This is a genomic window from Scandinavium sp. M-37, from assembly GCF_043558715.1.
Taxonomy (GTDB): Bacteria; Pseudomonadota; Gammaproteobacteria; order Enterobacterales; family Enterobacteriaceae; genus Scandinavium; species Scandinavium vulneris_A.
In genome coordinates, this window is record NZ_JBIGIN010000010.1 from 57,672 (window position 1) to 115,342 (window position 57,671).

Annotated in this window: 44 protein-coding genes (2 of these 44 cut by a window edge); 18 read left to right on the plus strand and 26 right to left on the minus strand. The window is 57.1% G+C overall.

The annotated features are described in order from the left end of the window. On the minus strand, positions 1–1,508 hold the start of the coding sequence (locus ACG0Z5_RS09545) for an alpha-2-macroglobulin family protein (RefSeq protein WP_394446742.1). 3,448 nt of this gene lie to the left of the window's left edge; the window shows 1,508 of its 4,956 coding nt (coding positions 1–1,508); its start codon is at positions 1,506–1,508; its stop codon lies beyond the left edge, outside the window. Between the two features lie 296 nt (positions 1,509–1,804). Here ACG0Z5_RS09545 and ACG0Z5_RS09550 point away from each other — a divergent pair, with 296 nt between their 5' ends. From ACG0Z5_RS09550 to ACG0Z5_RS09565, 4 genes are all read left to right on the plus strand, one after another. Beyond that, positions 1,805–3,349 carry a PTS transporter subunit EIIC gene (locus ACG0Z5_RS09550; RefSeq protein ID WP_394446744.1) on the plus strand — a complete coding sequence of 515 codons (1,545 nt, stop codon included), beginning with the start codon at positions 1,805–1,807 and terminating at the stop codon, positions 3,347–3,349. 11 nt (positions 3,350–3,360) lie between these two features. Next, the gene (locus ACG0Z5_RS09555; RefSeq protein WP_394446746.1) at positions 3,361–4,728 is read left to right on the plus strand and encodes a 6-phospho-alpha-glucosidase; all 1,368 of its coding nucleotides are present in this window, start codon (positions 3,361–3,363) and stop codon (positions 4,726–4,728) included. A 214-nt stretch (positions 4,729–4,942) separates the two neighbouring features. Beyond that, positions 4,943–5,788, plus strand: coding sequence for a 3-mercaptopyruvate sulfurtransferase (sseA, locus tag ACG0Z5_RS09560; protein ID WP_394446748.1), 846 nt, complete (start codon positions 4,943–4,945; stop codon positions 5,786–5,788). Beyond that, positions 5,788–6,558 carry a MurR/RpiR family transcriptional regulator gene (locus tag ACG0Z5_RS09565; RefSeq protein ID WP_394446750.1) on the plus strand — a complete coding sequence of 257 codons (771 nt, stop codon included), beginning with the start codon at positions 5,788–5,790 and terminating at the stop codon, positions 6,556–6,558. Before sseA ends, ACG0Z5_RS09565 begins: the two co-directional genes overlap by 1 nt. An 18-nt stretch (positions 6,559–6,576) precedes the next feature. Here ACG0Z5_RS09565 and sseB read toward each other — a convergent pair whose 3' ends face one another. From sseB to trmJ, 11 genes are all read right to left on the minus strand, one after another. Further along, on the minus strand, positions 6,577–7,353 hold the full coding sequence (gene sseB, locus ACG0Z5_RS09570) for an enhanced serine sensitivity protein SseB (protein WP_394446752.1): 777 nt from the start codon (positions 7,351–7,353) through the stop codon (positions 6,577–6,579). A gap of 96 nt (positions 7,354–7,449) precedes the next feature. Next, the gene (pepB, locus tag ACG0Z5_RS09575; RefSeq protein ID WP_394446754.1) at positions 7,450–8,736 is read right to left on the minus strand and encodes an aminopeptidase PepB; all 1,287 of its coding nucleotides are present in this window, start codon (positions 8,734–8,736) and stop codon (positions 7,450–7,452) included. Between the two features lie 64 nt (positions 8,737–8,800). Continuing rightward, positions 8,801–9,001, minus strand: coding sequence for a Fe-S cluster assembly protein IscX (iscX, locus tag ACG0Z5_RS09580; RefSeq protein WP_110508915.1), 201 nt, complete (start codon positions 8,999–9,001; stop codon positions 8,801–8,803). Between the two features lies 1 nt (position 9,002). Beyond that, complete coding sequence (gene fdx / locus ACG0Z5_RS09585; protein ID WP_097163279.1) at positions 9,003–9,338, minus strand: ISC system 2Fe-2S type ferredoxin; 336 nt, start codon at positions 9,336–9,338, stop codon at positions 9,003–9,005. A gap of 1 nt (position 9,339) precedes the next feature. Further along, a complete protein-coding gene (hscA, locus tag ACG0Z5_RS09590; RefSeq protein ID WP_394446756.1) occupies positions 9,340–11,190 on the minus strand; it encodes a Fe-S protein assembly chaperone HscA in 1,851 nt (616 codons plus the stop codon). An 18-nt stretch (positions 11,191–11,208) separates the two neighbouring features. After that, entirely contained in the window at positions 11,209–11,724 is a 516-nt protein-coding gene (hscB, locus tag ACG0Z5_RS09595; protein ID WP_394446758.1) for a co-chaperone HscB, read from the minus strand. Between the two features lie 64 nt (positions 11,725–11,788). Continuing rightward, positions 11,789–12,112, minus strand: a complete 324-nt coding sequence (gene iscA, locus ACG0Z5_RS09600) for an iron-sulfur cluster assembly protein IscA (RefSeq protein WP_319627995.1) — start codon at positions 12,110–12,112, stop codon at positions 11,789–11,791. A gap of 14 nt (positions 12,113–12,126) precedes the next feature. Then, positions 12,127–12,513 (minus strand): Fe-S cluster assembly scaffold IscU, encoded by a 387-nt coding sequence (gene iscU / locus ACG0Z5_RS09605; protein WP_015703172.1) that lies wholly within the window; start codon positions 12,511–12,513, stop codon positions 12,127–12,129. A gap of 26 nt (positions 12,514–12,539) precedes the next feature. Further along, entirely contained in the window at positions 12,540–13,754 is a 1,215-nt protein-coding gene (iscS, locus tag ACG0Z5_RS09610; RefSeq protein ID WP_319627994.1) for a cysteine desulfurase, read from the minus strand. A 108-nt stretch (positions 13,755–13,862) separates the two neighbouring features. After that, a complete protein-coding gene (gene iscR / locus ACG0Z5_RS09615) occupies positions 13,863–14,354 on the minus strand; it encodes a Fe-S cluster assembly transcriptional regulator IscR (RefSeq protein ID WP_319627993.1) in 492 nt (163 codons plus the stop codon). Positions 14,355–14,512: 158 nt separating this feature from the next. Beyond that, the gene (gene trmJ / locus ACG0Z5_RS09620) at positions 14,513–15,241 is read right to left on the minus strand and encodes a tRNA (cytosine(32)/uridine(32)-2'-O)-methyltransferase TrmJ (RefSeq protein ID WP_394446762.1); all 729 of its coding nucleotides are present in this window, start codon (positions 15,239–15,241) and stop codon (positions 14,513–14,515) included. 120 nt (positions 15,242–15,361) lie between these two features. Between trmJ and suhB the strand changes: the two genes are divergently transcribed. Then, the gene (gene suhB, locus ACG0Z5_RS09625) at positions 15,362–16,168 is read left to right on the plus strand and encodes an inositol-1-monophosphatase (RefSeq protein ID WP_319627991.1); all 807 of its coding nucleotides are present in this window, start codon (positions 15,362–15,364) and stop codon (positions 16,166–16,168) included. An 83-nt stretch (positions 16,169–16,251) separates the two neighbouring features. Here the strand turns inward: suhB and ACG0Z5_RS09630 are convergent, their stop codons facing one another. Then, on the minus strand, positions 16,252–17,232 hold the full coding sequence (locus ACG0Z5_RS09630) for a nickel/cobalt transporter (RefSeq protein WP_394446765.1): 981 nt from the start codon (positions 17,230–17,232) through the stop codon (positions 16,252–16,254). Further along, complete coding sequence (locus ACG0Z5_RS09635; protein ID WP_394446767.1) at positions 17,223–17,861, minus strand: DUF1007 family protein; 639 nt, start codon at positions 17,859–17,861, stop codon at positions 17,223–17,225. The genes ACG0Z5_RS09630 and ACG0Z5_RS09635 overlap by 10 nt, the downstream gene beginning before the upstream one ends. Before the next feature lie 123 nt (positions 17,862–17,984). Between ACG0Z5_RS09635 and csiE the strand changes: the two genes are divergently transcribed. Beyond that, the gene (gene csiE / locus ACG0Z5_RS09640; protein WP_394446769.1) at positions 17,985–19,268 is read left to right on the plus strand and encodes a stationary phase inducible protein CsiE; all 1,284 of its coding nucleotides are present in this window, start codon (positions 17,985–17,987) and stop codon (positions 19,266–19,268) included. Here csiE and ACG0Z5_RS09645 read toward each other — a convergent pair. From ACG0Z5_RS09645 to ACG0Z5_RS09660, 4 genes are all read right to left on the minus strand, one after another. Beyond that, positions 19,244–20,398, minus strand: a complete 1,155-nt coding sequence (locus tag ACG0Z5_RS09645) for a 3-phenylpropionate MFS transporter (RefSeq protein ID WP_394446771.1) — start codon at positions 20,396–20,398, stop codon at positions 19,244–19,246. The genes csiE and ACG0Z5_RS09645 overlap by 25 nt on opposite strands. A gap of 70 nt (positions 20,399–20,468) precedes the next feature. Next, a complete protein-coding gene (locus ACG0Z5_RS09650; protein WP_394446773.1) occupies positions 20,469–21,326 on the minus strand; it encodes an aldose 1-epimerase in 858 nt (285 codons plus the stop codon). Next, positions 21,326–22,756: a sugar porter family MFS transporter gene (locus ACG0Z5_RS09655; RefSeq protein ID WP_394446775.1), complete on the minus strand. Its 1,431-nt coding sequence runs from the start codon at positions 22,754–22,756 to the stop codon at positions 21,326–21,328. Before ACG0Z5_RS09655 ends, ACG0Z5_RS09650 begins: the two co-directional genes overlap by 1 nt. Positions 22,757–22,825: 69 nt before the next feature. Continuing rightward, positions 22,826–26,095, minus strand: a complete 3,270-nt coding sequence (locus ACG0Z5_RS09660) for a DUF5107 domain-containing protein (RefSeq protein WP_394446777.1) — start codon at positions 26,093–26,095, stop codon at positions 22,826–22,828. 115 nt (positions 26,096–26,210) lie between these two features. Between ACG0Z5_RS09660 and ACG0Z5_RS09665 the strand changes: the two genes are divergently transcribed. The 5 genes from ACG0Z5_RS09665 to ACG0Z5_RS09685 all read left to right on the plus strand — a co-directional run bounded on the left by ACG0Z5_RS09665 (position 26,211) and on the right by ACG0Z5_RS09685 (position 35,684). Then, entirely contained in the window at positions 26,211–27,410 is a 1,200-nt protein-coding gene (locus ACG0Z5_RS09665; protein WP_394446779.1) for an ROK family protein, read from the plus strand. A 225-nt stretch (positions 27,411–27,635) separates the two neighbouring features. Next, the gene (locus ACG0Z5_RS09670) at positions 27,636–29,027 is read left to right on the plus strand and encodes an MFS transporter (protein WP_394446781.1); all 1,392 of its coding nucleotides are present in this window, start codon (positions 27,636–27,638) and stop codon (positions 29,025–29,027) included. Continuing rightward, positions 29,024–31,222 carry an alpha-galactosidase gene (locus ACG0Z5_RS09675; protein ID WP_394446783.1) on the plus strand — a complete coding sequence of 733 codons (2,199 nt, stop codon included), beginning with the start codon at positions 29,024–29,026 and terminating at the stop codon, positions 31,220–31,222. Before ACG0Z5_RS09670 ends, ACG0Z5_RS09675 begins: the two co-directional genes overlap by 4 nt. Before the next feature lie 75 nt (positions 31,223–31,297). After that, entirely contained in the window at positions 31,298–32,716 is a 1,419-nt protein-coding gene (locus ACG0Z5_RS09680) for an OprD family outer membrane porin (RefSeq protein WP_394446785.1), read from the plus strand. 25 nt (positions 32,717–32,741) lie between these two features. Next, positions 32,742–35,684, plus strand: a complete 2,943-nt coding sequence (locus ACG0Z5_RS09685; RefSeq protein ID WP_394446787.1) for a hypothetical protein — start codon at positions 32,742–32,744, stop codon at positions 35,682–35,684. Positions 35,685–35,932: 248 nt separating this feature from the next. Here ACG0Z5_RS09685 and glyA read toward each other — a convergent pair whose 3' ends face one another. Next, positions 35,933–37,186: a serine hydroxymethyltransferase gene (gene glyA / locus ACG0Z5_RS09690; protein ID WP_319627985.1), complete on the minus strand. Its 1,254-nt coding sequence runs from the start codon at positions 37,184–37,186 to the stop codon at positions 35,933–35,935. A gap of 305 nt (positions 37,187–37,491) precedes the next feature. Here glyA and hmpA point away from each other — a divergent pair, with 305 nt between their 5' ends. The 5 genes from hmpA to dtpD all read left to right on the plus strand — a co-directional run bounded on the left by hmpA (position 37,492) and on the right by dtpD (position 45,771). Then, on the plus strand, positions 37,492–38,670 hold the full coding sequence (hmpA, locus tag ACG0Z5_RS09695; RefSeq protein WP_394446790.1) for an NO-inducible flavohemoprotein: 1,179 nt from the start codon (positions 37,492–37,494) through the stop codon (positions 38,668–38,670). 92 nt (positions 38,671–38,762) lie between these two features. Next, entirely contained in the window at positions 38,763–40,289 is a 1,527-nt protein-coding gene (gene cadC, locus ACG0Z5_RS09700; RefSeq protein WP_394446792.1) for a lysine decarboxylation/transport transcriptional activator CadC, read from the plus strand. Positions 40,290–40,665: 376 nt separating this feature from the next. Next, positions 40,666–41,991: a cadaverine/lysine antiporter gene (gene cadB / locus ACG0Z5_RS09705; protein ID WP_394446794.1), complete on the plus strand. Its 1,326-nt coding sequence runs from the start codon at positions 40,666–40,668 to the stop codon at positions 41,989–41,991. An 81-nt stretch (positions 41,992–42,072) separates the two neighbouring features. Beyond that, positions 42,073–44,214, plus strand: a complete 2,142-nt coding sequence (gene cadA, locus ACG0Z5_RS09710) for a lysine decarboxylase CadA (RefSeq protein WP_394446796.1) — start codon at positions 42,073–42,075, stop codon at positions 44,212–44,214. A gap of 99 nt (positions 44,215–44,313) precedes the next feature. Then, a complete protein-coding gene (dtpD, locus tag ACG0Z5_RS09715) occupies positions 44,314–45,771 on the plus strand; it encodes a dipeptide permease DtpD (RefSeq protein WP_394446798.1) in 1,458 nt (485 codons plus the stop codon). Positions 45,772–45,837: 66 nt separating this feature from the next. On the opposite strand, the gene glnB is transcribed toward dtpD, so the two are convergent. The 5 genes from glnB to purL all read right to left on the minus strand — a co-directional run bounded on the left by glnB (position 45,838) and on the right by purL (position 54,175). Then, on the minus strand, positions 45,838–46,176 hold the full coding sequence (gene glnB, locus ACG0Z5_RS09720) for a nitrogen regulatory protein P-II (RefSeq protein ID WP_002914032.1): 339 nt from the start codon (positions 46,174–46,176) through the stop codon (positions 45,838–45,840). Positions 46,177–46,240: 64 nt separating this feature from the next. Further along, positions 46,241–47,578 (minus strand): two-component system response regulator GlrR, encoded by a 1,338-nt coding sequence (gene glrR, locus ACG0Z5_RS09725; RefSeq protein ID WP_394446800.1) that lies wholly within the window; start codon positions 47,576–47,578, stop codon positions 46,241–46,243. Then, the gene (qseG, locus tag ACG0Z5_RS09730) at positions 47,575–48,291 is read right to left on the minus strand and encodes a two-component system QseEF-associated lipoprotein QseG (RefSeq protein ID WP_394446802.1); all 717 of its coding nucleotides are present in this window, start codon (positions 48,289–48,291) and stop codon (positions 47,575–47,577) included. Before qseG ends, glrR begins: the two co-directional genes overlap by 4 nt. Continuing rightward, positions 48,288–49,724 (minus strand): two component system sensor histidine kinase QseE/GlrK, encoded by a 1,437-nt coding sequence (gene qseE, locus ACG0Z5_RS09735; RefSeq protein ID WP_394446804.1) that lies wholly within the window; start codon positions 49,722–49,724, stop codon positions 48,288–48,290. The genes qseG and qseE overlap by 4 nt, the downstream gene beginning before the upstream one ends. Before the next feature lie 563 nt (positions 49,725–50,287). Then, the gene (gene purL / locus ACG0Z5_RS09740) at positions 50,288–54,175 is read right to left on the minus strand and encodes a phosphoribosylformylglycinamidine synthase (protein WP_394446806.1); all 3,888 of its coding nucleotides are present in this window, start codon (positions 54,173–54,175) and stop codon (positions 50,288–50,290) included. 256 nt (positions 54,176–54,431) lie between these two features. Here purL and mltF point away from each other — a divergent pair, with 256 nt between their 5' ends. Further along, on the plus strand, positions 54,432–55,979 hold the full coding sequence (gene mltF / locus ACG0Z5_RS09745) for a membrane-bound lytic murein transglycosylase MltF (RefSeq protein ID WP_394446808.1): 1,548 nt from the start codon (positions 54,432–54,434) through the stop codon (positions 55,977–55,979). On the opposite strand, the gene tadA is transcribed toward mltF, so the two are convergent. Next, a complete protein-coding gene (gene tadA, locus ACG0Z5_RS09750; RefSeq protein WP_319627974.1) occupies positions 55,973–56,506 on the minus strand; it encodes a tRNA adenosine(34) deaminase TadA in 534 nt (177 codons plus the stop codon). The genes mltF and tadA overlap by 7 nt on opposite strands. A gap of 20 nt (positions 56,507–56,526) precedes the next feature. After that, on the minus strand, positions 56,527–57,162 hold the full coding sequence (yfhb, locus tag ACG0Z5_RS09755; RefSeq protein ID WP_394446811.1) for a phosphatidylglycerophosphatase C: 636 nt from the start codon (positions 57,160–57,162) through the stop codon (positions 56,527–56,529). Positions 57,163–57,420: 258 nt separating this feature from the next. On the opposite strand from yfhb, the gene ACG0Z5_RS09760 reads away from it, so the two are divergent. Beyond that, positions 57,421–57,671 carry the 5' portion of a MurR/RpiR family transcriptional regulator gene (locus tag ACG0Z5_RS09760; RefSeq protein ID WP_394446813.1) on the plus strand. It continues 598 nt past the right edge of the window, so the window shows 251 of its 849 coding nt (coding positions 1–251); its start codon is at positions 57,421–57,423; the stop codon falls past the right edge of the window.

The following is a 57,671-nucleotide window of genomic DNA, read 5'->3' on the forward strand; positions in this document are numbered from 1 at the left end:
ACGTTTTCGTCAGGGGATACCGGGGCTTTTTCCGGCGTCAGGTTCAGGGCCATGCGCTCAGGCATGAAGTCTTCGACGTGGAAATCCCATTCGCGTTTCTGGTTATCGCCCGCGCTGGCACGCACGTGCCACATTCCGGTCGCCGCGCTGGCATCCAGCGCCCAGTTGAACTGATACAGGCCGTTGACCGCCTTGCTCATAACGGTGCGAACCACCTGGCCGTCAGGCTGAACCACTTCGAGTTTCACCGGCTGATCGGGCAGCGGCTTACCGTCGCTGTCGCGCAGCAGGCCGTTCACAATCACCGTTTCGCCAGGACGATACAGGTCACGTGGGCCAAACATGAAGAACTGCTTGCTGTAGCCCGGCGCACCGGCGATATCAAATTCCGCCAGATCCAGGGCCGGGAGCTTCAGGTCGAGCAGCGTAGTCTGGCCGTCTTTTCGCGCCAGTAACAGGGCCGCTTCTTTATCGGTTTGCAGGCTTACGTGGCCTTTCGCATCGCTGTTGGCCTGCGCCAGGGTTTGCCCTTTGTCATTCAGCAGCTGGACGTCAATTCCGCTCTGCGCCGTGCCATTTTCCAGGCTCTGGGTAAACACATCCAGACGGTTATGATACCGGTGCGCGGAGACCCCAATATCGCTCAGGGTGAACAACGTCGCCGCATTGCTGTAGGTGTAATGACCCGCCTGATTCATCACCGCCACGTACACGCCTGCCTGCTGCAGCGGTTTAATATCGCTTAACGGCAGCAGCAGCTTTTCACGAGTGTTACGTTCAGGATTGAGATCGAAGCGCCCGGTGTAGACCAGGTCCGCCATTTTCAACAGCTCATCGGATTCCCAGTTGCTGAGCGAACTGCGGTATTCCCACTGGCTGACAAACGACGCCAGTGATTCGGGTTTGATGCGGAAGAAGTTCACGTCAACGTTATTGACGTTAAGCGCCATCACCGGTAGACCGGCAACAACTTTGCCCGGCAGCAGCGAGCCACGGCTGGCAAAGCCCACGCTAGGGGCGATATCGCGAGTGGCGATAGCCTGTTCGTAGTTTTTATCGAAGGTGGCTTTATTGACCGCGAGCAAATCAGGATCGATGGTTAAGACCAGATTACGCTTGGGCTCGAGGTGGCGCATGCGCAGTTCTTTTAGGTTCGGCGCCAGTTCCCAGGCCCCGTCAACCTTGCCACTTTTCTTATCGACCAGATGCACGCGGCCGGAAAAATCCTGTGAGGGATTAAGCGGAATGGAGAAAGTCAGCACCAGCGTCGCGGCGCCATCAAGCTGGACTTCGGAGGCATCGATCAGGGCCAGCGGTTTGCCTTTGCTTTGCGCCGCCAGTTTATCGAGCGTGGCCGCGTCTGGCGCAGTCGGTGCAGGTTTAGCCTGCGTTTCGCTGGCGGACGCGGCGGGTTTTGCGGCCTGCGGCTTGTCATCATTATCGCAACCAACCAGCGAAAAAGCGGTGAGCAACGCCAGTGACAGCGCTGCCAAACGATACGGTTTCATCCATTAACCCCTGGCCCAGAAAGCCTCAAATTTTCGTCAACACAGTATTATGCTTAATCTGGTGTTTTACCAACAGCATATAAATTCTGATTTGCGCAGCCTTCTACGTTTTAGACGACGTCAGGACAACCCACACTTCCCCACTGATACCCCGATCACAACGCCAAAGGTTACATGTTACCTTTGGCGTCATTTGTTTTTAAAACAATAAGATATCTGGATGTACTGGCCTTAAGCCTGCTAGCTTTAAGCCTGAAACGCACCCTGAGTGCGCGGTTCAATAAAGAGAGAACGTCATGAAACGAGCCGTGAATGCCCTACAAAACTTCGGAAAGTCATTATATGGACCGGTGCTTATCTTACCGATAGTCGGTCTTTTTATTGCTTTTGGTAACGTCCTGGGTAACGGCAACCTTGCCGAATATCTGCCCTTTCTGGGAAACCCGCTGATTCAGAACCTCGGTCAGCTGATTGCGAAATCAGCCGTATCGGTATTGGTCAATCTGGCGCTGGTGTTCGCCGTCGGGATCCCAGTCGGGCTGGCGGCACGTGATAAAGGCTACGCGGCCCTGATTGGTCTGGTGACCTTCGTGGTGTTTATCAATGCCATGAACGTCACCCTTCAGCTTCAGGGTGAACTCGCCCCCGCAGATCAGATGAAAGCCGCCGGACAAAGCATGGTATTAGGCGTGCAGGTGCTGGAGATGGGCGTCTTCGCCGGGATCCTGACCGGGGCGCTCTCCGGCTATCTGTACAACAAATATTCCGGCGTGCAGTTTAACGGAGCGATGGCTATCTATTCCGGCCACTGTTTTGTCGCCATCATCATGTTGCCAGTGTCGATGATCCTCGGGGTGCTGATGAGCGAGCTGTGGCCATTCGCACAGCATAGTATCAGTGCCCTGGCGCTGGCGATTAAAGGTTCCGGCGCGGTAGGGGTAATGATTTATGGTTTCCTCGAGCGCATTCTGGTGCCCACCGGGCTGCATCATCTGGTCTACACCCCGTTCCTGTATACCGAGTTGGGTGGTACGCAGGAGGTCTGCGGCACGCTGTATCAGGGCGCACGGAATATCTATTTCGCGGAAATGGCCTGTCCAGAGGTGAAACAGTTAAGCAGCACCGTGGTCTGGGATGCGCGGGGTATCAGTAAGATGTTTGGTCTGCCTGCGGCGGCACTGGCGATGTACATGACCGCCAAACCCGAACGCAAGGCCGCGGCAAAAGCCATTCTGATCCCGGCGGCGTTGACCTCCCTGCTGGTCGGCGTCACCGAGCCCATCGAATTCTCCTTCCTGTTTGTCGCCCCGCTGCTGTTTGTGGTCCATGCGGTGCTCACCGGGATCGGCATGATGCTGTTCTCCCTGCTGGGTGTTCACGCCATTGGTGCTAACGGCATTATCGATTTCATCCTCTACAACCTGCCGCTGGGTACTGAAAAATCCAACTGGCCGATGTACATCGTGGTCGGCGCCATTATGTTCGCGCTCTACTTCGTCGTGTTCCGCTTCTTGATCCTGCATTTCAACATGAAAACGCCCGGTCGCGAGGATGCCGATGAGGAGACGCGTCTGTACAGCAAGCAGGAGTATCAGGCCAAGGGCAACAACGACGGACTCGGCGCATCCATCGTGGCAGGCCTCGGCGGGCGAGAAAATATTGAAGTGGTGGATAACTGCTACACCCGCCTGCGGGTCACGGTGAAGGACGTCGATATCATCGATGAACCGCGGCTTAACGCGACGGGAGCCAAAGCCGTTATCAAACAAGGCAACAACGTTCAGGTGGTCTACGGGCTGCACGTCAAAAAAATGCGAGAAGCCGTTGAGACGTTTCTCTGAAGGAGCTAAAAATGTTTAAACCCCCCTTTATTCTCTCGATTGCCGGTGGCGGCAGCACTTACACCCCCGGGATTGTCAAAAGCCTGATGGTGCGTTTGCAGGATTTCCCCCTCGCGGAAATTCGCCTGTACGACATTGACGCCCCCCGGCAGAACACCATCGCCCCGGTGGTCGAGAAGGTCATCCGCGATCACAGCCAGGACATCAAGTTCACCGTCACCAGCGATCCGGAAGTGGCCTTTAGCGGAGCGCATTTTGTGTTCGCCCAAATGCGCGTGGGTCAGTACAAAATGCGCGAGCTGGACGAGAAGATCCCCCTGCGGCATGGCGTGGTCGGGCAAGAGACCTGCGGCCCAGGCGGGCTGGCATACGGACTGCGCACGATCCTGCCGATGGTGGAGCTCATCGATCTGGTGGACAGCTATGCTCACGCGAAAGCGTGGATCGTTAACTACTCCAACCCGGCCGCGATCGTCGCCGAAGGTGTACGTCGCCTGCGCCCTAACGCACGGGTGCTGAACATTTGCGATATGCCGGTCGCCGCGATGCGCAATATGGGCGCCATCCTCGGGGTCGATCGTCACAAACTTGAAGTGGACTATTTTGGGCTGAATCACTTTGGCTGGTTTACCCGTGTCCTCGTCGACGGTGAAGATAAACTGCCGGAGCTGCGTCGCCATATCGCGAAATACGGTTTACTGACCGAAGATGCGGCCAAAACCGATCCGCAGCACTCCGATCCGTCATGGGTGAAAACCTGGCGCAATATCAAGCCGATTATGGATAACTTCCCGGAGTATCTGCCGAACCCGTATCTGCAGTACTACCTGATGCCTAACCAAATTGTTGCGCACCAGAACCCGGACTATACCCGCGCCAACGAAGTGATGAACGGGCGGGAGAAAAAACTGTTCGCCGCCGCAGAAGAGTATAAGCGCACCGGCATTTTGTCTGACGCTTTCCACGTTGGCGTGCACGGCGAGTTTATTGTCGATGTGGCCCGGTCGCTGGCCTTCAACCTGCGACAACGCCATCTGGTGATGGTTGAAAACCGCGGGGCGATCGTCAACCTGCCTTACGATGCGGTGGTGGAAGTGCCGGCCTATATCACGTCGGAAGGGCCAGAACCGGTGCGGGTCGGCCAGGTGCCGCTGTTCCATCAGACGCTGCTGCAACAGCAGCTCGCCTCCGAGCAACTGCTGGTGGAGGCCACCATTGAGGGGAACTATGAAAAGGCCCTGCAGGCCTTTACGCTGAACCGTACCGTGCCGACCATGGAACACGCTAAGGCTATCCTCGACGAGATGATTGAAGCTAACCGTGATTACTGGCCCGCATTGCAAAAAGCCTGGCAGGATGGCGAAGTGATAAAAAAATAGGGCGTTGCTCGCGAGTTGAACGGGGTTTGCTTGTCGGTGTCAGAAAAAACACCGACAATCCGCTTTTCTGGATAAATACCCTAAATAATTCGAGTTGCAGGAAGGCGGCAAGTCTGAGAATCGCCAGGAGCTTACTCAGGTAAGTGACTGGGGTGAGCAGGCGTAGCCAACGCTCATGCAAGTTGAAGTATGACGGGTAAAGATGGAGGCAAACATGTCCACCTCATATTTTGTCGCAGCCGACTGGCTGATTGAACATAGCGACGATCCGAACGTCCTGGTCCTCGATGCACGTATGGCCCCACCGGGCCAGGAGCATCGTGATGTTGCCGCTGAATACCGCGCCGGGCACCTGCCGGGGGCGGTATTTTTCGATATTGAAGCCCTCTCCGATCATACCTCTCCCCTGCCGCACATGCTGCCGCGTCCGGAAGCATTTGCCGTGGCGATGCGTGAGCTTGGCGTGAGCCGTGATAAACATCTGGTTGTCTATGATGAAGGCAACCTCTTTTCCGCCCCGCGCGCCTGGTGGATGCTGAAAAAATTCGGCGTAGAGAACGTCTCGATTCTGGCGGGCGGTCTCGCGGTCTGGCAGCGTGATGAATTGCCGTTGCAGCAGGGTGATGTCTCGCTCCCGGAAGGTGAATTTGAGGCCACATTTGATGCCAGCGCGGTAAAACGTCTGACCGACGTGCTGCTGGTCAGTCATGAGAAGACCGCGCAAATTGTTGATGCCCGACCGGCGCCCCGTTTTAACGCCAAGGCTGACGAACCGCGCCCGGGCCTGAAACGCGGTCATATTCCTGGCGCGTACAACGTGCCATGGGGCGATTTAGTCTTTGAAGGTGAGCTGAAGACAACCGACGAGCTGCGGGCTATTTTCGAACGTCAGGGCGTGGATTTACACCAGCCGATTATCGCCAGCTGCGGTTCCGGCGTGACGGCGTGCGTGGTGATTCTGGCCCTTGCCACCCTGGGCGTCAGCGACGTGACGCTGTATGACGGAGCCTGGAGCGAATGGGGTGCCCGGGACGACCTGCCGGTTGAACCCGCCCAATAATGGATAACCGTCTGGCAACGCTGTTAACGCGCGGGGCATCCATGACCCGCGCGGAATACCGCGTGTTGGCTCATCTCACCGAGCACCCGCTGCTGGTGGGCAACATCACGGTGCGCGAGCTGGCACAGGCGACGTTTGTCTCCACCGCGACCATTATGCGTCTGTGTCAGAAACTGGGGTTCAGCGGCTTTAGCGAGTTTATCTGGCACTGTAAGCAGTTGCTCTCAGACACGCCGCACATTGCGCCCCAGGCCGAGAGTTTGCCGCAGCTGCCTGCCCTGTTTAATCAATTTATCGCCAATTATCAGCAGACTTTTCAGTGGGTGACGGAAGAGAAACGCCAGCAGTTTTCCGCCCTGTTGCGCCAGAAAGAGAGCTTTTTTCTCTACGGGGCCGGATTCTCATATCTGTTCGCCGAGTACCTGACCAAGAAATTACAGGTGTTAGGTAAGACGGCATTTATTTCAGGGCCAGGCGATAGCCGGAATATCTTCCTGAGCAATGCCGCGCGTTATCAGGTTTTTATTGCGGTTTCACGCAGCGGTGAAACGGAACAGGTGTTGGATAAAGCGAAGATCGCCCAAAACATCGGCATGACGGTGGTGGCTTTTACCCGTGCATCGGCCAATTCCCTGGCGAGCATGGCTGACCTGCATTTTGCCCTGTATGACGAGGCGGTGCATTACGCTGCCGAAGCCGCAGGCGTGACGTCGTTTGAGTCGAATCTGGTGTTACTGATGGATTTGTTATTGCTGGAAGCAACGGGGTGAGGGCTCACCCCGCGTGAATCAGATAATCCGATTCTGCTTAAAGTCGCGCAGGAAGCTGCCCCAGCGCTTTTCGTAGAACGGCGTGATGTGCGCCAGCATGAAGTGGCTGATGCCCTTCTCGCCTTCGACCACCTGACAAATATCAATCGGCTCATCGCCCGGTAGCGTATCCGTTGCCACACTGCCCGCAGCCTGGATAACCTCCTCGATATCGCCTTCCGCTTCAATACCAATCAGCAGGTTCGGCTGCTCGTCGGCATGTTCTTTAATCGAGCACAGAAACGCACGTTTGACGGTCTTGAGCGATTTGAACAGCGTGGTCAGGGAATCCACCATTTGCGCCGGCGGCTCGGTCACTTCGGACAGCAGCAGCGATGCGCCGCCTTCCAGCACCGTCTGGCTGCTCAGCGGGTTGCCTTCTTCGCCAATCAGATGGCTAATTTCACGCGGGGTGAACTCTTTCCCGGTCGGCAGTTTGGCATTGAGGAACAGCGTCTCGCCGAGGGTCATTTCAAACAGCGTACGCACCGGCATCACCACAAAAGCCTGCTCGTCTTCAACCGCCTGCTGTAATGCCGTAAGCGAGGTGAAGAACGGGACGACCGAGGTGCCGTCGTCTTTTTCCCAGTGCTGTAAATCCAGGGCACTGTCTTCCACCACCTGCTCGCCTTCCGCCGCCGTGCCTGGCACCCAGACCGTGGACTCAAGCAGTGCGCGGAAGAAAGCCGGACGGTGAGCGGGCTCGGTCGCCGCCTGTTCCAGTAAAGTTTCTAATTCGTTTTTGGTTTCGGACATAAGCTCGCTACTTCACAAAAATATCGGGTGGCGCGGCGCTTACCCGGCCTACAAATCCGTAGGCCCATGCAAGCGCCGCGCCGCCCGGCAAGACGATTACTCAGCGGTCAACAGATTCGCAATAGTGCGCACGCCAAGACCGGTTGCACCTGCGGCCCACTGCTCTACCGCCGATTTACGGTAGGTCGCGGAGCAGTCAATATGCAGCCAACCTTCATGGTAGTTTTCCACAAAGTGAGACAGGAAGCCTGCCGCCGTGCTGGCGCCTGCCGGATAAGCGGCGCTGGCGGTGTTGTTCAGTTCAGCAAAATTAGACGGCAGCTGATTGCGGTGGAACTCCGCCAGCGGCAGACGCCAGAACGGCTCGTTTTCCGCCGCCGCGCTGGCCATCAGGCGCGCAGCCAGTTTGTCGTCGAAGCTGAACAGCGCATGATAGTCGTTACCCAGCGCGGTTTTCGCCGCACCGGTCAGGGTGGCGGCATCAATGATCAGTTCCGGTTTCTGCGCACAGGCGTCAATCAGGCCATCGGCCAGGACCAAACGGCCTTCGGCGTCGGTGTTCATCACTTCAACGTTTTTGCCGTTGCGGTAGCGGATGATGTCGCCCAGTTTGAAGGCGTTGCCGCTGACCATGTTGTCTGCACAGCACAGGTACAGCTTCACGCGCTTGTTCAGGCCACGGGTGATAGCAAACGCCAGTGCCCCGGTGACCAGCGCCGCGCCGCCCATGTCGGACTTCATGGAATCCATGAACGCACTCTGCTTGATGCTGTAGCCGCCGGAATCAAAGGTGATGCCTTTGCCCACCAGGCACGCGTACACCGGCGCGTTATCGTCCCCGGTCGGGTTGTAGTCCAGCGCCAGCAGCACCGGCGGACGTTCAGAACCACGGCCTACGGTGTGGATCCCCATGTAGCCCTGCTCGCGCAGATCTTCGCCCTTGGTGATGCGGTAGCGAACGTTGTCACAGCCAAAGCGGCACAGCAGGTCCACCGCGCGGGCGGCAAGCTGTTCCGGGCCTAACTCTTCGGCGGAGGCGTTGATGGTGTCGCGAACCCAGTCGACGATCGCCAGACGGTTTTCCAGCTCGCTCTTCTGCGCGTCGTCCAGCGCCGCCCATTCCACGTTACGGCTGCCTTTCGGCCCTTTGTAACCGGCCCAGAAGGACCAGCTGCGATCGGTATCCCAGCCTTCGCCCGCCAGCGCGACATGTTTGATGCCCATGCCGTCGATTTTGCGCGCTGCACGCTGGATCAGGCCCAGATCGTCTTTGCCGTTCAGGTGCAGGGTAATGCCGTCGGTGTTAATGCTATACGTGGCTTTCTCGCCCCAGCGCGCATCGGCAGGCTGGGTCGACAGCGTAATCTTCATCGCTTCGGTCATAGGTCTTATCCTTATTGAGCAAACGGGCCGCCAAGAGGCAGCCCTGATGATCATTTAGCGAAAATTATTCTGCTTCGTCTAACCAGACTAACAGAATCGCCTCGAGAATTTTTTCATTGGATGCGTTGGGATCATCCTCAAAATCTTCCAGAGCGCAAATCCACTGGTGCATATCTGTGAAGCGGACGGTCTTCGGATCGGTGTCCGGGTACGCGTCGTACAAGGCTTCGCCGATTTCACGGCTGTCGGTCCATTTCAGCGCCATATCAGTGCTCGCGTGCGTGGTTGATGGTGTAGCGTGGCATCTCGACGACGAGGTCCTCGTCAGCCACACGCGCCTGGCAGCTTAAACGGCTTTCCGGCTCCAGACCCCAGGCTTTGTCCAGCATGTCGTCTTCGTCTTCCGTGCTTTCTTGCAGGGAGTCGAAACCTTCACGAACCACGCAGTGGCAGGTGGTACAGGCGCAGGATTTCTCACAGGCGTGTTCAATCTCGATGCCGTTACGCAGGGCAACGTCAAGAATGGTTTCACCGCTCTTCGCTTCTAAAACTGCGCCATCCGGACACAGGTCCTGATGTGGCAGAAAAACAATCTTTGGCATATTAAACCTCGTCCACGGACTGGCCTTTCAGCGCTTTACGGACCGACTGGTCCATGCGGCGTGCGGCAAATTCCTGGGTTTGTGTGTCGATATTTTTAATGGCTTCTTTAATGTCGTCGGCATTATCGCCTGCGGCGGCAATCTGCAACGCAGAGATACCGTCGTCAATCGCTTTGCGTTCTTCGGCGCTCAGCAGTGCGGCATCCGCGGCCAGTGCACCGCTCAGGCTTTCCAGCACGCGCGCGGCTTCGACTTTCTGTTCGGCAAGCATACGCGCCTGCACATCGTGTTCAGCGAAACTCATCGAGTCCTTAATCATTGAGGCGATTTCGGTATCGCTCAGACCGTAGGATGGTTTCACCTGAATCGAGGCTTCTACGCCGGTGGATTTTTCCATCGCCGTAACGCTCAGCAGGCCATCGGCATCCACCTGGAAGGTAACGCGAATATGCGCCCCGCCCGCAGGCATCGCCGGGATCCCCCGCAGCGCAAAGCGCGCCAGAGAACGGCAGTCCTGCACCAGCTCGCGCTCACCCTGCATCACATGGATGGACATCGCGGTCTGACCGTCTTTAAAGGTGGTGAACTCCTGCGCACGCGCCACCGGAATGGTGGTGTTGCGTGGAATGACTTTCTCCACCAGGCCGCCCATGGTCTCAAGACCGAGCGACAGCGGGATTACGTCCAGCAGCAACATTTCGCTGTCCGGCTTGTTGCCGACCAGAATATCCGCCTGAACAGCGGCACCGATGGCAACCACTTTGTCCGGGTCGATGGAGGTCAGCGGCGTACGGCCAAAGAATTCGCCCACCCGTTCACGCACTAATGGCACACGCGTTGAACCGCCGACCATCACCACGTCTTTCACTTCTTCGAGTTCTACGCCCGCATCTTTCAGCGCACGACGACACGCCAGCAGCGTACGTTTAACCAGCGCGGAAATCAGTTCGTCGAACTGGGCACGGGTGACTTCCCCCTGCCAGCCCGCGACGTCAACGCGAACGCGGTCGGCATCGCTGAGCGCAATTTTGGCGGCAATGGCGGCGTCTAACAGTTCACGCTGCACGCGGTTGTCGCTGCGCGAGGTGATGCCTGCCTGTTCGCGGATGAAATCTGCCAGCAGGTGGTCGAAATCGTCGCCGCCCAGCGCGGAATCCCCGCCGGTGGCTAACACTTCGAACACCCCACGGCTGAGGCGTAGAATTGAGATATCAAAGGTGCCGCCGCCGAGATCGTAGACCGCAATCACCCCTTCCTGACCGGAATCCAGACCATAAGCGATGGCCGCCGCGGTTGGTTCGTTGAGCAGACGCAGCACGTGCAGGCCTGCCAGACGCGCGGCGTCTTTGGTGCCCTGGCGCTGCGCATCATCAAAATAGGCCGGGACGGTGATCACCACGCCATCCAACTGGCCTTCCAGCGCTTCGGTCGCGCGGGCAGCCAGGGCTTTGAGGATATCGGCGGAGATGCGAATCGGGTTCAGCAGGCCGGCGTTGGTCGCCAGCATCGGCAGGCCGTTTTCACTTGCCTGCAGCTGATAAGGCAGATGCGGGTAGCGCGCCTGCACATCGGCAAGCGAGCGGCCCATCAGACGTTTTACCGAGCTGATGGTGTTGACCGGATCCAGGGCAGCGTTAGTGCGGGCGTCATAGCCCACGTCATACCCCTGCGCGTGATAATGCACCACGGATGGCAGCAGGTGACGGCCTTGATGGTCGGCCAGCGTTTCGGCCTGGCCGCTACGCACGGTAGCGACCAGAGAATTGGTGGTGCCTAAGTCAATACCCGCCGCCAGACGACGCTGATGCGGCGCAGCACTCAGACCAGGCTCACTGATTTGCAATAAGGCCATATTGATAAGCTTCCAAAATCAAAAATCGAGCAGCTTTTCTTCGAGTTGTTCTGCTGAGCTGCGCAGTTTATCGAGAAAACGCAGTTTACGCACTGTGTCCGCCGCGCTGTCCCACGTTTTATTATCGAGTTCCGCCACCATCTGCTGATGGCGCGTGTCGAACATGCTTTTCACGCGGCGCATGAAGGCGTCCAGACGGGCGCTATCTTTAGCACGGTCAATCTCATCCAGCTCTTCGCGAAGCTCCAGTTGCTCCATCAAAAATGCCGTGTCGCGCACCGTGTGCTGTTCGCTTGCCAAATCAAAACCGTGCAACGACAGCAGGTATTCCGCGCGGGTCAGCGGGTTACGCAGCGTCTGCCAGGCCTGATTAATGGTTGCGGATTGTTGCACCGCAGCAAGCTGGTCTGCAGAGGAGTGGCTGGCGAATTTGTCCGGATGGAACTGGCGCTGTAAATCCTGAAAGCGTGTGGCGAGCTGCTGGCTATCGAGGTGATAAGAGGCAGGCAGGCCAAAGAGCGTGAAGTAGTCCATAGCTATCTCTGAAAAAGCAAACCCCACAGGCAGCCAGGCTACCGTGGGGTTATCTTACGCGTGATTAAACGTGGAAGCTTTCGCCGCAACCGCACTCATCTTTAACGTTCGGGTTGGTAAATTTAAACCCTTCGTTCAGGCCTTCTTTGACGAAGTCCAGCTCGGTGCCATTGAGGAACTGCAGGCTTTTGCCATCGACCACAACCTTCACGCCTTTGTCTTCGAACACCGTATCTTCTGCTTCCGGTTGATCGACAAACTCCAGCACGTAAGCCATACCAGAGCAACCGGAGGTCCGCACACCCAGACGCAGACCGAAGCCTTTGCCCCGGTTAGCCAGGAAGGCACTTACTCGCGCGGCAGCGCTGTCGCTAAGGGTAATCGACATAACAACAACCTCAATTATTTTGCTTCACGTTTGCTTTTATAGTCCGCAATGGCGGCTTTGATCGCGTCTTCTGCCAGGATAGAGCAGTGAATTTTTACCGGCGGCAGTTCGAGTTCTTCGGCGATATCGGTGTTCTTGATAGCCTGTGCTTCGTCCAGGGATTTCCCCTTTACCCACTCGGTGACGAGAGAGCTGGACGCGATAGCTGAACCGCAGCCGTAGGTCTTGAAGCGCGCGTCCTCAATGATACCTTCATTGTTGACTTTAATCTGCAACTTCATCACGTCGCCGCAGGCCGGTGCGCCGACCATGCCGCTTCCGACGCTATCGTCGCTGTTGTCAAAAGAACCGACGTTGCGTGGATTCTCGTAATGATCGATAACTTTTTCGCTGTAAGCCATGATGAATTCTCCTTATAGGGTTCCGATTAGTGATGCGACCATTCGATGCTGTTCAAGTCCACGCCCTGCTTAAACATATCCCACAGTGGAGACAGTTCACGCAGACGACCGATGGATTTCTGTACCAGCGCGATGGTGTAGTCGATCTCTTCTTCGGTAGTGAAACGACCTAAAGAGAAACGGATAGAGCTGTGTGCCAGCTCGTCAGTCATGCCCAGTGCGCGCAGCACGTAGGATGGCTCGAGGCTCGCAGACGTACAGGCAGAACCGGAGGACACGGCCAGGTCTTTCAGGGCCATGATCAGCGACTCGCCTTCAACATAGTTAAAGCTGACGTTGAGAATGTTTGGCGCGCCCTGCTCGAGGTCACCGTTCAGGTACACCTCTTCCATATCTTTCACGCCTTCCCACAGACGGTTACGCAGCTGACGCAGGCGTGCCATCTCGGTTTCCATCTCTTCTTTGGCGATGCGGTAAGCTTCACCCATGCCAACAATCTGATGCACAGGCAGAGTACCGGAACGCATGCCGCGTTCGTGACCGCCGCCGTGGATCTGGGCTTCGATACGAATACGCGGTTTACGACGCACGTACAGCGCACCGATACCTTTCGGACCATAGATTTTGTGGCCGGAGAAGGACATCAGGTCAACTTTCAGCTGGCTCAGATCGATAGGCAGTTTGCCCACGCTCTGAGTCGCATCCACGTGATAGATAATGCCACGTGCGCGGCACATTTCGCCGATGGTCGCAATATCCTGCACCACGCCGATTTCGTTGTTCACGTGCATGATAGAAACGAGGACGGTGTCATCACGCATCGCCGCTTCGAGTTCTTTCAGGTCAATAATACCGTTGCGCTGTGGGGCGAGATAGGTCACTTCAAACCCTTCACGCTCCAGCTGACGACAGGTATCCAGCACCGCTTTGTGCTCGGTCTTGCTGGTGATGATGTGCTTGCCTTTTTTCTGATAAAAGTTGGCTGCACCTTTAATCGCCAGGTTGTCAGATTCGGTCGCACCAGAGGTAAAGACGATTTCGCGTGGGTCAGCGCCCACCAGCTCTGCAATCTGATTACGGGCGATATCAACCGCCTCTTCAGCCTGCCAGCCGAAACGGTGAGAACGGGAGGCCGGGTTGCCAAACGTTCCGTCGAGGGTAAGGCACTGCATCATCTTCTCGGCAACACGCGGGTCCACCGGCGTGGTTGCGGAGTAGTCGAGATAAATCGGTAATTTCATTGCTCTTAAACTCCGTACATCACTCAATGCAATGAATCAGGCAACCGGCTGGATGTACGACCGTGTTGACGGGGCGTAATGCCCCGGCCTGATTCTGAAATTCTATTATTATGCGCGTAACTTGACGTCGATAGCGTCTTGACCGCGGGTGCTGCGTTGGGATTCTTGCGTGTGCTGACGGTCAGAGACGTCCAGCACTTCCTGGTTATTAACCAGTTCACCGAGGGTGATGTTATTCAGGAAGCCGGTCAGACGATCGCTCAGATCACGCCACAGCGCGTGGGTCAGGCATTTATCGCCGCCCTGGCAGCCGCCTTTACCCTGACAACGGGTCGCGTCGACGGATTCGTCTACTGCGCTGATCACTTCGCCAACCGCGATGCTACCGGCTTCTTTACCCAGCAGATAACCGCCGCCCGGGCCACGTACGCTGGAAACCAGTCCATTTTTACGCAGGCGGGAGAACAGCTGTTCCAGGTAGGAAAGTGAAATTCCCTGACGTTCAGAAATATCAGCCAACGGAACCGGGCCCGCTTCGGAGTTGAGCGCAACGTCCAGCATCGCGGTCACGGCATAACGCCCTTTAGATGTCAGTCTCATGTCTTACTTAACCTCAAACTCGCCCCTGCCCGGGGTTGTTATTAAAATGGTGGTATCGCATAGCAGGGCCAAGTCTGACATTCCCGACTAAAATGGTCAACTATTTACTTGACTGTTTTAGTCAGGTATTTAACGTTCCGTGCGCTCTCTTTCGTCGACTATTTATTCTTCTGTTCAATCGACGCCAGAATGCCGCGCAGGATGTTCAACTCCTGGCTTTCCGGGCGGGCGCGGGTGAACAGACGACGCAGTTTGTTCATCACCTGGCCCGGATGATCGGCGCGGATAAAACCGGTCGACAGCAGGGTTTGTTCGAGATGACCGTAGAAACGCTCCAGATCGTCGACCAGCGGATAAGCCACGTCGTCTTCCGCTGTAGCGCTTTCGCCTTTTTCCTGGGTGGCCAGCCACGCCATACGCACTTCGTAGGCAATGACCTGCACCGCCATCGCAAGGTTCAGCGAGCTGTATTCCGGGTTGGCGGCAATCGCCACATGGTAGTGACACTTTTGCAATTCGTCGTTGGTCAGGCCCACGCGTTCACGACCGAAGACCAGCGCGACCGGCGCCTGCTCCGCTTCGCTGATGCTTTTCAGCCCGCATTCACGCGGATCGAGCATCGGCCACGGCAGCGTACGCGAACGTGCGCTGGTGCCCACTACCAGGCTACAGCCCGCCAGCGCTTCGTCCAGCGTATCCACAATTTGCGCATTGCCAATCACGTCGCTGGCACCCGCCGCCAACGCGATAGCCTGAGAGTCAGGTTTGACCAGCGGATTGACCAGCCAGAGGTTGGTTAACCCCATGGTTTTCATCGCGCGAGCCACGGAGCCCATGTTGCCGGTGTGGGAAGTTTCTACCAGTACGATTCGGATATTTTGCAGCATTGTCTGTCTTCGGCTAAAGATTATTCATCGCATATTATCATAAAGCGAAGACAGAATCCGAATTCGCTGCTATGATATGCGCCGTTTTTCCCGTTCTTTAACATCCAGTGAGAGTGACCGATGCAACATCCTATGTTGACCATCGCCGTGCGCGCAGCGCGCAAGGCGGGTAATGTTATTGCCAAGCACTACGAGACACCTGATTCCGTAGAGACCAGCCAGAAAGGCAGCAATGATTTCGTGACCAATGTCGATAAAGCCGCAGAAGCGATTATTATCGAAACTATCCGTAAATCTTACCCGCAGCACACCATTATCGCCGAAGAATCTGGCGAAGTAGCAGGCGAAGATCAAGATGTTCAATGGGTTATCGATCCACTGGATGGCACCACCAACTTCGTTAAACGCCTTCCTCATTTCTCTGTTTCCATCGCCGTACGCATTAAAGGCCGTACTGAAGTGGCCGTGGTTTACGATCCAATGCGTAACGAACTGTTCACCGCTACCCGCGGTCAGGGCGCACAGCTGAACGGCTACCGTCTGCGCGGCACCAACGCTCGCGATCTGGATGGCACCATTCTGGCGACCGGCTTCCCGTTCAAAGCCAAGCAGCATGCTCCGGCTTACATGAACATCCTTACCAAACTGTTCACCGAATGCGCGGACTTCCGTCGCAGCGGTTCCGCCGCACTGGATCTGGCCTACGTGGCTGCCGGTCGCGTTGACGGCTACTTCGAACTGGGCCTGAAGCCGTGGGATTTCGCCGCAGGTGAGCTGATCGCGCGTGAAGCGGGTGCCCTGGTATGCGATTTCACTGGCGGTCACAACTTCATGACCACCGGTAACATCGTGGCAGGCAACCCACGCGTCGTGAAAGCGATGCTGGCGAGCATGCGTGACGAACTGAGTGAAGCGCTGAAGCGTTAATTCTGTGGTTTAGCCCGGTGGCACTCATGCTAACCGGGCTACACCCTCCGTAGGCCGGATAAGCGCAGCGCCATCCGGCACTGTCAAAACGGCCTCAATCCCCTGCCCTCCGGCACCGCACTTAGCCACATCACCACCGCAGCCATCACCAGTACCGCACCGCCGGCAAACGCCAGCGTCGTCCAGCCAACCTGTCGCCACATCACCGGCGCTTTATTCCCACTTAACCGCACTGCCAGCTGACGAAAACTGTGTACCAGCAGCGCCAGGGATGAAATCGTTATCGACGTGCCCAACGCCATCGCCAGCGCAGATGCCACCCCCCAGCTAAAGACGCCAATCACCTTACTGAACAGCAGCACCATAATCGCCCCGGAACAGGGCCGCATTCCCATCGACAGGACGATAACCAGCCGCGCGCGCCAGTCGTTACCGCTCTCCATTTGTTTCGGGTCCGGCAAATGCTGATGCCCGCAGCCGCAGTGGGCGTGATGCTCATGGTGCGGGGTAAAGGCGGTAAACATCGGCTTGCGCAGGATCTGCCGTAGCTTTTTTAGCGCCCGCCAGCACAGTAACCCCCCGAGCAGCCCGACCAGAGCATAGCTGCCCTTTTCCAGCCAGAAACTGCTGAGATGCAGCTGGCGAGCGGGCAGCGCCAGTAAGGTCAACACCACCACCACCAGCCCAATTGCCACCAGGCCCTGCAACAATGACGCCGCCAGGGTTAAACCGATGCTCGATTTAAGCTTCGATGGATGGGTCGTAAGCCAGGTGGTAATCACGATTTTTCCATGCCCCGGCCCCAGAGCATGCAGCACGCCGTAAATAAAGCTGAATACCAGCAGCGACCCGCCCGCTTTGGTTGGGTTATCCGCCACGGCCTGCAACAGGGCGCTCATCTGCTGATTCAACTCCCGTTGCCAGAGGATGCTTTTCAGCAGCACCTGCGGCCAGGCGTGCCACAGCCAGACGCCACCGGCCAGCGCCAATATCAGGAACAGCGCCAGCGGCCAGAGTTGTGTCCAGCGGCGCGAACGCGAAGGGGGAGAGAAGACTACGGACATGTCAGCGTCACCTGTTGAGCAAACTGTTTGCCTAAATCCATGTCCTCGGGCGGGGCATCGGCCTTGTCGAGCGACAGTGCATAGGCAGTTAAATCTTCATTCGGTTTCGGGGTGTGTACGTTGAGCTTACAGCCTGCCGGCGCATCGGCAGGCAGCGTAACGTTCGCCTCTTTGTCGTAATGCATATCGACATAATAGGTTGGGTCGAAGGTGGAAAACCGATAGGTCTGCCCTGCGAGCGGCTGCGGCATGGCCAGCGGCAGCGTAAAGGTCAGTACCGCCTTATGCCCATCGCGGGAAAGCCCGTACGCCGTCGGGCGATTTTCAAATTTCACCTTCTGCTTGCCGTGCCAGAACTCAGTGAAATAGTGCTGCCCCAGCACGTTGGCCATCACTTCCGCCGCCAGTTGCTTCCAGACCACATCGCCCGGTTTGGCGTTCCCCGCGTCATACAGCAGGTCGGCGGAGGTGATTTCATCCATCGTCCAGCGCATATCGATGGCGGTGAGCTGGCCATCTTTGGTGACCAGTTGGCTGTGCATACTGATAAAACTGTGCGGGTGCGCTGTCGCTTGCCATGATAAAAGCGCGCCAACCGCCAGAACTAAGCTCTGTTTCACTCTCGTCATCGCATCCTCAGTGAAAAATTCTGTGACCGACCCCAGCAATCCTTGCGCAAAGGCATCCCGGCTGGCTTTCAGGCGGTCATCCTTTAGCTATTCTTATCAAAAACCTTTTCTGGAACCTGACAGATGATGACCGTGATTGAACCGCCATCTGTGCTTTCCAGTCCACAGCGCCGCTGCCAGATCCTGCTGATGCTGTATCTGCCAGGGCAGTCCGTAACCCCAGCGGTAATAGGCCGTGCGAACAATGTTGATGACGTTGTCGCCCGCCAGGATATCGCCGATATCGGCCACGTTATCCAGCGCTATCACCGACTGAATATCGTGACGCTAGCAGACGGCAGCTACCGGATTGAAGGCACCACACTTGACCAGCGCTTATGCCTGATCCACTGGCTGCGCCGTGCCCTGCGGCTGTGCCCGGCCTTTATCAGCGAGCAGTTTACCCCATCGCTCAAAATGCAGCTTAAACAATCCGGCATCTCGCGCATTCTGTACGACGATACCAATCTGCGGGCGCTGGTCAATCGCTGCGGACAGAACCTGCAGCGCCAGTTCGACAGCCGCGACGCGGCGTTTCTCGGGCTGTATCTGCAATATTGCCTGCTGCTCCAGCATCCGCCACAGGCCCCTGAGTTTACCGACGGACAGCGCAAATGGGCACAGGCCAGCGCCGAATATCAGGTGGCGGCGGAAATTGCCCGTCACTGGCAGCGCCGTACGCTGAAGGACGCCCATCCGGATGAACATCTGTTTTTGACGCTGCTGTTTATGATGCTCAAAGTGCCGGATCCGAAACGCGATCATCACACCCAGGAAGTACGGCTCTATCGCAGTATTAACCAGCTAATTGACCGCTTCCAGAAGCTTTCAGGCCGCCAGTTTAGCGACAGGCGCGGGCTGCGCGATCAGCTGTATGTTCATCTGGCGCAGGCGATTAATCGCTGTCTGTACGGGGTCGGGATCGATAACAGCCTGCCAGAAGAGGTGCAGCGGCTTTATCCGCGCCTGATGCGCACTACCCAGCAGGCGCTCACGGACTTTGAGACCCACTATGGGCTCCATATTTCTGATGAAGAAATGGGGCTGATTGCGGTGATTTTTGGCGCGTGGCTGATGCAGGAAAGCGATTTGCAGGAAAAACAGGTGCTGCTGCTGACCGGAGACAATCCGCTGCTTGAACAAGAAATCGAGCAGCAGCTGCGGGAACTGACGCTGCTGCCACTGAATATCAAATACCAGACGCTGACCGCCTTCCAGAAGGAAGGAGCCCCGAAAGGGGTAGCGTTGGTTGTCACGCCTTACACGCTGGCGCTGCCGCTGTTTTCCCCGCCGCTTATTCACGCCGGGGAACCGCTTAGCGAGCGGCAACGGCAGCACATTTGTCAGATGCTGGAGGCACCCGGCTGAGCGCTGATTTTGGGTCGGACAAACATCGCCGGAATAGCCAGTATCGCCATCACCCAGAACACGCCCTGGTGCAGGTGCTGATAGAGGAACCCGGCAACCACGGTCATGATAGCAATGCTGCCGCCCATCGCCACTGCGGAATATACTGCCTGGAGGCGGATAACTTCCGCCCCCTGCCGCGCCGCAATGTAGCGCATCGCCGCCAGGTGGCAGACGGTGAAGGTGCCACAGTGCAGAATTTGCGCCACGATAAGCCACGGTAATTCAGTGGTCCAGCCCATGATCCCCCAGCGCAGCAGGCCGCAAAATGCGGAGAGCAGCAGCAAATCGCGCGCGCCGAAACGGCGGAACACCTTCTTGCTGACCGCAAAAATCACCACTTCAGCCACCACCCCGAGCGACCACAAATAGCCGACCGCCGAAGCGGAATACCCCGCCTGCTGCCAGTAGATGGCGCTAAAGCCGTAATAGGCTGCGTGCGCGCCCTGCAACAGACATACGCAGGCCAGGAAGCGCCAGCTCTGCACCACCAGCGAACGCCACGCGGGCCAGCCCGCCGCTTCCTGATGGCGGGTTTCCCCCTGCGGCATTACCGATGGCGTAATCATCATCCCCAACAGCATGGAGGCAATCCCGATGCTCAGCAGCAGCAGAATGGCATGATAGTCAAACAGGCTGACCAGTTTGCCGGTCAGCGCCGAGCCAATCACAAACGCAATCGAACCCCACAGCCGCACCCGCCCATAGTCCATGGTTATCTGTTTTTGCCAGGTATTAGCCAACGCATCGGTCAGCGGCACCAACGGCGAGAAGAACAGGTTAAAGCCGACCATCATCGCCATCAGCCACGCCACGTGGGTTCCGGCCCAGAAGGCGAGAATAAACAGCAGCGTCAGTAAGGCGAGAATGCGTAAGGCGCTGATTAAGCGGGACGGGTCGCTGACCCGGGGCGCAATCAGCAGGCTGCCGAGGAAACGAGCCACCAGCCCGGCGCCGAGCAGCACGCCGATGGTTTCCGGTGTCAGGCCGGTGCCTGCGAGCCACACGCTCCAGAAAGGTAGAAAGATACCGTAGCTAAAGAAGTAGGTGAAATAACTGAGCGCCAGCCAGCGCGTGGAATGCAAGACCATGATTCCCTCCAAAATGTTGGCGTTAGTCTGGCGACAAACGCACCGGCTGGCAAGTGGCTTTAACAACCCTCTAACATTTATCGTGCGACGTTATGCGCACGCTCGAAGAAAAGCGCCATTTTTCTCCGCTCATCAGCAGCATAAGTCCGGGCATACCCGGCATGTTATGCGCATTGACCGGATGGGTTTGCGGCTCGAGGCATACGAACGGTTCACCCGGCATCCGAAACAGCATCAGCCAGTTGGTCGGCGCACACAGGGTGACCGCCATCCGCTCATGCACGATGGTAGCCCTGCCGTTCCAGCCGGAATAGCCGACGTTTAGCCAGTCATCCTCCCCGTGGCGGGCGACCGAAAAGTCAGCCGCGGCGGGCAGGGAGTCGGTCCACGCTAACGGCAGATGCGATTCCCCCTCCGGCCAGTAACCGCTGGCAGCAAACTGGATCCGGGTTTGCGGCGTGAGGTGGAAAAAAGGATGCACCCCGCCGCCGTAGACCATTGGCGTGTCGCCCAGGTGCGTCAGTTCTAACGAAACCACCAGGACGTTTTCCCGCAGTCGGTAAACCAGTTCAGCCTGATAATCGAAGCCGCAGGCATGCCGCTGGCGCAGGTATAACACGCAGTGTTCCCCGCTCTGTTCCGCCACCTGCCAGGGTGCTAGCCAGCCGTCGCCGTGCAGGAAAAAGTGCGCGTCGACCGGGCTGTCGGGCAGCTGGATTTCTCGTCCGTGCAGCATGAAGCGGTTGCCCGCCACCCGGTTGGCCAGCGGCAGCATCGGGAACAGGCCAACGTATCCCGGAGCTTCACCCTTGCCTGCCCGCAGCACTGGCTGCTGAAACTTGAGTGAATCGAGGCTTAACACCGCGCCGCCCTGCGGGGCGACGCGCATCCGCAGATGCGCGTTTTCCAGGAGCAGAGTCTCCGCCATTACTGCGCACTCCGCTGCTTGACCCTCGACGTACCCTGATGCCGCGCCGCCAACTGTGCTTCCAGCGCCTCAAGGGTGACACCTTTGGTTTCCGGCACCGTGCGCTGAATATAAATCCAGCCCAGGGCACAAATCACGCCGTAGAGGAAGAAGCTGCCTGACGCTCCCAGCCCGGCATTGAGCAGCGGGAAGGTGTAGGTCAGCAGGAAACAAGCAATCCACAGCGCCAGCGTGCCGAGCGACATCGCCAGCCCGCGCACCCGGTTGGGGAAAATTTCAGACAGCAGCACCCAGGTTACCGGGGCGAGGGTCAGGGCATAAATCGCAATCGCCGCCAGTACCAGGCACAGAACCGGCCAGCCCATAATGCCCAGCGCGTAGGCCCCGGCAATTAGCATGTAGATAACCGTCAGCCCGCAGGCGCCCAGTTGCATCAGCTTGCGACGGCCAATTTTGTCCACCAGCGGCAGGGCCGCGAGGGTAAAGACCAGGTTGATGATACCGGTCGCCACGATCGACTTCAGCGTGCCGTTAATATCAAACCCGGCGGAGGCAAAAATCTCCTGGGCGTAGTTGAAAATAACGTTGATGCCGCACCACTGCTGGAACACCGCCAGCACCATGCCCATGATCACCACCGGGCGGATCTCCGGCTGCAACAGCGTGGAGAACGACACCCGATGGGTATCTTTTGCCAGTGTTTGAGCAATGTCCTTCAGGGTTTGACTGGCATACGCCGGGGAACCAATAAGCTCCAGCGTCTGACGAGCGCGCGCCTCTTTCCCGGCCTTCATCAGCCAGCGCGGCGATTCCGGCACCACAAACAGCAGCAGCAGGAACGCCAGCGCCGGAACCAGTTCCGCACCGAACATCCAGCGCCAGCCCGTTTGTCCGTTCCAGCTCTCCAGCAGCGCCTGCTGCGTCGCGCCCGCCGCTACCGGCTCGGCGATCAGCAGGTTAATCAGCTGCGCAGCCAACACCCCAATCACAATGGTCAGCTGGTTAATCGCCACGAAGCGCCCGCGTTGTTCCGCCGGGCTGACTTCTGCGATGTACAGCGGACTGAGCGCCGAGGCGAGGCCAATCCCCACCCCTCCCACGATGCGGTATACCACGAACATGTCGAAATTATTCGCCATCGCGGTCCCCCACGCCGAGGCGCTAAACAGAATGGCCGAGGCAATCAGCGGCAGGCGGCGGCCGAATTTATCCGCAGACCAACCGGAAATCAGCGCCCCGAAAATACAGCCGATCAGCGCCGAACTCATCGCCCAGCCCGACTGCGCCGGATCGGTAATATTAAAATACGCTTCATAAAAGGGCTTCGCCCCGCCGATCACTACCCAGTCATAGCCAAACAGCAGACCACCACAAGCCGCCACCAGACAGATGGTCCAGACATAGCCCATTTTTAACGTCGTGTTTTGCATCGTGATTTCCTCATCAGGAAAACCCAGGTTCAGGGATGCCCGGCCTGGCCTTGCCGCCGGGCCAGTGCGTTAGTTCAGGAGTCCGTTATTCAGCGCATGACGCAGCAAATGTGCCTTGTCGTGCGCAGGATTGAGGGCCAGCAGCGCCTCCAGTGCGCGGTTCCCTGCCGCAAACTCGCCGAGACCGAGAGAGCCCAGCGCCTCAATAAACAGGCAGTGCTGTTGATGGCGCTGTTCGGGGTTACCGTCCAGGGCAACCAAATCCGGTAAGGAGACAGCGAAGAAATCCGTATCCGGCACCGCATTTTTCTGCGCTGCCACCCAGGCGTGGAAGCGTTGGAAATGGGCCTTCGCCCGGGCTTCATCGCCCAAGCGGCGCTGGGCCATGCCCTGCCAGAACAGGTAATCCACCGGCTGATCGTTGTAGTAGCGGCCAGCATCCAGGGCAGCGTCGCCGCGCGTGGCCTGGGTGAAGCAGCGCTGTGATTCAGCCACATCGCCCTGCTGCTGCGCACAGACCCCCAGCAGATACCAGATGTCGTTGTCGGTCTGGCCGGGCAAACGCCCTTCTCCGAGATTGTGCGGATAGCGCAGTGCCTGATGCAGCAGGTCGGCAGCATGCTCGGTTTTCCCCGCGCGCATCGCCGCCAGCGCCCGGTGCATCTGGTTGAGCAGATACTGCCCGGTCACTTTGCCTTCGCCGCCCTCCCACGGGTGGAATATCCGGCGGCTTAACACCTCCGCCGCCTGCGTCCACTGCCCACTGGCGTGCCACAGGCTCAGCAGTTCGGCGGTCAGATCGTCGCGCTTAAACACCACGCTCTCCCGCGGCTCAAGCTGTGCCAGACGCGCCTCCACCGGGGCGGCGTTCAGTTTTGCCAGGCAATCGCGTTCAAAGAGGAAGCGCGCGTTGTCCGGCTCCAGCGCCACGGCCTGCGCCAGATAGCGCTCGGCGGTCTGCACATCGTGCAGCTTGTTCCAGTGATAAATCCCCAGCAGGCGGTGCGCTGGCGCAAAATCAGGTTCCCGTTGCAGAGTGTGCTGCCAGCAGGCCAGCGCCTGCGCATAGCGACGTTTGCTATACCAGAAGCAGCCCAGCAGATAGCTGGCGAAAGCATCATCCGCCGCCAGCGGGTGCAGCATCTGGATTTCGTCAAGGGTATTGGGGAAACGCACCCGCCGGGCAAAGCAGGCGCGCGCCTGTTGCAGGCTCACCGCACGATCGTCCCCCAGCGCGGCACGCCACAGCATCGGTAGCGTTTCCTGACTGTCGAGCACCTTCAGCAGCGCCAGCGCCTCAGTTTTTTGCCCCAGCGACAGCAGCCAGCCCGTCAGATAGCTGGCGTTAATACCGCGCCGCCCAGTGACTTGCCGCAGTGCCTCGCGGTCAGCCTCTTCACCGCGAACGGCCCAGCGGGCGTAGTGCAGCGGATAACTTAGCGGATAGGCCAGCAGTTGGTCGGCAATCCACGTCATGGCGTCGTTTTCACGCCCCAGTTTTGCCAGCACCAGCGCCTTCAGGCCCATCGCCAGATTGTTGCTGCCGTTGAAGCGCAGGCTCTGCTCTACCTTGGCCAGCGCATCGGCGTAGTCGTGCTTTTTCATCGCCAGACGCGCCAGCGCCCAAAATGCCGCATCGCGACAGTTGCCGCTCCAGCTGGCTTTGTAGTAGCGATCCCAGGCCTGAACGTCCTCACCCTGGCGTTCCAGGGCGGTGGCAAGCAACATGCTGGCTTCACCGTCGCGCGGGTTTTTGTTCAGCTTATGCGCCCGCAACAGAGCGGCTTCGGCACACTGCTGCGCGCCCTGCCAGTCGGCGGCGTTGAGTAATAGCGTGCCCAGCGCCACGTTACTGCGATAGTCCTGCGGGTCGATTTCCAGCGCCCGACGGTAGTAATCCTCGGCGTGGCGGCTGGCGTGGTTATATTGCTCCAGATGCTGGCCGATAAAGTACAGCTCATCGGGATTGGTCAGTTCTTCGGGCAACAGCGGTGCGGTGGCCGCATCCGGCAATGGCGTATCCCCGGCGATATGTTCGTCGTAGCGTAGCAAGGTTGTGCCTTCGGGGCTGCTGACCGTCAGGGTCAAACGCTGTGGCCCGACGTCCGGCAGCGTTTGCAGCCAGTGTTTACCCGGCTCAAGTGAAATCACCGTTTCCCATAGCGGCACATCGTCGATGCTGAGCCCCACGTTCACCGCGTGCAGCGGTGCCACCGCGTAGACCCCGAGCTGGATCTGCTGTGCGTCGCGTTCCAGTTTGACAGCCAGCGTCGCACTGGCGTTGTGGATGCGCCCTAACCCGCTGTACGGCAGGAAGTTTTGTACGAATACTTTTTCTTCGTAGGGCGCAAGCCAACTGAAATCCGGCTGGTTATCGGTAAACACGCCGGTCATCAGTTCGATGTACGGGCCGTTGTCATCCGTCAGGTTGCGATCCCAGGCCTGGCCGAAATCGCCGTAGCCCCAGCTCCACTGTTTTTTACCGGGTGAAACGTGGTGATCGGCGACGTGCAGCAGCCCGCCCTGTTCTCCGTGGTGATAAGCCCCGACAAAATCGTATTCTGATTTTTCGGCCATGTATGACGTCGGCACTGGCACATTTTTATAGCGCGAGATATCGACCCCGGCTGAATAGTCAACTTTGTAATAGGTGCCGGTGGCAATCGGGAAGGAGGACACCGCGCGTTTGCCATGATCGAACACCGCAGTCACGTCCGGGGGGAAGATACTCTGATGATCGTCGCCGCCTTTGACCGCCGGGTTGGCCCACCACAGGAAATGGCGTGGGGTAGCGTTGGGGTTGAACACTTTGCCGGTGATTTCCACCCGCGCCTGATCCGGATACAACGTAAAACCGGCCATCACCTGCAGGCCGCGCATCGGCTCCACTTCGCCGAGCCAGACGGTTTGCTCTCCGTTGTCGCCCGGCTGAATGCGAATATCGACCGGCTGGAAGGTGGTTGGACGATGATGCTGCGGCCAGTTGAATTCGATCCCACCGGAGATCCACGGCCCCAGCAGCCCGACCAGCGCAGGTTTCACCACCTCGTTGTAGTAAACGAAATCGCGCCCGTTAACCTTGTCATACGCGCGATGAATACGACCGCCTAACTCTGGCAATAGCAGAATGCGGATAAAGTCGTTTTCCATCCACACGGCCTGGTAGTCGCGCTGCTCTTTTTTCCCGGTCAGGGTGTCGATAACCCCGTACGGATAGACCGCCCCGGACGAGCCCTGATACACGCGATTCTCGAGAAACATCGGATTCGGATCTTCAGCCCCGACGGTCCAGGTAGGCAGAGACAGCGTTTCCTGCCAAACGTTGACGACTCCGTACATAACCATTCTCCAGTAAATAAATGATAGTGAATGAGGGAATGGCGACAGTTTGCCGGAGCCGATTATGTTTTAATCGCTCAAAGCTCACGCAATACAGTTAACGAGGTTTAGTGAAATGCAGGATTCAGGTCTGAATAATCAGCGGGTGCGCCAGATGAACCGCCAGACGCTGCTGCGCCTCGTGTGGCGGCATAAGCGCTTGAGTAAATCGCAGTTTGCCCATCACACCGGACTGTCGATCCCGGCGGTGAGCAAAATCCTTGATGAACTGGTGCTCGACGGTAAACTCGGTCATTCAAGCGAGAACCTCAGCAGCCGGGGCCTAAATGGCGGCAGCTATCAGATCCCACCGCAGGGGGATTACATTCTTTGTATGAATGTCACCCCCACCAGCATCGAAAGCCAGCTCTGCGATGCCCAGCTATCGGCCCTCGGCGAGTTTGAACGCTGCGCCATTACCGCCCCGACGCCGCAGGCGCTGCTGGCAGCTATCGAGTCCGTCTGGCAGACGCACGGCAAGCACTGGCCGGGCAAAACGGTGCATCTGGCGTTAGGCATTCATGGCCAGGTGGATCCGGTCACCGGCGTGTCGCAGACCATGCCGCAGGCCCCGTGGCGCGAGAACGTGGAAATCAAATACCTGCTGGAGGAAAAGCTCGGGGTGACGGTGCGGCTTGATAACGACTGCGTGATGCTGGCCCTGGCGGAAAAATGGCAGAACCCCGGCAATCGGGAAGATTTTTGCGTGATTAACGTCGATTACGGGATTGGTTCCTCGTTCGTAATTAACGGCCATATCTATCGCGGGAACCTGTACGGTAGCGGACAAATCGGCCACACCATCGTCAACCCGGACGGGATGCTGTGCGACTGTGGGCGCTATGGCTGTCTGGAAACAGTGGCCTCGCTGTCGGCCCTGAAAAAGCAGGCACGAGTCTGGCTAAAAGCCAACCCCGGCGCGTATCCTCTGGATCCGGAAACCCTCAGTTCCCAACAGTTGGTACAGGCCTGGCACGCCGGAGACGAGCGCGTCCTGCGCTGGGTGGAAGAATCCGCCAATGCGGTTGGCCTGAGCCTGTATAACTTCCTCAATATTTTAAATATCAATCAAATTTGGTTTTATGGTCGCAGCTGTGGCTTCGGCGAAAGCTGGCTGGAGGCGATTAAACAGCGGATCGGATTTAATCCCTTCGATCATGGTGATGGCTTAAAGCGCAATGCCACGCAAATTAATTTTGGCCAACTGACCCGGGCGCAACAGGTAATGGGCATTGGTTATTTATATGCCGAAGCCGCGCTCGAAAATGAAGGCTAGTGCGATTCCTCTCTCATTCCCTTATTTTATTTTCGGGAATGATTCCGCCTTTAATTGACTTCTATGACTTTTTAGCGATTCGCTTAGTAATCTGTGTTTACTGAATTATAAAGTGTCGCGCAATATCCCTTCTCTTTTTACCCCCTACAATCCCCTACGCTCACATCTCCAATACCTATGACTAAAAACTAAATCTTATGTTTTTTTGACTCGGGAGTGTACAGAATGGAATCAGTTCAAATAAGTGATAGCTCACCATCAGAACGTGATAAATATGCGCGGGACAGAGTCTCCTGGACTACCGCCATTTCCTACGGAATAGGCAGTTTTGGCGCGAACGTCATGTACGCCTTTATTGCGATTTATCTTATGCTTTACTACACCGACAGCTTTGGCATCAAAGCGGCAGCGGTCGGTTTACTGTTTTTAATTGCCCGACTGGTTGACGGGGCGACCGATGTCGCCCTCGGGATTCTGGTTGATAATACCCATACCAAAATGGGTAAATTCAGGCCGTGGATTTTAGTCGGCAGCATTCTGGTGTCACTCACCACCGTCGCCTGTTTTCTCAGCCCGGACCTGTCCGAGGCCGGAAAGCTGGTGTATGCCTATTCGACTTATATTTTGTGGAGTATTTGCTTTGCCATTATCGATATTCCCTACTGGTCATTGTCAGCAGCGATAACTCAAAACCCCACCGAACGTACCAAAGTGATCACTATTCCCCGCACCATTGCGACCTTCGGCTTTTTGTCAGTGAGTGCCTCAACCCTGTGGCTGGTAAAATATGTCGGCAGCTGGTGGGCGGTAGCGTTAATTTATAGCGTAGTTTTTTTGGTGTGTATGCTAATTACCTTTTTTGGTGTCAAAGAAAAACATACCGTGCCGCGTAAAGAGCGCCAAAGCTTTAAGGGTTTCTGGATTTTATTAAAACAGCACCGTCCGCTCCGCCTGCTGCTTGTCGGCATGTTCTTATTGGAAATGATCGGCGTTATTCGTGGTACTTTTCAGCTTTACTTCTTTATTTATAATCTCAATGCCGAAATGATGCTCGGCGTATTCTTAACCGTGTCAATGATTGCGCAAGTACTGGGCGCAGTAGCCTCGCCGTTTATCTCCGCCAAAATCGGTAAGAAAAATACCGCGCTTTATAGCAGCGCGGTAATGGCGATGGCCTGTATGGTGTTATTTTTCTTCCAGGCCAACATCACGATGATCTTTATCGTTGGGGCATTAGCGCCGTTCTGTGGCGGTATTGGGCAGATCTCGCTGTATTCAATGATTGCCGACTGCGTCGAATATGGCGAGTGGCGCAGCGGGAATCGATCCGAAGGAATGGTCTTCTCACTCAATATCTTCAAAACCAAGCTCTCCGGCGCGCTGGGAGGGGCGATCGGCGGCTTTATGCTGTCGTGGGCCGGTTACATTCCGCATCATGTGCAGGCCACGCAAACCGCGATGTGGATTGGCCTGCTGTTTACGCTGATCCCCGGGGTGTTAACCCTGATCAGCCTGATCCCACTGGCCCGCTATGAAATTACCGAAAAACGCTTCTACGAAATCCTGAGTGAAATCCATCAGCGTAACGCCAGTCAGACCGTCGAGGTGAAAGCATGATTACCTGGAACGCAGAAAAACAGTTCTTCCATTTGCAAAATCAGCAGGTGAGCTACGTGCTTGGCCTCGCCCATCAGCGTTATCTGGTGCATTGCTACTGGGGGAAACGCATCGCCAGCTTCAGCCAGGCTGACGATTATCCAAAGCTGGACAGGTCATCGTTTTCCCCGACGCCCGCAGGCTGGCCGGATCGCACCTTTTCGCTGGACACCGTGTTGCAGGAATATCCGGGTCACGGGGCGGGAGACTATCGCGAACCGGCGTTTGAGGTGCGCTACGCCGACGGTAGCCAGGTCAGTAATCTGCACTATGTTTCGCATCAGATTGTGGTCGGTAAACCGGCTCTGGACGGGCTGCCCGCCACCTGGGTTAGCGTCGGGGATGAAGCAGAAACGCTGACGGTGACGCTGCAAGATCCCGTCACGCAGCTGCAGGTCGAGCTGAGTTACACCCTGTTCCGCGACCTGCCGGTGGTGACCCGCAACACACGGTTGACCAACGGCGGCACAACGCCGCTGCGGCTGCTGCGCGCCCTGAGCTGTGCGCTCGATTTTCCGGACAGCGACTTTGAGCAGATTCAGTTTCCCGGGGCGTGGGCACGGGAACGCCAGCAGCATCGTCAGCCGCTCAACCCCGGCATCACGGTGCTCGACAGCAAACGCGGGGCGAGCAGCACCCATCAGCAACCGTTTATCGGCCTGGTGCGCCCGGAAACAACCGAAATGCAGGGGGAGGCCTGGGGACTGCATCTGGTCTACAGCGGCAACTTCACCGCCCGTACCGAAGTGGATGCCTTCCAGCAAACCCGCGTCCTGCTGGGGATTAACCCGCACGGCTTTGGCTGGCAGCTTGAACCCGATGCCCATTTCCAGACTCCGGAAGCGGTGCTGGCCTGGTCGGACAGCGGCCTGAATGGGCTGTCGCACGCCTTTCATCATCTTTACCGCGATCATCTGGTGCGCGGCGAACACCGGCATAAAACCCGGCCCATCCTCGCCAATAACTGGGAATCAACCTACTTCGATTTCGATGCGGAGAAACTGCTGCGTTTTGCTCACAACGCCAAAGCGCTGGGCGTGGAGCTGTTGATGCTGGACGACGGCTGGTTCGGCGAGCGCAATGACGATACCTCTTCGCTGGGCGACTGGTTTGTTAACCGACAGAAATTCCCCCACGGACTGCGACCACTGATTGACCAGGTTCATGCCCTGGAGATGAAGTTCGGCCTGTGGTTTGAGCCTGAAATGATTTCCCGGCGCAGCGAGCTGTTCGCCCTGCATCCGGATTGGGTGATCCGCGCCGGGCAGCAGCCGCTTTCAGAAGGGCGCAATCAGTACATTCTCGACCTGGGCCGCCCGGAAGTTCGCGACAACATTTTACAGCAGCTGAGCCACTTCCTTGATGAGCACCCGGTCGATTACATCAAGTGGGATATGAATCGCAATATGACCGAGGTCGGTTCCTTCCCCGTCCCGGCGGCGCAACAGCAGGAGACGGCGCATCGCTATCTGCTCGGCCTGTATGCGCTGCTTGAGGCGTTGACCCAACGTTTCCCGCACATTCTGTTTGAATGCTGTGCGGGCGGTGGCGGGCGCTTTGATCCAGGGATGCTGTATTACATGCCGCAAGCGTGGGTCAGCGACAATACCGATGCCGCCTCGCGGGTGCACATCCAGTACTCCACCAGCCTGATGTACCCACCGATTATGCAGTGTGCACACGTGTCGGAAGTGCCGAATCATCAGATGGGCCGTTCAACCAGCATGGCGATGCGTGGCACGGTGGCGATGAGCGGCAACTACGGGTTGATGCTCGATCTGATGCACAGCGATAGCGAGCGCGATGAGGCGGTGCGCCAGCAAATCGCCTGCTACAAACAGCACCGTCAGTTGCTGCAGTTCGGCACCTTCTGGCGACTGGTCAGCCCATGGGAAAATAGCGAAATCGCTGCCTGGATGTTTGTCGCCCCGGATCAAAGTGAAGCGCTGCTGATGGCCTTTTCGCTGGTCAGCGTCGCCTCTGCCCCGCTGCGTAAACTCCGTCTGGCCGGTCTTTCCCCTGATGCGCGTTATCGGCTGGATGACGGCCTGCAGTCCGTTGGCGGTGACGAACTGATGTATCGCGGGCTGTTTATCGACCCGCCGCTGAGTCGCGATTACATCAGCCGAATCTGGCATCTGACGCGCCAGCCCTAAGCTTTGGGGGCAGTCGCCCCCGTCTTATTCCCGTTGTTTCATTGGCTTATCTTCACATGGAAGAGGAGTACCTCTATGCGTTTTTTACGCCCTTATTCGCTGCTCATCGCCCCGCTGGTGGGCCTGCCTGCCGCCATTTTCTCCGCCCCGCTTCTGGCCGAAGGCTTTATCGACGACGCCCAACTGAGCGGCGGAATTTACTATTCCCAGCGCTATCGCGATAAGCGCGATATGACCGTTGGCAGCCCGGATTACGGGCACTACGTGGAAGACCTCCACCACGCGACCTTCAACGCTAACCTCGATTTCGTATCCGGTTATGCGGCGGATTTTATTGGCCTCGACGTGGCGGGGTTTGGGGCCGCCAATCTGGCGACAGGCAGCGCCGCGCATCCGAACGAAATCAGTCTCAGCTCGGCGAACCAGCGCTGGAGCGAAGACTGGTCCGGGGATAAAGGCGGTTTTAACCTGTATAAAGCGGCGCTCAAAATGAAGGTTGACGATTACTGGATGCGCGCCGGGTACATTCAGCCTTCCGGGCAAACCCTGCTGGCGGTGCACTGGGGATTCGTGCCAGGCGCCTATCAGGGTGCAGAGGCGGGCGGCAACTGGGACTTTGGCAAATACGGTGCGCTGTCGGCCTCTTATCTGTGGTCCGACAAATACAAAGCGCCGTGGTATACCGAAATGTATGAATTCCGCGGGGCCGACAACACCACCAAAATCGACTACGTTCACTCCCTGGGTCTGCGCTACGACTTCAAAAACAAACTGGTACTGGAAGCCTCAATGGCGCAGGCCGCTGATTTTATGGATCAGTATTTTGGCAAACTCGCCTACAGCTTTCCGATTGCCGGGAACGACCTGCGCCTGAGCTATCAATTTTACGGGGCGCGGGACAAAGTGGGCGATAACAGCCTGGCTGCCTACGGCTCGGTAAATGATGAATACGACGGGCTGGCCTGGCTGCAGGGCATCACGCTCGGGTATACCGTCGACACCCTCGACTTCCGCCTTGAAGCGCAAACGGTTAAAGCTGAAGGCAATCAGGGCTTCTTCCTGCAACGTATTACCCCGGCCTATGCCAGTTCCAACGGACGCCTCGATATGTGGTGGGATGCGGCGTCCGACTTTGACGCCGACGGCGAAACCTCGGTGTTTGCGGGCGTCAGCTACGACCTGAAAAACTACGATTTACCCGGCTGGGCCATTGGCGCGGGGTATGCCTATGGCTGGGATGCAAAACCCTGCACCACCTGTACCCTCGACGGCGTACTGGCCGATCAAAGCCAACGCATCGATGAATCCGCCTGGACTTTCAACCTCGCTCACACCGTTCAGACCGGCCGCCTGAAAGGCACCCTGTTCAATCTGCACTACATCAATTACGACAACCACGGCAGCAACCCGAACTACAGCGGCGGCTATAACAACATGTTCCAGGACGAAATCGACATCAAATTCAACGTCATTGCCCCGTTTACGATTTTCTAAAGCGGGCTGAAGGAGGAAGTGGATCATGAAAAAGAACCTGTTTTCCGGGCTGGCAATGGTGTTTATGCTGATGGTGCTCACACTGATGCCCCCCGCCAAGGCCGCAGAGTTTTCCCGGCAAGGGGAAAGTGTCACCGTCCGTCACGGGGCGTGGACGCTGAACTATGCGCTGGATAACGGCTCCGGGGAGGTCACATGGCAACAAACGCCGGTGCTGAAAGCCTTTCACAGCGAAGCTGAACTGGCTCATAGCGCCTCTGCGCTGAACAGTGAAAATGCCACCTCACGCGATGCACGTTGGGAGAACGTTCAGGACGCGCACTACGGCGTGGGTGAAAAGTTAACGCTGACCAGCCATTTCACCGGGGGCACGTCGCTGGCGCTGCATCTGTGGTTTTTCGAGGATACGCGCTGGTTTCTGAGCGATCTCCAGGTCACCGCCGGGCAGGTGCTGACGGTCATGAAGCTGACCCCGTTCAGCGCCCGCTTTGCTGATATCGGCAAGGGAAACGACAAACGGATTTACACCACGCCGTATTCCAATAATTTCGACTTTGGCGTGGCACCGGTCAATCAGTTTGGTCAGAGCCAGAACGGGACCGACCGCTTTGCCAACCCCGTCGAACCGATGGTCACCTTCAACGGCGTCAGCCATTGGGTGATGGCCCTGTTCGATAACCAGACGCGACAGGGGCTGGTAGCCGGAGCGGCCTCGGTGCAGACCTGGAAAAGCAGCCAGCAGTTGGGCGAAGCCCGCGAAGCCAACGGCCCGCTGTCGGGATTCGCGCTCTATAACTGGGGCGGCACCCAGCGTGGCAAAACGGTCGACTCCGATCGTTTTTTTATTGGCTATTTCAGTGATTATCGCGACGGGCTGGAGACCTACGGCAACATCTACACTCAGGGCGAACCGCGACTGAGGTGGTCCGGTGCGGTGCCTGTCGGCTTCAACGCCTTTTACTCCCATGACAGCTATGGCAAAGCGCGCGATATGGAAGATATCACCGATTATGTGGCCGCCCATCTCAAGCCGCTGGGCTATCAGTACGTCAATATGGACGGCGGCTTCCAGCCTGAGAGTTACCCGCAGGGGATGAAAGACTTTGCGGACTATGTTCATCAGCGTGGTTTGAAAGCGGGCGGCTACCTGACCCCGTTTACGATCTACGAAAACTGGCTCGACCTGCCAGTGGACAACACAGGCTTTACGCATCGCGATGCCTGTCTGCGTGACCAAAATGGACAACTGGTCAAAACCTATCTGGGCACCTACGCGCTGGATATGTCACACCCGGCGGCGCAGTACATCGTGCGGCGCAACATCAAAAACTATCTGGCATGGGGCTATGACTACCTCAAGCTCGATTTTCTGGATATGGGGCTGTATGAGGGCCGCCATCACTCCCCGGCGATTAACGGCATGCAGAACTACCGCATCGGGATGAAAATCATGCGCGATGAAGTGCTGGCCAGCGGGCGTCAGGTTTACCTCAACGCGTCGATCGCCCCGCTGCTGCCTGCGGCCTTTACGCATGGCCGCCGTGCCGCCTGCGACACCTCGCTGGGCGTGGCCGGGTACAGCGGCATTGAGCGCCAGGCCTTTAACAGCGCCGCCTCCTGGTGGAGTAACGGCACGCTGTATGACTATAACGATGCCGATATGTTTCTGCCGGAACAGCTGTTAATGGGCGCCGGGCGGCTGAGTCAGCTTGCCGCACTGCGCCTGGCTACCACCGTGGCACTGGGCGGCGGGCACTGGCTGGTGGGCGACAATTTACCCTTTATCGACGAAGACAGACGGACGTGGATCGAAAACAAATCCCTGCTCGAGGTCGCCCGCGCGGGCGTTGCCGCGCGTCCGCACTCTATGACCAACTTCTATCACGCGGGTGAGCATAGCCCGGCTGTGTTGACGCGCTCAGACGGTCACGGCGGGCGCTACGTCGGCCTGAGCAACTGGCATGATACCACCCGGCACTGGCGGCTGACGCCTGCACAGCTGGGGATGAAGGCAGACCGCCAGTATCAGATAATCGAACTCTACAGCGGCAAACGCTGGCCCGCACCGCGCGGTAACGTGGAATATTCGCTGCAGGCTGGTGAAACCGCCCTGCTCCATTTCAGCCAATCGACAAGCAGCCCGACGCCTGCCGCACACAACCTGGCTGAGGGGAAAATCATCACCGCTGGCGTGAACCGCTTCGAGCTGGATCTGGGCAGAGTGAAACAGTTTAATCAGGTTGTTATCAAAGAGCCTCAGCCGTCGGCAATCCGCAATTACACCCTGGCCTATCAGGAGGGCGATGCGTGGCGCCCACTCACACACGGCTTTATCCTCGGCGACCAGCGGCATTTCGCGTTCCCGGAAGTCACGACCCGCCGTTTACGGGTTCAGTTTGAATACCACGACGGTGAAGTCAAAGTGCCCACCATTGAGACTTATTCGCAGGCTACGACAATCCCGCCGATGCGGGTGGTTCAGGAGAGTATTGCCCCCCACCACCCGCGTAGCGATTTGCAGGGAGAACAGCAGTTGATGCAGACCTTCACCCTAACGCAGCCGGATTTACCTAAGCTCGATTTCTGGCTGTCTGAACGCTATGTCGATGCTGTGCCGGGGGATAATTTGCGTTTACGCCTGGTGGTGTTAGATGCCAGTGGCCAGCCTGCTCAAACGCTGTTTACCGCTGCGCTGCCGCCGTTTAATCTCCCTTCTCGCCCGGCGATCTATTCCCTGTTCCCGCGCCTGACCGGGCTGGATACCGCGAAACGCTATGCCCTGATCTTCAGTTCAGAAGGATCGACCTCACAGCTTTCGGGAAAAAACAGCTACGCTATCGCAGTCAGCACAAATAATCCTTACCCAAACGGCGAACTTCGCCATTCTGTCGACCTCGGGAAAAGCTGGCAGACCGATACCGGCCAGGATCTCCTATTTGCGCTCTATAGCAGTGCACTCGTCAAATGAGGAATGAAATCATGTTCAAAGCTGTAGCGATCGTGTGTGGAATGTTATTAGCGGGATGCGCCGCCCAGAGCGGCAGCACGCCGCCCCCTATGTCGCCGATGGACGAGTGCCGACAGGCGCAACAAAGCGGCGACACCACGACCATTGCGCAGAAGTGTGCGGCCATCATGCGGGACCAATAGCGCTGAAAACAACAAAGCCCACGCAAGGTGGGCTTTGAATCAACTGACAAATTCAGTACAGGAACGTTACGCGTAAACCGGGAAACGGGCGCAGATATCCAGCACTTTACCTTTGACGCGCTCAATAACCGCTTCGTCATTGATATTGTCCAGCACGTCACACATCCAGCCAGCCAGCTCTTTCGCTTCGGCTTCTTTGAAACCGCGACGGGTGATTGCCGGGGAACCGATGCGGATCCCGGAGGTCACGAACGGGCTCTTCGGATCGTTTGGTACGCTGTTTTTGTTAACGGTAATGTTGGCACGGCCAAGGGCTGCGTCAGCTTCTTTACCGGTCAGGTTTTTATCGACCAGATCGAGTAAGAACAGATGGTTCTCAGTGCCGCCGGAGACCACTTTAAAGCCGCGATCCAGGAACACGGCCACCATCGCTTTGGCGTTTTTAGCAACCTGCTGCTGGTAAACCTTGAACTCTGGCTCCATCGCTTCTTTCAGCGCGACCGCTTTCGCCGCGATAACGTGCATCAGTGGACCGCCCTGCGCGCTTGGGAACACGGCAGAGTTCAGCTTTTTATACAGATCTTCATCGCCACCTTTGGCCAGAATCAGACCGCCACGTGGGCCTGCCAGGGTTTTGTGAGTGGTGGTGGTGACAACGTGAGCATGTGGAACCGGGTTAGGGTAAACGCCAGCGGCAATCAGACCCGCCACGTGCGCCATGTCGACGAACAGGTAGGCGCCGATGCTGTCAGCGATTTCACGCATTTTAGCCCAGTCAACCACGCCGGAATAGGCAGAGAAGCCACCGATGATCATCTTCGGTTTGTGGGTCTGCGCCTGCTTGGCCATGTCTTCATAGTCAATTTTACCGGACTCATCAATACCGTAAGGGATGATGTTGTACAGCTTGCCGGAGAAGTTAACCGGGGAACCGTGCGTCAGGTGACCACCCTGCGCCAGGTTCATACCCAGCACGGTATCACCCGGCTGCAGCAGAGCGGTATAAACGGCGAAGTTGGCCTGAGAACCGGAGTGCGGCTGGACGTTAGCGTAGTCGGCGCCGAACAGCTCTTTGGCACGATCGATAGCCAGCTGTTCAACGATATCCACGTATTCACACCCGCCGTAATAGCGTTTGCCCGGGTAGCCTTCTGCGTACTTGTTGGTTAACTGAGAACCCTGAGCCTGCATCACACGCGGGCTGGTGTAGTTTTCGGAGGCGATCAGTTCGATGTGCTCTTCCTGACGTACTTTTTCCTGCTCCATAGCCTGCCACAGTTCGGCATCATAATCGGCAATGTTCATTTCACGCTTTAACATCTCGCTTCTCCTGACTCAGCTAACAGTAGTTTTACCGCTAAAAAAGGGGGCCCGTTTGGGCAACGGCGAACAGTATAACTGATAAGTTCTGTGATAACAGGTCTTGACAAACGATTTTACGCAAACGATTACCTACGCACCCGGCAAGGGTTTGAGCCATAAAGCCTCGCCCTGCTCAAGCGGATTTCTTTTCAGGTTTGTGATGCAAATTTTTCACCTGACAGCGAACCCTTTACAGGGTAGGGGTATTTTTATAAGATGCATTTCAGATGCATTATTAAGAATAACCTCAAAAGGACATTGCTATGCTCGACGCCCAAACCATCGCCACGGTAAAAGCCACCATTCCCCTGCTGGTCGAAACTGGCCCAAAACTCACCGCCCACTTTTACGAAAGAATGTTCGCTCATAACCCGGAGCTGAAAGAGATCTTCAATATGAGCAACCAGCGCAACGGCGATCAGCGTGAAGCGCTGTTCAACGCCATTGCCGCCTACGCCAGCAATATTGAAAATCTGCCTGCCCTGCTGCCTGCGGTGGAAAAAATTGCCCAGAAGCACACCAGTTTCCAGATTAAACCTGAGCAGTACGATATTGTCGGTGGCCATCTGCTGGCGACGCTCGACGAACTGTTCAGCCCGGGTCAGGAAGTGCTGGACGCGTGGGGGAAAGCCTACGGCGTGCTGGCCGGGGTGTTTATTCAACGCGAAGGTGAGATCTATAAAGATAACGCCGCGAAAAACGGCGGCTGGGCAGGCACCCGTCCGTTCCGGATTGTCAGCAAGACGCCGCAAAGCGCGCTGATCACCGCCTTTGAATTTGCCCCGGTTGACGGCGGTGCCGTGGCGGACTATCAGCCGGGTCAATACGTCGGCGTGTGGCTGAAGCCGGAGGGTTTCGCCCATCAGGAGATTCGCCAGTACTCCCTCACCCGCCAGCCGAACGGCAAAAATTATCGTGTTGCGGTGAAGCGCGAAAACGGCGGTCAGGTTTCAGAATGGCTGCACGATCAGGCGCGCGTGGGCGATACCGTGCATCTGGCAGCTCCGGCGGGTGATTTCTTTATGTCAGTCGATGCCACTACCCCCGTGACGCTGATTTCCGCCGGGGTCGGTCAGACACCCATGTTAGCCATGCTCGACACCCTGGCCCACCGCGTACACCCGGCGCAGGTGAACTGGTTCCACGCCGCTGAAAATGGCGCGGTTCACGCCTTCGCGCAAGAAGTGACCGCGCTGGGGGCAATGCTGCCGCGCTTCCGGTCACACGTCTGGTACAACACGCCAGCGGATGCCGACGTGTTCGACAGTCACGGCCTGATGGATTTAGCGGCTCATGAAGGCTCGTTCAGCGATCCGGCGATGCAGTTTTACCTCTGCGGCCCGGTGGGCTTTATGCAGTTCGCAGCACAACAGCTGGTGACGTTGGGTATTAGCGCAGATAACATCCACTACGAGTGCTTCGGCCCGCATAAAGTCCTGTAAGCCCCGGATTCACCCTTCGCAGGTCAAAAAAGGGGGTACCCGGGTATGATATGATTAAGACTTTCCTGCAGTCATATTTGGGCCCCTTTTTTATGCAACAACCTGTTGTCCTCATTGGAGAATGGCTGGTTTCGCCTGCCATTAACCAGATAAGCCGTCAGGGTCGCCAGCTTACCCTTGAACCGCGCTTAATCGATCTTCTGGTCTACTTTGCCCATCATCCCGATGAAGTCCTGAGCCGGGATGAGCTTATCGACAACGTCTGGACGCGCAACGTGGTGACCAGCCACGTCGTGACCCAGAGTATTTCTGAGCTGCGCAAGTCGCTCAAAGATGGCGATGACAGCAGCCCCGAATACATTGTTACGGTGCCCAAGCGCGGCTATAAGCTGACCGCCACCGTAATGTGGTGTACGGAAGAAGGGAAAGAATTAACCCCGGTCACGCCGACGGTTCTCCCAACGCCCGCCCCCACTGAATCTGCCGCTACCTCACAGCCGATGCCGTCTCCTACCGCGCCCACACCCGTGCCGGAAAAACGCCGCAGCGTAACCACCTGGTGGGTCTGGGGTCTGTTCCTGCTGGCACTGTTCAGCTGCGTGGGGCTGGTGGCGATGTCGACCATTGATTCACATCCGCCGGTAACTAAAACCCGTCTGCTGCTGAACCCGCGTGATATCGACATTCGCCTCGCCAACGGTAATTCCTGTAACAACGCGGCCTCACAGCGCGCCTATGCGGTGGGTCTCGGCAGCCTGATCACAACCTCCCTGAACACCTACTCCACCTATATGGTGCATGACAAAACCAACTATAACTTCAACGAGCCGAGCAGTTCGGGCAAGACGCTGACCATTGAGTTCGTCAATCAGCGCCATTACCGCGCCCAGCAGTGCTTTATGTCTGTCCAACTGGTAGATAATGCCGATGGTTCGACGATGCTGGATAAACGCTATTTCGTCACCAGTGATAACCAACTCTCGATTCAGAAAGACCTGATGAGTAGCCTGTCAGAGGCGTTAACCCAGCCGTGGCCGGAGAACATGCAGGCGATGCTGTGCCAGTATCAGCCGTCGAAAAGTCAATCGCTGGCAGATTTTTATCAGGCCCATCAGCTGCTGATGAACGGCGATATTGATTCCCTGAGCAAAGCCAGCGTGCTTCTCGAAGACGTGATTAGCGATTCACCGGACTTTATCTATGCGCAGGCGGAAAAAGCGCTGGTCGATGTTTTACGCCGTTCCCAGCAGCCGCTCGATGAAAAACAGCTGGCGGCGCTGGATGCCGAAATAAATCATGTCACCGCCATTCCCGATATAAAGCACACCTCAGTCTTCTTCCAGATTAAAACCATTAATATGCTAAGCCTCGGCAAAGTCGATGACGCATTTGAAGCCGTTAATGCCGGGATCGACCTGGAAATGTCGTGGATGAATTATGTGCTGTTGGGTAAAGTCTACGAAATGAAAGGTGAGAATCGTCTGGCCGCCGACGCCTATATTACGGCATTCAATCTACGCCCGGGTGAAAACACCTTGTACTGGATTGAAAACAGCGTATTCCAGACCTCAGTAACCCGCGTTGTACCTTATCTCGATAACTTCCTCGCTGCAAAATAACGCTACTACATTGAAAACCTCATCATGCTAAAAAGGCCCGGCGTGATGAGGTTAATAATATGTTTATCATGACACCTCATATTGTTATCCTTTTCAGCCAGAAACCGCCTGCCTGCAACAGATTCGCAACTCAATGCGATACCAGTAAAGATATGTAAAATAACGATATTTACCTCTTCCTGATATCAACATGTCATCCTGATGTGTTAACGGCAAAAGGTCAGGATGTCATTTGTCTGATGTTTGCGATTACTTCACTTTATCTTTAGGACTTCTCTGCTGGAGATCATTAACCTTGAACTCAGTCGGTCGAGTCATTAGCAATTTATGAGTCATGATTCGGTCCTCCCAATTTAATATCAGGAGAAAACAAACCATGAGTTCTGCCAAAAAGATCGGGCTATTTGCCTGTACCGGTGTGGTAGCCGGTAATATGATGGGGAGTGGGATTGCTTTATTACCTGCGAACCTCGCCGGCATCGGTGGCATTGCCATCTGGGGCTGGGTTATCTCTATTATTGGTGCAATGTCTCTGGCGTATGTTTATGCCCGACTGGCAACCAAGAATCCTCAGCAGGGTGGTCCTATTGCGTATGCGGGTGAAATATCCCCGGCATTCGGTTTCCAGACCGGCGTCCTTTATTATCATGCAAACTGGATTGGTAATCTGGCCATCGGCATTACCGCCGTCTCCTATCTTTCTACTTTCTTCCCGGTATTAAATAATCCCGTTCCGGCAGGGATCGCCTGTATCGCTATCGTGTGGATTTTCACCTTTGTGAATATGCTCGGCGGAACCTGGGTCAGCCGTCTGACCACCATTGGTCTGGTGCTGGTGCTGATCCCGGTTGTGGTCACGGCGGTGATCGGCTGGCACTGGTTTGATATGGCCACCTATCAGGCGAACTGGAATACCTCGCAGACCACTGATTATCATGCGGTTATCAAAAGTATTCTGCTGTGCCTGTGGGCCTTCGTCGGCGTGGAATCTGCGGCGGTGAGCACCGGGATGGTGAAAAACCCGAAACGTACCGTCCCGCTGGCAACCATGCTCGGGACCGCGATGGCGGGTGTGATTTATATTCTGGCGACTCAGGTGATTTCCGGTATGTATCCTGCATCTGAAATGGCAGCCTCCGGTGCACCGTTCGCTATCAGCGCCTCCACCATTATGGGCAGCTGGGCTGCGCCGATGGTTTCCGCCTTTACCGCTTTCGCCTGCCTGACCTCACTGGGCTCGTGGATGATGCTGGTCGGCCAGGCCGGGGTCCGTGCCGCCAATGACGGCAACTTCCCGCAGGTGTATGGCGAAGTTGATGCCAACGGGATCCCGAAAAAAGGCCTGCTGCTGGCCGCCGTGAAAATGACTGCACTGATGATCCTCATCACCGTGATGAACTCCAGCGGCGGTAAAGCCTCTGACCTGTTCGGTGAATTAACCGGGATCGCCGTGCTGCTGACCATGCTGCCTTACTTCTACTCCTGCGTTGACCTGATTCGCTTCGAAGGTGTCAACGTTCGCAACCTGGCAAGCCTGGTGTGTTCCGTCCTCGGCTGCGCGTTCTGCTTCATCGCCCTGATGGGTGCCAGCTCCTTCGAATTGTCCGGCACCTTCATTGTGAGCCTGATAATCCTGATGTTCTACGGCCGCAAAATGAACCAGCGCGAACACCGCGACGACAACGCCGCCAGCGCCCACTAAGCCCTAACCCCCTTTCTCAGGCTCCTCTCTTCACCTGTCACACCGTGGCGGGAGGGGCCTTCTACGCCTGGAGAGTCGACTATGAACGTTATCGCAATCATGAATCACATGGGTGTCTACTTTAAAGAAGAGCCCATCCGTGAACTGCACCGCGCCCTTGAGCGCCTGGATTTCCGCATCGTTTACCCTAACGACCGCGAAGATTTACTGAAACTTATCGAGAACAATGCCCGTCTGTGCGGCGTGATTTTCGACTGGGACAAATACAACCTTGAGCTGTGCGAAGAGATAAGCAAGCTGAATGAGTACATGCCGCTGTATGCGTTCGCCAACACCTACTCAACCCTCGACGTCAGCCTGAATGACCTGCGGATGCAGGTGCGCTTCTTTGAATATGCGCTGGGTGCAGCAGAAGATATCGCGGCGAAAATTCAGCAGAACACCGATGAGTACATCGACACTATTCTGCCCCCGCTGACCAAATCGCTGTTCAAATATGTGCGTGAAGGCAAATACACCTTCTGTACCCCAGGCCATATGGGCGGCACCGCGTTCCAGAAAAGCCCGGTCGGAAGCCTGTTCTATGATTTCTTCGGCTCCAACACCATGAAGTCTGACGTGTCGATTTCAGTGTCTGAACTGGGCTCCCTGCTCGACCACAGCGGCCCGCACAAAGAAGCGGAAGAGTATATCGCCCGCGTGTTCAACGCCGAGCGCAGCTACATGGTGACCAACGGCACATCCACTGCCAACAAAATTGTCGGCATGTACTCCGCCCCGGCGGGCAGCACCGTGCTCATCGACCGTAACTGCCATAAGTCGCTGACCCATCTGATGATGATGAGCAACATCACGCCGCTCTATTTCCGTCCAACCCGTAACGCCTACGGGATCCTGGGCGGTATTCCGCAGAGTGAATTCCAGCACGCGACCATCGCCAAACGTGTGAAAGAAACGCCGAACGCCACCTGGCCTGTACACGCGGTTATCACTAACTCCACTTACGATGGCCTGCTGTATAACACCGACTACATCAAGAAAACCCTGGATGTGAAATCGATTCACTTCGACTCCGCGTGGGTGCCTTACACCAACTTCTCACCGATTTATGCCGGCAAAAGCGGCATGAGCGGCGGCCGTGTGGAAGGGAAAGTGATTTACGAAACCCAGTCCACGCACAAACTGCTGGCGGCGTTCTCTCAGGCATCGATGATCCACGTGAAAGGGGATGTCAATGAAGAGACCTTTAACGAAGCCTACATGATGCATACCACCACCTCCCCGCATTACGGGATCGTGGCGTCCACCGAAACCGCAGCGGCAATGATGAAAGGTAACGCCGGTAAGCGCCTGATCAACGGCTCTATCGAACGTGCTATTAAGTTCCGCAAAGAGATCAAGCGTCTGAAAGGCGAATCCGAAGGCTGGTTCTTCGACGTCTGGCAGCCGGAGCATATCGACGGGGCGGAATGCTGGCCGCTGCGCTCTGACAGCGCATGGCACGGTTTCAAAAACATCGACAACGAACACATGTACCTCGATCCCATCAAAGTCACCATCCTCACTCCGGGCATGAAAAAAGACGGTTCGATGGACGACTTCGGTATTCCGGCCAGCATCGTGGCGAAATACCTCGACGAGCGCGGGATCGTGGTTGAGAAAACCGGTCCGTACAACCTGCTGTTCCTGTTCAGCATCGGTATCGACAAAACAAAAGCGCTAAGCCTGCTGCGCGCGCTGACCGATTTTAAACGTGCGTTCGACCTGAACCTGCGGGTGAAAAATCTGCTGCCGTCGCTGTACAGTGAAAATCCTGAATTCTACGAGAACATGCGTGTTCAGGAACTGGCCCAGAACATCCACAAGTTGGTTGAGCATCACAACCTGCCGGACCTGATGTTCCGTGCGTTTGAAGTGCTGCCAAAAATGGTGATGACCCCGTACGACGCGTTCCAGAAAGAGCTGCACGGTGAAACCGAAGAGGTGTATCTGGAAGAGACCGTGGGCCGCGTGAATGCCAACATGATCCTGCCGTATCCTCCTGGCGTTCCGCTGGTAATGCCAGGTGAGATGATCACCGAGGAGAGCCGTCCGGTGCTGGAATTCCTGCAGATGCTGTGCGAAATCGGCGCTCACTATCCGGGCTTCGAAACCGACATCCACGGCGCTTATCGCCAGGCTGACGGGCGTTACACCGTTAAAGTGCTGAAAAACAGCAAGTAAGAAACGAGGGAAGTGGCTTGCCACTTCCCTTTTTGCCGGGTGGCGCTGCGCTTACCCGGCCTACACAATACCTTCACCCCGTAGGCGCAGGGAGACAACATGCAAACACCCTCACAACCGCGCGCGATTTACTACATCGTGGCGATTCAAATCTGGGAATACTTCAGTTTTTACGGCATGCGTGCCCTGCTCATCCTTTATCTCACCCACCAGCTCGGCTTTGACGACAGCCATGCTATCGGCCTGTTCAGCGCCTACGCCTCTCTGGTTTATGTCACCCCTATTCTCGGCGGCTGGATTGCCGACCGGCTGCTCGGTAACCGCGTGGCGGTAATTGCCGGAGCCCTGCTGATGACGCTGGGTCACATCGTGCTGGGCCTCGAATCCGACAGCACCATGAGCCTGTACCTGGCGCTGGCGATCATCATCTGCGGCTATGGTCTGTTCAAATCCAATATCAGCTGCCTGCTCGGTGAACTGTACGACGCCAACGACAGCCGTCGCGACGGCGGATTCTCGCTGCTGTATGCCGCGGGAAACGTCGGGTCTATCGCCGCGCCGATTGTCTGCGGCCTGGCGGCGCAGTGGTACGGCTGGCACGTCGGCTTTGCGCTGGCGGGGATTGGGATGTTTATCGGGCTGATGGTGTTCCTCAGCGGGCACCACCACTTCCGCGACACCCGCGGCGTCAATAAACCGGCGCTACAGGCCAGGCGTTTTGTGCTGCCAACCTGGGGTTGGTTGCTGGTGATGCTGTGCCTTGCCCCGGTGTTCTTCACCGTGTTGCTGGAAAGAAACTGGGCCGGTTATCTGCTGGCGGCGGTGTGTCTGATTGCCGCGCAGATGGTGGCGCGGATTATGATTGCCTCACCGCAGCATCGGCGCGCGCTGTGGCAAATTGTGTGGCTGATGCTGGCCGGGACACTCTTCTGGGTGTTGGCCCAGCAGGGCGGGAGCTCCATCAGCCTGTTCATCGACCATTTCGTCGACCGGCGCTGGTTGAACGTTGAGGTGCCTACCGCGCTGTTCCAGTCGGTGAATGCGGTAGCGGTAATGGCGGCAGGCGTGGTGTTGGCGTGGCTGGTGCGTCCGGGCGGCAGCTCTGCCCTGCGGGTGTGGCTGAAGTTTGCCTTTGGCCTGACGCTGATGGGGGCGGGCTTTATGCTGCTGGCGCTAAACGCGCATCAGAGCCAGCTGCACGGTCATGCGTCGATGAGCATGATGGTCGCGGGTCTGGCGCTGATGGGATTTGCCGAACTGTTTATCGATCCGGTCGCGATGGCGCAGATCACCCGTCTGAACATGCCGGGCGTAACCGGGGTGCTGACCGGGATTTATATGCTCGCCACCGGGGCCGTTGCCAACTGGCTGGCGGGCGTGGTCGCGCAGCAAACGACCGAAGCGCAAATCAGCGAAACCGCCGTCGCCGCCTACGGGCACTTTTTCGCACAAATGGGCGAATGGACGCTGGGCTGTGTGGCGGTGATACTGCTGATTATTGGGGTCAGGAGACTGCTGGGAAATTCAGCGCCGCGAATGGCAGCCAGCGAAGACTAACGCTGTTCGCTGCCCGCGGAACGTGGCGGGCAGCGACATCACGCCCCGGGGAGAGGCGCGCAGACATCAGATTGCCGCGTCGTCTTCTTCACCGGTACGGATACGAATCACACGGGCTACGTCAAAGACGAAAATCTTGCCGTCGCCGATTTTGCCGGTCTGCGCTGTGCGGATAATGGTATCCACGCAGGTATCGACGATATCATCGGTCACCACAATTTCAATTTTCACCTTCGGCAGAAAATCGACCATGTATTCCGCGCCGCGATACAGCTCGGTATGACCTTTCTGACGACCAAAGCCTTTCACTTCCGTTACCGTCATCCCGGTGATGCCGACTTCCGCCAGCGCTTCACGCACATCATCGAGTTTGAAGGGTTTAATAATCGCATCAATCTTTTTCATGGTTTCCTGTCTTATCCGCGTAACCGGTTGCTTACCCTATCATAACGTTGGAGCGCATGCCGGGCTACTCTTTAAAATCGTTGGCGTCGAGTTCATGGCGCGAGAGCAATTTGTAGAATTCCGTGCGGTTGCGCCCCGCCATTCGCGCGGCGTGGGTCACGTTGCCCTTGGTGATTTGCAGCAGTTTGCGCAGGTAGACGAGTTCAAACTGATTGCGCGCTTCAACAAAGGTCGGCAACGCGGTGTTCTCGCCCTCCAGAGCCTGCTCGACCAGCGCATCGCCAATCACCGGGGAGGACGTTAAGGCCACGCACTGTTCGATAACGTTCACCAGTTGGCGCACGTTGCCCGGCCAGTTGGCGGTCATCAGTCGCTTCATCGCATCGGTCGAGAACGCGCGTACAAACGGCTTATGGCGATCGGCGGACTGGCGCAAAAGATGATTCGCCAGCAGTGGGATATCTTCGGTTCGCTCGGCAAGCGTGGGAATTTTCAGGCTCACCACGTTCAGGCGATAGTACAAATCTTCACGGAACTCGCCGCGCGCCATCGCTTTGGGCAAATCGCGGTGGGTGGCGGAAACGATCCGCACGTTGATGTCGATATCGCGATTGCTGCCGAGCGGGCGAATTTTGCGTTCCTGTAACACGCGCAGCAGTTTGACCTGCAACGGTGACGGCATGTCGCCAATTTCATCAAGGAACAGGGTGCCGCCTTCCGCCGCCTGGAATAGCCCTTCGCGATTGCTGACCGCGCCGGTAAACGCCCCGCGCGCATGACCAAACAGTTCCGATTCCAGCAGCTGTTCCGGCAATGCGCCGCAGTTAATGGCAATGAACGGGTATTTCCCGCGCGGACTGGCGTTGTGAATCGCCTGGGCGAAAATCTCTTTCCCGGTGCCGCTCTGGCCGTTGATCAGCACGCTGACGTCCGACTGCGCCACCATCCGCGCCTGCTCGAGCAGACGCAGCATCACCGGGCTGCGGGTCACAATCGATTCCCGCCACTGGTCATCGCCCGCCGCGGCGGTATGCACCAGCGCGTCATCAATGGCCTGGTACAGCGCGTCTTTATCGACCGGCTTGGTCAGGAAGCTGAACACGCCCTGCTGGGTGGCCGCGACCGCATCGGGAATCGATCCGTGGGCGGTGAGAATGATCACCGGCATCCCCGGCTGCACTTTCTGGATCTCGGCGAACAGCTGCAGGCCGTCCATTTCATCCATTCGCAGATCGCTGATGACCAGATCTATTTTTTCCCGCGCCAGGACGCGCAGGCCTTCCTGCCCGCTTTCTGCCGTGACCACCGAAAAGCCTTCGCTGGTCAGGCGCATCCCGAGCAGCTTCAGCAGACCGGGATCGTCATCGACCAATAAAAGGTGTGCGGGCTTGCGTCCGGTCATGGTTTGTCCTCTCCGGCGGGGGCGTCTTTGGACGCAGATGATGGGTCAGATGAATGCCCCGAATCCGGGCTAAAGTTGCTGCCCGCCGGTTTCCGGCTGGAGAGCTGACGTTCGATATCGGTCAGGTTCTCCAGCTTGCGGGTGGTGAGCTCGAGCTGGCTGCTCAGGTGCAGCTGCTGTTGGCGCAGAATTTCCAGCTCGGCGTCAGAGGACTGCTGTAGCTTGCTGTAGCGCGAACGTTCCTCGGAGAGCTGTAACAGCGACGCCTGGCCATCGCGCCAGACCTGATACAGCGGTCGCACCTGGGACGGGATCTGGGCGCTAAAGCTGTCGAGCCGGTTGACCGCTTCACGTCGTTCCACCGGGGTAATTTTGGCGTTATCGAGCAAAATGCCGCGACGGAAGGCGTCCTGCCAGCTGTCTTCGCTATGCAACCGGGCTTCGGTGCGCGCTATCTCTGGCGACAGACGCTCAGAACAGTCCATGCTGCGCAGCCAGTAGAGCGGATTTTTGTCGGTGGTTTCACCGTGTAATGACCAGACATCCATGCAGTCGGTCGAGAGAAAATCGGCCACCTGCTGCTGCGGCAGTTTTTCCTCATCGCTGGCATTGGCGGCATGTTGCGCAGAGGTGCATCCGGCCAGCAATAAACAAGACGCTCCGGCCAATAGCGAAAGTAATTTAGGGGACATATTCACCAGACATTGCTTCATTTAATGGGTTTATCCGTGTCTGAAAGAGAGAGCGTGATGCGGAAACAAACGTAGCCTTCCGGCGCATCGACCAGTTGCAGGGTTCCCCCCATCCGGCGGATGCAATCCCGGGCGATACTCAATCCCAGTCCGCTTCCCTTCACAGCCCCTTTACGTTGATGACTGCCCTGATAAAAAGGCTCAAAAATCATGGTCTTTTCAGCATCCGGGATCGGTGTCCCGCTGTTCTCAACCTCAAGAAAAATCGAATTGCCCTGCTGATGGCTACGCAGATAAATGCTACCGGATCCACTGCCGTAGTGCACCGCGTTGGAGTAGAGATTATCCAGGGCGCTCATCAGCAGCATCGGCTCGGCCCAGCACACATCGGCGTCGAGTTGAACGCGGGTATGCATCATTTTAGCTCTTGCCGGCAGACTGTGGGCGGAGACCACCATTTCTACCAGGGGTGACAGCTCAACCTTTTCCATTTCGACCGGACTGTCGGCCAGTTTACGGTTGTAATCCAGCAGTTGTTCAATCAGTTTTTGCAGATTGCGACTGCTATCATCCAGAATGGCGACCACTTCTTCTTGCTCCGGCGTGAGCGGGCCGACGACCCGATCGGCCAGCAACTCGGTGCCTTCACGCATACTGGCGAGCGGCGTTTTTAACTCATGAGAGAGATGGCGTAAAAATTGATGGCGCTGGGACTCCAGCCAGGAAAGACGTTCGCTCAGCCAGATGATGCGCTGCCCGACGGAACGCAGCTCGCGCGGGCCGGTAAACATCACCGCACTGCCGAGCGATTTACCTTCCCCTAAGCGATTAATCATCCGCTGAATGCCTTTCACCGGGCCGATAATCATCCGCGTAAACAGCAGCATCATGGTCAGGCTGACGAGGAACAGCACCAGCGCCTGCCAGCCAAAGAACTGGCCACGTTCGGCAATTTCCTGCTGGAGCTGCTGCCCGCGTGAGAACACCACCGTGCGCGTGGCCTGCACCAGGTCGGTATTAGCGGAGGCAAACGCCTCTAGCGCCGCAGCGGATTTGTCATCCGGGCCGCTGTTTTTACAGCGCAACTCCGCCAACGCGTTCAGATCCTGGCGCAGGGCCAGATAGAGCTTATCGTCCGGCAGCACGCCCGCGTGGGCATCGAGCATGTCGGTGTAGCGTTTGCGCTGTCCCTGATAAACCTTAGCCAGCATGGCGTCGTCCAGCACGCAGTACTGGCGATAGCTGCGCTCCATTTCCAGCGCGATGTTGGTCATCGCTTCGCTGCGTCGCGCGTCAATCAGCGTCGTGCGGTTGGTCTGCGCCGCCTGGGCGCTGAGCGCATTCAGGCTCTGCCATGCCTGCCACGCCAGTACCAACAGCGGCAGCAGAATAAGCAGAAATGACAGCATGACCAACTGACGCAGCGAGCGGGGAAAAAGAGACCAGCGTTTCAATGAGTTCGCCCTTACACATGAGAGTAAAAGCAGGGTAACTGAGGAAAGGCTTCAGATACAACAACGCCGGGCATAACCCGGCGTTGTTATTGAATAAGGCGGTGCCTAACTCCACGTTTCGCCCGATGGTTGATATAGCCAGGCTGATATCAGATGTTGGACGGCAGGCACCTGGTTGTGCGTCATTCGAGGTTTATGTAGCGCGTCCCGAAGGGGCTGACATAAGAAGGTGAATGAGCCACTGCGCAGTATTATGCAGTAAGCGTGCCATAAAGCAAAATGTATTATTAAGCGTTTGATACAAAAGTGTTTTGTAGTTATTAACAGCCTGGGTTGATGTGCGTGTTTTTTCATCACACTGTCGCCATAAAGAGACGCATTCGAAGCGGTAAACCAGAACCCGATAAATATCATCAACATAAATGTCACCTTTTGGCGACACCTGAAAACCACGTCTGTCGCCATTTTCCGACACTGTTGTTGCCCGGCGTCACAAAGTTGCCCGGCGTCACAAATAAAAAAGCCTTCCTTTAACAGGAAGGCTTTACAGCGTGCGGGAAAAATTAACCCAGCTGTTTACGCGCGTTGCGGAAGATGCGCATCCACGGGCTGTCCTCGCCCCAGTTTTCCGGGTGCCAGGAGTTGGCCACCGTGCGGAACACGCGTTCCGGGTGCGGCATCATCAGGGTGACACGCCCGCTTTCGCTGGTCACAGCGGTGATACCGTTCGGGGAACCGTTCGGGTTCGCCGGGTAGTTCTGCGTCACGTTGCCGAAGTGGTCAACGAAGCGCAGCGCCACCAGCCCTTTGCTTTCAAGCTGTGCCAGATGGGCGCCGTCACGGACTTCCACCCGGCCTTCGCCGTGGGACACCGCGATTGGCATCTGCGACCCGACCATCCCCTGCAACAGCAGCGACGGGCTCTGCGTGACCTCCACCAGGCTGAAACGCGCTTCAAAACGGTCAGAATGGTTACGCACGAAGCGTGGCCACAGGCTGCTGCCCGGGATCAGGTCACGCAGATTGGACATCATCTGACAGCCGTTACACACGCCCAGCGCCAGGGTCTGTGGACGATGGAAGAAGGTTTCAAACTCATCGCGTACGCGTTCGTTGAACAGAATCGATTTCGCCCAGCCCTCGCCCGCGCCCAGCACGTCGCCGTATGAGAAGCCACCGCAGGCCACCAGCGCCTGGAAATCGTCCAGCCCGGTACGACCGGCAAGCAGGTCGCTCATGTGGACGTCGATGGCATCGAAGCCCGCACGATGGAACGCCGCAGCCATTTCAACGTGAGAGTTCACGCCCTGCTCACGCAGGACCGCCACTTTCGGACGGGCACCTTTGGCAATATACGGTGCGGCAACGTCCTCGTTGATGTCGAAGGTGAGCTTCACGTTGAGGCCCGGATCGTTGTCGTTGCGCTTGGCTTCGTGTTCCTGATCGGCACACTCCGGGTTATCGCGCAGACGCTGCATCTGCCAGGTCGTTTCCGCCCACCACATACGCAGCGTGGTACGGCTTTCGCTGTATACCGAATGACTGCCAGCGGTGATGACGAAGCGATCGCCCTCGGTGGCTTTGCCGAGGAAATGCACGCATTCGCTCAGACCATGGGTGGCGAAAATGCTTTCGACCCCTTCGCGGTCCTCGGCGCGAATCTGAATCACGCCGCCCAGCTCTTCGTTAAACAGCGCGGCGAGTTTGTCTTCACCCAGCGCGGCGATGTCCACTTCCACGCCACAGTGGCCGGTGAAGGCCATTTCAGCCAGGGTGACCAGCAGGCCACCGTCGGAGCGGTCATGCCAGGCCAACAGTTTACGTTCGGCTACCAGCACCTGCATCGCATCCCAGAAGCCTTTCAGCTGTTCAACGCTGCGCACGTCTGCGGTTTTGTCGCCGAGCTGGCGGTAAACCTGCGCCAGCGCCGTGGCGCCCAGCGCGTTGTGGCCTTTACCAAGGTCAATTAACAGCAAGGCGTTGTCTTCGGTCGAAAGCTGTGGGGTGACGGTGCGACGCACGTCTTCCACACGGGCAAAGGCCGAGATCACCAGCGACAGCGGGGAGGTCATTTCGCGCTGCTCACTGCCTTCCTGCCAGCGGGTTTTCATCGACATCGAGTCTTTCCCGACCGGAATGGTCAGACCCAGCGCCGGACACAGCTCTTCACCGATGGCTTTCACCGCCGCGTACAGGCCCGCGTCTTCACCCGGGTGCCCTGCCGCCGCCATCCAGTTTGCCGACAGCTTGATACGTTTGAGATCGCCGACCTGGGTGCCAACGATATTGGTCAGCGCTTCACCGACCGCCAGACGGGCTGACGCCGCGAAGTCGAGCAGCGCAACCGGGGCACGTTCGCCAATCGCCATCGCTTCGCCATAGTAGCTGTCGAGGCTGGCGGTGGTGACCGCGCAGTTAGCCACCGGGATCTGCCACGGGCCGACCATTTGATCGCGGGCGACCATGCCGGTTACCGTACGGTCACCGATGGTCACAAGGAAGGTTTTCTCTGCCACCGTTGGCAGATGCAGTACGCGATTCACCGCTTCCGCGATGGTGATGTCCTGACGGTCCAGCGCATCGCCAGTGGCGTTCAGCGTGGCGACATCCCGGGTCATCTTCGGCGTTTTGCCGAGCAGCACATCCAGCGGCAGGTCGATAGGCTGGTTGTCGAAATGGGTGTCGCTCAGGCTCAGATGCATCTCTTCTGTCGCGTCACCAATCACCGCGTACGGGGCGCGCTCACGACGGCACAGCTCGTCAAACAGCGGCAGCTGTTCAGCGGCCACGGCGAGCACATAGCGCTCCTGAGATTCGTTACACCAGATTTCCAGCGGGCTCATGCCTGGTTCATCGCTGAGGATATCGCGCAGGTTGAAGCGACCACCGCGTCCGCCATCGCTCACCAGCTCCGGCATGGCGTTGGATAAACCGCCCGCGCCCACGTCATGGATGAACAGGATCGGGTTGGCGTCGCCAAGCTGCCAGCAACGGTCAATAACTTCCTGGCAGCGGCGTTCCATTTCCGGGTTGTCGCGCTGAACGGAGGCAAAATCCAGATCGGCATCAGACTGGCCGGACGCCATGGAGGAGGCCGCCCCGCCGCCGAGACCGATATTCATCGCCGGGCCACCGAGGACAATCAGCTTCGCGCCAACGTTGATCTCGCCTTTCTGCACATGATCGGCGCGAATGTTGCCGATCCCACCCGCCAGCATAATCGGCTTGTGGTAGCCACGCAGCTCTTCGCCGTTATGGCTGTTCACTTTCTCTTCGTAGGTACGGAAGTAGCCGTTCAGCGCCGGGCGACCAAATTCGTTGTTGAACGCCGCGCCGCCCAGTGGGCCGTCGGTCATGATATCCAGCGCGGTGACGATGCGATCAGGTTTGCCGAAATCTTCTTCCCACGGCTGTTCAAAGCCGGGGATCCGCAGGTTGGAAACGGAGAAGCCCACCAGCCCGGCTTTCGGCTTCGCGCCGCGCCCGGTGGCACCTTCATCACGGATTTCGCCGCCGGAACCGGTGGCGGCACCCGGCCACGGAGAGATGGCGGTCGGGTGGTTATGGGTTTCGACCTTCATCAGAATATGCGCGGCTTCCTGGTGGAAGTCGTAGCGCTTGCCGTCATGGGAGGCATAGAAGCGTCCCACTTCCGAGCCTTCCATTACCGCAGCGTTGTCTTTATAGGCCGACAGTACGTGTTCAGGGTTTTTCTCGAAGGTATTCTTGATCATCTTGAACAGCGACTTCGGCTGCTGTTCGCCATCAATAACCCAGTCGGCGTTGAAAATCTTGTGACGGCAGTGTTCTGAGTTCGCCTGCGCGAACATGTACAGCTCGATGTCGTTCGGGTTGCGGTTAAGCTTAGTGAACGCCTCGTGCAGATAATCGATTTCATCTTCCGCCAGCGCCAGGCCGAGACGCTGATTGGCCTCCACCAGCGCCTGACGCCCTTGTCCCAGCAGGTCGACGCTGGCAACCGGGGTCGGTTGATGATGGGCAAACAGGTTTTCCGCATCCTGTAGCGCACCAAAGACGGTTTCCATCATGCGGTCGTGCAGCTCTGCCGCGACCAGGCTCCATTGAGCGTCGGTCAAGGTGGAGGCGTCAACGTAATACGCTACGCCGCGCTCGAGGCGGTCAATCTGGGCCAGGCCGCAGTTGTGGGCGATGTCAGTTGCTTTTGAAGACCAGGGGGAGATGGTGCCAGGACGGGGGGTGACGAGCAGTAATTTTCCGGCGGGGGTATGGCTGTTGAGGCTTGGGCCATACTCCAGCAAGCGAGCCAGTCGGGCATGTTCCTCGTCTGAAAGCGGCGCGTTCAGACTCGCGAAGTGCACGTACTCGGCATAGATGTTGCTGACCGGAAGGTTGGCTGCCTGAAAGCGTGCCAGCAGTTTAGTAATACGAAATGCAGACAGTGCAGGCGAACCACGCAGAATTTCCATCATAAGTCTCTCGTCTTCTGGGTTTCAGTGTGCGCAATGGCGGAAAACGGGCGCCATTATAGAGGATCCTGAGCAGCGACGTAACCGTTTGCGTCAAAATAAAATCGCCGCTGCGTTTTACCAACCGATGCGGCCAATCGCATGAATAGGTTGCCAACTGTCGCTTGTTTAAGCAAAATGCCGCTCATTCTGTAGTGCCCCTAAACTTTAACATGGTAACTATTGCCTGAGATCGCTCTCGTCACAGAGAATTAACTAATTGAAAAAATTAAAGATTAATTATCTGTTTATTGGCATTGTCACCCTGCTACTGGCAGCGGCGCTATGGCCTTCTGTTCCCTGGTTCAGTAAACCAGAGAACCGCATCGCCGCCATTCAGGCGCGCGGTGAGCTGCGCGTCAGTACCGTGGTCTCTCCCCTGACGTTCGCCAACATCCATGAAAAAGATTACGGACTCGACTACGAACTGGCTCAGCAGTTCGCCAACTACCTTGGCGTTAAGCTGAAAGTCACCGTTCGCCAGAACATCAGCCAGTTGTTTGATGACCTCGACAATGGTCGCGCCGATATGCTGGCCGCCGGGCTGGTGTACAACAGCGAACGCGTCAAAACCTATCAGGCCGGACCAGCCTACTATTCGGTTTCGCAGCAGTTGGTGTACCGCAAAGGGAGCCTGCGCCCGCGCTCGCTGGATAACCTCACCGCCCAACAGCTGACCATTGCGCCGGGGCACGTGGCGATTAACGACCTGCAGGCGCTGAAAGCAACAAAGTACCCGGATCTGAACTGGACCGTCGACGATAAGCGCGGCAGCGTGGAGTTGATGGAAGACGTTATCGACGGCAAGCTTGATTACACCATTGCCGACTCGGTGGCGATCAGCCTGTTCCAGCGCGTACATCCGGAGCTGGCAGTGGCACTGGATATTACCGATGAACAGCCGGTGACCTGGTTCAGCCTGAAGGACAGCGATAACACCCTGCCCGCAGCAATGCTCGATTTCTTTAATAACATTAATGAAGACGGCACCCTGGCGCGACTGGAAGAGAAGTATCTCGGCCACGGCGACGATTTCGATTATTTCGATACCCGCACCTTCCTGCGAGCCGTGGATAACATGCTGCCCGACCTACAGCCGCTGTTCCAGAAATACGCCAGCGAAATTGACTGGCGTCTGCTGGCGGCGATCGCGTGGCAGGAATCGCACTGGGATCCGCTGGCAACCTCGCCCACCGGGGTCCGCGGCATGATGATGCTCACCAAAAATACCGCCCAAAGCCTTGGCCTTACTGACAGGACCGACGCCGAACAGAGCGTTAGCGGCGGGATGCGCTATCTGCAGGACATGATGGATAAGGTGCCAGATACGGTGCCAAAAGAAGAGAAAATCTGGTTTGCGCTGGCGGCGTACAACATGGGCTATGCCCATATGCTCGATGCCCGGGCGTTAACCGCCAAGCAGAAAGGCAACCCGGACAGCTGGGCGGACGTAAAGCAGCGTCTGCCACTGCTCAGTCAGAAACCCTACTACACGCGCCTGACCTACGGTTACGCACGTGGGCATGAAGCCTACGCCTATGTGGAAAACATCCGTAAATATCAGATAAGCCTGGTGGGGTATCTGCTGGAGAAAGAAAAGAAAGAGGCGCTGGAGCGGGAGTATGCGCAGGATTACCCTGCGGTCAGGCCGGGCGAGTTAAATCATACCAGCCTCGGCGTGCTGCCGTTTATCTCGCTGCACACCGAGCGCAGCGGTCAAATTGAAGTGAAATACCCGAATACGTTGGTGGATATTCTGCGTCACTGAGGCTGGGCGGCACGCTTGAGGGCCTTTTTCTGCTCGCGGCGATGCCGGAAGAAATCGCTTAGCATCGACGAACAGCTTTCCGCGAGCACGCCTTCGGTAATCTCTACCCTGTGATTCATGCCCGGATGATGCAGGACGTCAATCAGTGAGCCAGCCGCCCCCGTTTTCGCATCCCGCGCACCAAACACCAGTTGACCAATCCGGCTATGCACCATCGCCCCGGCGCACATAACGCACGGCTCAAGGGTGACATACAGCGTGGTGTCGATTAAACGGTAGTTCTGCAACACCAACCCGCCCTGACGCAGGGCCATAATTTCAGCATGGGCGGTCGGATCATGACGCCCAATCGGTCGGTTCCAGCCTTCGCCAATAACCTGATTCTGATGAACCAGCACCGCACCGACCGGCACCTCCCCTTCATCCCAGGCACGCTGGGCGAGAGTTAGCGCGTGACGCATCCAGTGTTCGTGGTTCAATTCATTGTCAGACACAGCGGCTACTCCGGTAGAAAAAGCGGGGCGCATTATACACAGCGGGGCAGACTTTATTCCAGCTGTTGCAGTTCCCCGCCTGGCGTAACCCGCCAACGGTGCTGGCAGAAATAGAGCAGCGGGTTGTCCTGATTGCTGTCGCTGTAGCCGCTGTACAGCCGCAGCGGCGTGCCGATTTTTTTCTCCAACTGCGCCACTTTTTCATGACCCAGACAACGCAGCGTCAACACCCAGCCGCCATACCGGCGCTCGGTCATGCTGGCAATGAGATTCACGCGCGGCAGCCACGGCGTGTCGACGTACACCTGCTCCACCAGCGATTTTGGCGAACCGGTGATAAGCCAGACGTCGGCATCAGAGCTGGTCAGATATTCCGTGAGGCGCTGGTGCACCACCGGGAAAGTGGTCACATGTCCACGGAACCATTGCACAAACTGCGCTTCGATGGCCTTGAGACGTGCTTCACTGTGCCCGAAGGTGGCGGCCCAGAGCAGCAGGCTCATCGGCCAACGCGCCGCCCGGCCTTTCACCAGCAGCGCCACGCCAATCACCGGCAGCACAGGGAGCACCAACAGCGCGTTGAGCGGATTGTGGCGCAACAGATAGCGTAAAAAGCTGCCAAACATATCCTGCTGATGCAGCGTGCCATCCAGGTCAAAAAACACTACCCGACGCGAATTACTTACCAAACTGTTCTCCTTAAAAGGTGAGCGCGTGTGAGTCATTCCTGTCAACAAGCCTAACAGCCATAACCTCACATTTCCAAAAACGATACTGATTGCGCCTTTCCCTTAGGATGCAGACAGCGTATCCTTTTGATTAGAATGATGAATCGGCTAAGAATGCAGCACATTTTCCTACACTTCCGATAGTGCTTGCTTCACAATCCCCTATAATCAAAGACAAATTTCTGACAGGCGGCCGCCAAAAAGCCCTCTGGAGAACCCATGAACTGTTTGATTCGCATCCGTCAGCGCTACTCTGGTCTCGCGCAAAGTGACAAAAAACTGGCGGATTTTATCCTGAACCAGCCAGACGAGGCACGCCATCTCAGCTCTCAACAGTTAGCGAGCCTGGCGGGTGTCAGCCAGTCCAGCGTGGTGAAGTTCGCCCAGAAGCTGGGATTTAAGGGATTTCCAGCGCTGAAACTGGCGCTGAGCGAGGCGCTGGCCAGCAATCCTCATCCGCAGTCGGTGCC

What these genes read in the sequence shown, in the direction of transcription:
- ACG0Z5_RS09650 (WP_394446773.1), bottom strand. Translation starts at nt 21,326, where the DNA reads ATGGCGGAGACTCTGCTCCTGGAAAACGCGCATCTGCGGATGCGCGTC.
- purL (WP_394446806.1), bottom strand. Translation starts at nt 54,175, where the DNA reads ATGATGGAAATTCTGCGTGGTTCGCCTGCACTGTCTGCATTTCGTATT.
- glnB (WP_002914032.1), bottom strand. Translation starts at nt 46,176, where the DNA reads ATGAAAAAGATTGATGCGATTATTAAACCCTTCAAACTCGATGATGTG.
- sseA (WP_394446748.1), top strand. Translation starts at nt 4,943, where the DNA reads ATGTCCACCTCATATTTTGTCGCAGCCGACTGGCTGATTGAACATAGC.
- cadA (WP_394446796.1), top strand. Translation starts at nt 42,073, where the DNA reads ATGAACGTTATCGCAATCATGAATCACATGGGTGTCTACTTTAAAGAA.
- tadA (WP_319627974.1), bottom strand. Translation starts at nt 56,506, where the DNA reads ATGCGCCCCGCTTTTTCTACCGGAGTAGCCGCTGTGTCTGACAATGAA.
- fdx (WP_097163279.1), bottom strand. Translation starts at nt 9,338, where the DNA reads ATGCCAAAGATTGTTTTTCTGCCACATCAGGACCTGTGTCCGGATGGC.
- iscU (WP_015703172.1), bottom strand. Translation starts at nt 12,513, where the DNA reads ATGGCTTACAGCGAAAAAGTTATCGATCATTACGAGAATCCACGCAAC.
- iscS (WP_319627994.1), bottom strand. Translation starts at nt 13,754, where the DNA reads ATGAAATTACCGATTTATCTCGACTACTCCGCAACCACGCCGGTGGAC.
- csiE (WP_394446769.1), top strand. Translation starts at nt 17,985, where the DNA reads ATGATGACCGTGATTGAACCGCCATCTGTGCTTTCCAGTCCACAGCGC.
- ACG0Z5_RS09670 (WP_394446781.1), top strand. Translation starts at nt 27,636, where the DNA reads ATGGAATCAGTTCAAATAAGTGATAGCTCACCATCAGAACGTGATAAA.
- suhB (WP_319627991.1), top strand. Translation starts at nt 15,362, where the DNA reads ATGCAACATCCTATGTTGACCATCGCCGTGCGCGCAGCGCGCAAGGCG.
- ACG0Z5_RS09685 (WP_394446787.1), top strand. Translation starts at nt 32,742, where the DNA reads ATGAAAAAGAACCTGTTTTCCGGGCTGGCAATGGTGTTTATGCTGATG.
- iscX (WP_110508915.1), bottom strand. Translation starts at nt 9,001, where the DNA reads ATGGCGCTGAAATGGACCGACAGCCGTGAAATCGGCGAAGCCTTGTAC.
- ACG0Z5_RS09660 (WP_394446777.1), bottom strand. Translation starts at nt 26,095, where the DNA reads ATGTACGGAGTCGTCAACGTTTGGCAGGAAACGCTGTCTCTGCCTACC.
- qseG (WP_394446802.1), bottom strand. Translation starts at nt 48,291, where the DNA reads ATGAAGCAATGTCTGGTGAATATGTCCCCTAAATTACTTTCGCTATTG.
- dtpD (WP_394446798.1), top strand. Translation starts at nt 44,314, where the DNA reads ATGCAAACACCCTCACAACCGCGCGCGATTTACTACATCGTGGCGATT.
- pepB (WP_394446754.1), bottom strand. Translation starts at nt 8,736, where the DNA reads ATGACCGAAGCGATGAAGATTACGCTGTCGACCCAGCCTGCCGATGCG.
- iscR (WP_319627993.1), bottom strand. Translation starts at nt 14,354, where the DNA reads ATGAGACTGACATCTAAAGGGCGTTATGCCGTGACCGCGATGCTGGAC.
- ACG0Z5_RS09550 (WP_394446744.1), top strand. Translation starts at nt 1,805, where the DNA reads ATGAAACGAGCCGTGAATGCCCTACAAAACTTCGGAAAGTCATTATAT.
- hscA (WP_394446756.1), bottom strand. Translation starts at nt 11,190, where the DNA reads ATGGCCTTATTGCAAATCAGTGAGCCTGGTCTGAGTGCTGCGCCGCAT.
- cadC (WP_394446792.1), top strand. Translation starts at nt 38,763, where the DNA reads ATGCAACAACCTGTTGTCCTCATTGGAGAATGGCTGGTTTCGCCTGCC.
- ACG0Z5_RS09630 (WP_394446765.1), bottom strand. Translation starts at nt 17,232, where the DNA reads ATGTCCGTAGTCTTCTCTCCCCCTTCGCGTTCGCGCCGCTGGACACAA.
- trmJ (WP_394446762.1), bottom strand. Translation starts at nt 15,241, where the DNA reads ATGCTGCAAAATATCCGAATCGTACTGGTAGAAACTTCCCACACCGGC.
- hmpA (WP_394446790.1), top strand. Translation starts at nt 37,492, where the DNA reads ATGCTCGACGCCCAAACCATCGCCACGGTAAAAGCCACCATTCCCCTG.
- ACG0Z5_RS09645 (WP_394446771.1), bottom strand. Translation starts at nt 20,398, where the DNA reads ATGGTCTTGCATTCCACGCGCTGGCTGGCGCTCAGTTATTTCACCTAC.
- ACG0Z5_RS09565 (WP_394446750.1), top strand. Translation starts at nt 5,788, where the DNA reads ATGGATAACCGTCTGGCAACGCTGTTAACGCGCGGGGCATCCATGACC.
- glyA (WP_319627985.1), bottom strand. Translation starts at nt 37,186, where the DNA reads ATGTTAAAGCGTGAAATGAACATTGCCGATTATGATGCCGAACTGTGG.
- ACG0Z5_RS09555 (WP_394446746.1), top strand. Translation starts at nt 3,361, where the DNA reads ATGTTTAAACCCCCCTTTATTCTCTCGATTGCCGGTGGCGGCAGCACT.
- ACG0Z5_RS09635 (WP_394446767.1), bottom strand. Translation starts at nt 17,861, where the DNA reads ATGACGAGAGTGAAACAGAGCTTAGTTCTGGCGGTTGGCGCGCTTTTA.
- sseB (WP_394446752.1), bottom strand. Translation starts at nt 7,353, where the DNA reads ATGTCCGAAACCAAAAACGAATTAGAAACTTTACTGGAACAGGCGGCG.
- cadB (WP_394446794.1), top strand. Translation starts at nt 40,666, where the DNA reads ATGAGTTCTGCCAAAAAGATCGGGCTATTTGCCTGTACCGGTGTGGTA.
- hscB (WP_394446758.1), bottom strand. Translation starts at nt 11,724, where the DNA reads ATGGACTACTTCACGCTCTTTGGCCTGCCTGCCTCTTATCACCTCGAT.
- iscA (WP_319627995.1), bottom strand. Translation starts at nt 12,112, where the DNA reads ATGTCGATTACCCTTAGCGACAGCGCTGCCGCGCGAGTAAGTGCCTTC.
- ACG0Z5_RS09675 (WP_394446783.1), top strand. Translation starts at nt 29,024, where the DNA reads ATGATTACCTGGAACGCAGAAAAACAGTTCTTCCATTTGCAAAATCAG.
- glrR (WP_394446800.1), bottom strand. Translation starts at nt 47,578, where the DNA reads ATGACCGGACGCAAGCCCGCACACCTTTTATTGGTCGATGACGATCCC.
- ACG0Z5_RS09655 (WP_394446775.1), bottom strand. Translation starts at nt 22,756, where the DNA reads ATGCAAAACACGACGTTAAAAATGGGCTATGTCTGGACCATCTGTCTG.
- ACG0Z5_RS09665 (WP_394446779.1), top strand. Translation starts at nt 26,211, where the DNA reads ATGCAGGATTCAGGTCTGAATAATCAGCGGGTGCGCCAGATGAACCGC.
- ACG0Z5_RS09680 (WP_394446785.1), top strand. Translation starts at nt 31,298, where the DNA reads ATGCGTTTTTTACGCCCTTATTCGCTGCTCATCGCCCCGCTGGTGGGC.